This window comes from Kitasatospora sp. NPDC050543 (genome assembly GCF_044457565.1).
Lineage (GTDB): Bacteria > Actinomycetota > Actinomycetes > Streptomycetales > Streptomycetaceae > Kitasatospora.
The window spans coordinates 57672-106037 of record NZ_JBITGZ010000025.1; the positions used below are offsets into that span (position 1 = coordinate 57672).

Annotated in this window: 44 protein-coding genes, 5 tRNA genes and 1 pseudogene (1 of these 50 cut by a window edge); 13 read left to right on the forward strand and 37 right to left on the reverse strand. The window is 73.1% G+C overall.

All coding sequences use genetic code 11. From position 1 onward, the window contains the following. A protein-coding gene (locus ACIBH3_RS26480) for a hypothetical protein (protein ID WP_396314580.1) crosses the window boundary here: on the reverse strand, positions 1-363 show its start. It extends 1092 nt beyond the left edge of the window; only the first 363 of its 1455 coding nucleotides appear in the window; the start codon lies at positions 361-363; the stop codon falls past the left edge of the window. Positions 364-966: 603 nt separating this feature from the next. On the opposite strand from ACIBH3_RS26480, the gene ACIBH3_RS26485 reads away from it, so the two are divergent. Further along, on the forward strand, positions 967-1701 hold the full coding sequence (locus ACIBH3_RS26485) for a bifunctional DNA primase/polymerase (protein ID WP_396314581.1): 735 nt from the start codon (positions 967-969) through the stop codon (positions 1699-1701). A 195-nt stretch (positions 1702-1896) separates the two neighbouring features. Here ACIBH3_RS26485 and ftsY read toward each other — a convergent pair whose 3' ends face one another. The 4 genes from ftsY to ACIBH3_RS26505 all read right to left on the reverse strand — a co-directional run bounded on the left by ftsY (position 1897) and on the right by ACIBH3_RS26505 (position 8457). Continuing rightward, positions 1897-3120, reverse strand: coding sequence for a signal recognition particle-docking protein FtsY (gene ftsY, locus ACIBH3_RS26490; protein WP_396314582.1), 1224 nt, complete (start codon positions 3118-3120; stop codon positions 1897-1899). A gap of 257 nt (positions 3121-3377) precedes the next feature. Next, positions 3378-7160, reverse strand: coding sequence for a chromosome segregation protein SMC (smc, locus tag ACIBH3_RS26495; protein WP_396314583.1), 3783 nt, complete (start codon positions 7158-7160; stop codon positions 3378-3380). Positions 7161-7447: 287 nt separating this feature from the next. Further along, a complete protein-coding gene (locus tag ACIBH3_RS26500; RefSeq protein WP_396314584.1) occupies positions 7448-7651 on the reverse strand; it encodes a hypothetical protein in 204 nt (67 codons plus the stop codon). Positions 7652-8157: 506 nt separating this feature from the next. Continuing rightward, a complete protein-coding gene (locus tag ACIBH3_RS26505; RefSeq protein WP_396314585.1) occupies positions 8158-8457 on the reverse strand; it encodes an acylphosphatase in 300 nt (99 codons plus the stop codon). Positions 8458-8608: 151 nt separating this feature from the next. Here ACIBH3_RS26505 and ACIBH3_RS26510 point away from each other — a divergent pair, with 151 nt between their 5' ends. Further along, positions 8609-9526, forward strand: coding sequence for a CAP domain-containing protein (locus tag ACIBH3_RS26510; protein ID WP_396314586.1), 918 nt, complete (start codon positions 8609-8611; stop codon positions 9524-9526). Positions 9527-9862: 336 nt separating this feature from the next. Here ACIBH3_RS26510 and ACIBH3_RS26515 read toward each other — a convergent pair whose 3' ends face one another. Continuing rightward, positions 9863-10399 (reverse strand): winged helix-turn-helix transcriptional regulator, encoded by a 537-nt coding sequence (locus tag ACIBH3_RS26515; protein WP_396314587.1) that lies wholly within the window; start codon positions 10397-10399, stop codon positions 9863-9865. A 61-nt stretch (positions 10400-10460) separates the two neighbouring features. Between ACIBH3_RS26515 and ACIBH3_RS26520 the strand changes: the two genes are divergently transcribed. Then, positions 10461-11906: an MFS transporter gene (locus ACIBH3_RS26520; RefSeq protein WP_396314588.1), complete on the forward strand. Its 1446-nt coding sequence runs from the start codon at positions 10461-10463 to the stop codon at positions 11904-11906. A 116-nt stretch (positions 11907-12022) separates the two neighbouring features. On the opposite strand, the gene ACIBH3_RS26525 is transcribed toward ACIBH3_RS26520, so the two are convergent. Then, positions 12023-13369, reverse strand: coding sequence for a hypothetical protein (locus ACIBH3_RS26525; protein WP_396314589.1), 1347 nt, complete (start codon positions 13367-13369; stop codon positions 12023-12025). A gap of 435 nt (positions 13370-13804) precedes the next feature. Here ACIBH3_RS26525 and ACIBH3_RS26530 point away from each other — a divergent pair, with 435 nt between their 5' ends. Beyond that, positions 13805-14725, forward strand: a complete 921-nt coding sequence (locus tag ACIBH3_RS26530) for a hypothetical protein (protein ID WP_396314590.1) — start codon at positions 13805-13807, stop codon at positions 14723-14725. Positions 14726-14803: 78 nt separating this feature from the next. Here the strand turns inward: ACIBH3_RS26530 and mutM are convergent, their stop codons facing one another. The 10 genes from mutM to ACIBH3_RS26580 all read right to left on the reverse strand — a co-directional run bounded on the left by mutM (position 14804) and on the right by ACIBH3_RS26580 (position 25025). After that, the gene (gene mutM, locus ACIBH3_RS26535; protein WP_396314591.1) at positions 14804-15667 is read right to left on the reverse strand and encodes a bifunctional DNA-formamidopyrimidine glycosylase/DNA-(apurinic or apyrimidinic site) lyase; all 864 of its coding nucleotides are present in this window, start codon (positions 15665-15667) and stop codon (positions 14804-14806) included. An 87-nt stretch (positions 15668-15754) separates the two neighbouring features. Beyond that, positions 15755-16534, reverse strand: coding sequence for a ribonuclease III (rnc, locus tag ACIBH3_RS26540; protein WP_396314592.1), 780 nt, complete (start codon positions 16532-16534; stop codon positions 15755-15757). Between the two features lie 20 nt (positions 16535-16554). After that, the gene (rpmF, locus tag ACIBH3_RS26545; RefSeq protein ID WP_035797762.1) at positions 16555-16728 is read right to left on the reverse strand and encodes a 50S ribosomal protein L32; all 174 of its coding nucleotides are present in this window, start codon (positions 16726-16728) and stop codon (positions 16555-16557) included. A gap of 2 nt (positions 16729-16730) precedes the next feature. Continuing rightward, positions 16731-17375, reverse strand: a complete 645-nt coding sequence (locus ACIBH3_RS26550; protein ID WP_396314593.1) for a YceD family protein — start codon at positions 17373-17375, stop codon at positions 16731-16733. Positions 17376-17675: 300 nt separating this feature from the next. Then, positions 17676-18929, reverse strand: a complete 1254-nt coding sequence (locus ACIBH3_RS26555) for a cell division initiation protein (RefSeq protein WP_396314594.1) — start codon at positions 18927-18929, stop codon at positions 17676-17678. A gap of 184 nt (positions 18930-19113) precedes the next feature. Beyond that, positions 19114-19605: a pantetheine-phosphate adenylyltransferase gene (gene coaD / locus ACIBH3_RS26560; protein ID WP_396314595.1), complete on the reverse strand. Its 492-nt coding sequence runs from the start codon at positions 19603-19605 to the stop codon at positions 19114-19116. A gap of 127 nt (positions 19606-19732) precedes the next feature. Beyond that, positions 19733-20314, reverse strand: a complete 582-nt coding sequence (gene rsmD, locus ACIBH3_RS26565) for a 16S rRNA (guanine(966)-N(2))-methyltransferase RsmD (protein ID WP_396314596.1) — start codon at positions 20312-20314, stop codon at positions 19733-19735. A gap of 80 nt (positions 20315-20394) precedes the next feature. Further along, the gene (locus tag ACIBH3_RS26570; RefSeq protein WP_396314597.1) at positions 20395-20907 is read right to left on the reverse strand and encodes a hypothetical protein; all 513 of its coding nucleotides are present in this window, start codon (positions 20905-20907) and stop codon (positions 20395-20397) included. Between the two features lie 106 nt (positions 20908-21013). Then, positions 21014-23239: an ATP-dependent DNA helicase RecG gene (gene recG / locus ACIBH3_RS26575; RefSeq protein ID WP_396314622.1), complete on the reverse strand. Its 2226-nt coding sequence runs from the start codon at positions 23237-23239 to the stop codon at positions 21014-21016. A gap of 115 nt (positions 23240-23354) precedes the next feature. Then, complete coding sequence (locus ACIBH3_RS26580; protein WP_396314598.1) at positions 23355-25025, reverse strand: DAK2 domain-containing protein; 1671 nt, start codon at positions 25023-25025, stop codon at positions 23355-23357. 304 nt (positions 25026-25329) lie between these two features. On the opposite strand from ACIBH3_RS26580, the gene rpmB reads away from it, so the two are divergent. Further along, positions 25330-25515: a 50S ribosomal protein L28 gene (gene rpmB, locus ACIBH3_RS26585; RefSeq protein WP_035846000.1), complete on the forward strand. Its 186-nt coding sequence runs from the start codon at positions 25330-25332 to the stop codon at positions 25513-25515. Positions 25516-25648: 133 nt separating this feature from the next. On the opposite strand, the gene thiD is transcribed toward rpmB, so the two are convergent. The 3 genes from thiD to ACIBH3_RS26600 all read right to left on the reverse strand — a co-directional run bounded on the left by thiD (position 25649) and on the right by ACIBH3_RS26600 (position 28788). Next, a complete protein-coding gene (thiD, locus tag ACIBH3_RS26590) occupies positions 25649-26470 on the reverse strand; it encodes a bifunctional hydroxymethylpyrimidine kinase/phosphomethylpyrimidine kinase (protein ID WP_396314599.1) in 822 nt (273 codons plus the stop codon). A gap of 23 nt (positions 26471-26493) precedes the next feature. Then, positions 26494-27519: an ATP-dependent 6-phosphofructokinase gene (locus tag ACIBH3_RS26595; protein ID WP_396314600.1), complete on the reverse strand. Its 1026-nt coding sequence runs from the start codon at positions 27517-27519 to the stop codon at positions 26494-26496. Between the two features lie 276 nt (positions 27520-27795). Beyond that, positions 27796-28788 (reverse strand): thiamine-phosphate kinase, encoded by a 993-nt coding sequence (locus ACIBH3_RS26600; RefSeq protein ID WP_396314601.1) that lies wholly within the window; start codon positions 28786-28788, stop codon positions 27796-27798. Between the two features lie 214 nt (positions 28789-29002). Here ACIBH3_RS26600 and ACIBH3_RS26605 point away from each other — a divergent pair, with 214 nt between their 5' ends. Together ACIBH3_RS26605 and ACIBH3_RS26610 are read left to right on the forward strand one after the other, a co-directional pair. Next, positions 29003-29236 carry an Lrp/AsnC family transcriptional regulator gene (locus tag ACIBH3_RS26605; protein WP_396314602.1) on the forward strand — a complete coding sequence of 78 codons (234 nt, stop codon included), beginning with the start codon at positions 29003-29005 and terminating at the stop codon, positions 29234-29236. 18 nt (positions 29237-29254) lie between these two features. Beyond that, on the forward strand, positions 29255-29767 hold the full coding sequence (locus ACIBH3_RS26610) for a DUF3515 domain-containing protein (protein ID WP_396314603.1): 513 nt from the start codon (positions 29255-29257) through the stop codon (positions 29765-29767). A gap of 57 nt (positions 29768-29824) precedes the next feature. Here the strand turns inward: ACIBH3_RS26610 and ACIBH3_RS26615 are convergent, their stop codons facing one another. The 3 genes from ACIBH3_RS26615 to ACIBH3_RS26625 all read right to left on the reverse strand — a co-directional run bounded on the left by ACIBH3_RS26615 (position 29825) and on the right by ACIBH3_RS26625 (position 32890). Beyond that, positions 29825-30976 (reverse strand): D-alanine--D-alanine ligase family protein, encoded by a 1152-nt coding sequence (locus tag ACIBH3_RS26615; RefSeq protein WP_396314604.1) that lies wholly within the window; start codon positions 30974-30976, stop codon positions 29825-29827. Between the two features lie 61 nt (positions 30977-31037). Further along, complete coding sequence (locus tag ACIBH3_RS26620) at positions 31038-32039, reverse strand: NAD(P)H-dependent glycerol-3-phosphate dehydrogenase (RefSeq protein WP_396314605.1); 1002 nt, start codon at positions 32037-32039, stop codon at positions 31038-31040. Continuing rightward, on the reverse strand, positions 32036-32890 hold the full coding sequence (locus tag ACIBH3_RS26625; protein ID WP_396314606.1) for a lysophospholipid acyltransferase family protein: 855 nt from the start codon (positions 32888-32890) through the stop codon (positions 32036-32038). The genes ACIBH3_RS26620 and ACIBH3_RS26625 overlap by 4 nt, the downstream gene beginning before the upstream one ends. Positions 32891-33124: 234 nt before the next feature. On the opposite strand from ACIBH3_RS26625, the gene cofC reads away from it, so the two are divergent. After that, entirely contained in the window at positions 33125-33802 is a 678-nt protein-coding gene (gene cofC / locus ACIBH3_RS26630) for a 2-phospho-L-lactate guanylyltransferase (RefSeq protein WP_396314607.1), read from the forward strand. Between the two features lie 118 nt (positions 33803-33920). Next, a complete protein-coding gene (locus ACIBH3_RS26635) occupies positions 33921-34139 on the forward strand; it encodes a hypothetical protein (protein WP_396314608.1) in 219 nt (72 codons plus the stop codon). Between the two features lie 72 nt (positions 34140-34211). Here ACIBH3_RS26635 and ACIBH3_RS26640 read toward each other — a convergent pair whose 3' ends face one another. Next, on the reverse strand, positions 34212-34484 hold the full coding sequence (locus ACIBH3_RS26640; RefSeq protein WP_396314609.1) for a hypothetical protein: 273 nt from the start codon (positions 34482-34484) through the stop codon (positions 34212-34214). Further along, positions 34481-34729, reverse strand: coding sequence for a hypothetical protein (locus tag ACIBH3_RS26645; RefSeq protein WP_396314610.1), 249 nt, complete (start codon positions 34727-34729; stop codon positions 34481-34483). Before ACIBH3_RS26645 ends, ACIBH3_RS26640 begins: the two co-directional genes overlap by 4 nt. 142 nt (positions 34730-34871) lie before the next feature. Here ACIBH3_RS26645 and ACIBH3_RS26650 point away from each other — a divergent pair, with 142 nt between their 5' ends. Continuing rightward, on the forward strand, positions 34872-35633 hold the full coding sequence (locus ACIBH3_RS26650) for a GntR family transcriptional regulator (protein ID WP_396314611.1): 762 nt from the start codon (positions 34872-34874) through the stop codon (positions 35631-35633). A gap of 218 nt (positions 35634-35851) precedes the next feature. Here ACIBH3_RS26650 and ACIBH3_RS26655 read toward each other — a convergent pair whose 3' ends face one another. The 4 genes from ACIBH3_RS26655 to leuC all read right to left on the reverse strand — a co-directional run bounded on the left by ACIBH3_RS26655 (position 35852) and on the right by leuC (position 39239). Then, a complete protein-coding gene (locus ACIBH3_RS26655; protein WP_396314612.1) occupies positions 35852-36565 on the reverse strand; it encodes an HU family DNA-binding protein in 714 nt (237 codons plus the stop codon). Between the two features lie 133 nt (positions 36566-36698). Then, positions 36699-37046, reverse strand: coding sequence for a hypothetical protein (locus ACIBH3_RS26660; protein WP_396314613.1), 348 nt, complete (start codon positions 37044-37046; stop codon positions 36699-36701). 169 nt (positions 37047-37215) lie between these two features. Continuing rightward, positions 37216-37812 carry a 3-isopropylmalate dehydratase small subunit gene (gene leuD, locus ACIBH3_RS26665; protein ID WP_396314614.1) on the reverse strand — a complete coding sequence of 199 codons (597 nt, stop codon included), beginning with the start codon at positions 37810-37812 and terminating at the stop codon, positions 37216-37218. A 5-nt stretch (positions 37813-37817) separates the two neighbouring features. Next, positions 37818-39239, reverse strand: a complete 1422-nt coding sequence (leuC, locus tag ACIBH3_RS26670) for a 3-isopropylmalate dehydratase large subunit (RefSeq protein WP_396314615.1) — start codon at positions 39237-39239, stop codon at positions 37818-37820. A 232-nt stretch (positions 39240-39471) separates the two neighbouring features. Between leuC and ndgR the strand changes: the two genes are divergently transcribed. Beyond that, positions 39472-40185, forward strand: a complete 714-nt coding sequence (gene ndgR, locus ACIBH3_RS26675) for an IclR family transcriptional regulator NdgR (RefSeq protein WP_148642806.1) — start codon at positions 39472-39474, stop codon at positions 40183-40185. A gap of 127 nt (positions 40186-40312) precedes the next feature. Here the strand turns inward: ndgR and ACIBH3_RS26680 are convergent. The 8 genes from ACIBH3_RS26680 to ACIBH3_RS26715 form a co-directional block, all read right to left on the reverse strand. Continuing rightward, positions 40313-40387: transfer RNA gene (locus tag ACIBH3_RS26680), tRNA-Gln, on the reverse strand. Between the two features lie 44 nt (positions 40388-40431). Then, positions 40432-40507 (reverse strand) — tRNA-Glu (locus ACIBH3_RS26685). A gap of 28 nt (positions 40508-40535) precedes the next feature. Beyond that, positions 40536-40608: transfer RNA gene (locus ACIBH3_RS26690), tRNA-Glu, on the reverse strand. Between the two features lie 28 nt (positions 40609-40636). Beyond that, a tRNA-Glu gene (locus tag ACIBH3_RS26695) sits at positions 40637-40709 on the reverse strand. A gap of 39 nt (positions 40710-40748) precedes the next feature. Then, positions 40749-40820 (reverse strand) — tRNA-Gln (locus ACIBH3_RS26700). Positions 40821-41158: 338 nt separating this feature from the next. After that, entirely contained in the window at positions 41159-42670 is a 1512-nt protein-coding gene (gene gltX / locus ACIBH3_RS26705; RefSeq protein WP_396314616.1) for a glutamate--tRNA ligase, read from the reverse strand. Beyond that, entirely contained in the window at positions 42663-43463 is an 801-nt protein-coding gene (locus ACIBH3_RS26710; RefSeq protein ID WP_396314617.1) for a fumarylacetoacetate hydrolase family protein, read from the reverse strand. The genes gltX and ACIBH3_RS26710 overlap by 8 nt, the downstream gene beginning before the upstream one ends. A gap of 282 nt (positions 43464-43745) precedes the next feature. Further along, positions 43746-43970 (reverse strand): hypothetical protein, encoded by a 225-nt coding sequence (locus ACIBH3_RS26715; RefSeq protein ID WP_396314618.1) that lies wholly within the window; start codon positions 43968-43970, stop codon positions 43746-43748. Between the two features lie 830 nt (positions 43971-44800). Here ACIBH3_RS26715 and ACIBH3_RS26720 point away from each other — a divergent pair. Further along, positions 44801-48274 (forward strand): nitrate- and nitrite sensing domain-containing protein, encoded by a 3474-nt coding sequence (locus ACIBH3_RS26720; protein ID WP_396314619.1) that lies wholly within the window; start codon positions 44801-44803, stop codon positions 48272-48274. Positions 48275-48284: 10 nt separating this feature from the next. Then, positions 48285-48366, forward strand: a pseudogene (locus ACIBH3_RS26725) (roadblock/LC7 domain-containing protein); the annotation flags it as partial.

Genomic DNA, 48366 nt, shown 5'->3' on the forward strand with positions numbered 1-48366 from the left:
GCGGTTGAGCATCAGGTCGCTGCGCGAGTACTCGCTGATCAGCTGGACGGTCTGGGGGGCGCTCCAGGGCAGGTCGACGCCGCCGCCCACGGTGGAGACCGGGATGGCCGCGCGCAGTCCGAGATCCTCGATGGAGACGACCGAGCCGAAGCGCTCCGAGAACAGCTCGGACATGATCTTCGGAATCGGCTCGCGCGGCTGCTCACCGTCCAACCAGCGCCGTACCCGCGAGGTGTCGGTGGAGACGTGATGGGCGCCGATCTGGCGGGCCCGGCGGTTGACCTGCCGGGCCAACTCACCCTTGGACCAGCCGCTGCGGCCGAACCACGAGGTCAACTTCTCGTTGGGTTGCTTGTCTGCCATGGGGAACGTCCCATCCCGCCCGGCCCGTCTCGGGCCCCGCTCGATGCCCGACGGTCGCGGGCGCTTTCCAGACGTGCCGTACTGAGTTGTGCTCTGCTGGTGCTGTCGCACTGATGTGCCATTACTTCGCGGCCGGGCAGCGGACAGCTCCAACTCCCTTACGGCCAGGGCCTGAAGCGGACATTCCGCCGTTTCCCGTGTGCTGAACGTAACGTGACTACCGCCATCCGGGGGAGCATCGCCGGGGAAACGCCACCTTTCGCCACCCCCATGAGTGAACTCATCGCCGTCCGCACACGCTTCACTGGGAGCCGGGCCGGTCCGGCATATGCGGGCCGCCAAGTCACCACCGGAACCCCGGCAAACACGGCAACCAACAGCAGCCACAGGCGAGTTTGCCCTCCGGGAGCGACCGGGAGCGGCCTCGCGCACCGACCATCCGCCATCAGCACCACCCCTCGCAAGCCGGGGCGCGTGTCGCGCCGGACAAACAGGCGCGCGCCGGCCGTTGCGCGCCGTCACCGCGCAACGCACACCGCATCGGACAATCGACACAACGTCACGGCCCGTAACCACCGGCAACGAGAACCTGTTGGGGGAGGCATGGACAACCTGTTCGGCGATCTTCGACTGGGACACCTGCGGCTGGCGCCGCGAGGCGCACGCCGGCGCACCCGCGCCACCGCGGTCCAGGCAGCCGCGGAGTACACCGGCCGCTGGGGCTGGGCGGTCGACGTCGGCGCCCCCGCCGACGGCCGGACCGCTGCCGCACCGCGCCGCTGCCACTGCGGCGCACCGCGCTGCGCGGCCCCCGGCCTGCATCCGGCCGCCCGCGCCACGCTGACCGCCGACGGCGTCACCGGCACCGCCACCGTTACCGTCCCGTCGCAGGACTTCGACGAGCTGAACGCCGCCGAGGCCAGCGTCCTCTTCCCGGTCGGCCGGGCCTTCGACGTCCTGGACGTCCCCGAGCAGGCCGGCCTCCAGGCACTGGTGCGGCTGGAGCGGATGGGCACCCACGTCGGGCCCGTGCTCGCCCCGCCCACCGGCCGGCTCCAGTTCCTCGTCGCCGTCGGCACCGCCCGCCGGCTGCCCGACCTGCTCTACCAGATGGGCTGGGACGACGCCGCCCTCGACCTGACGTGCCACGGCGAGGGCAGCTACGTCGCCGCCCCGCCGACCGTCCTCACCGGGCTGGGACCGGTCCGCTGGCTGCGCCGCCCGACCCGCGACAACGCGGGCTGCCCACCGGAGGCCCGGCTGCTGCTGGGCACCCTCGCCTACGCCTGCCACCGCAGCCGCGAGCGCAGCCCCGAGCCGGCCTGGCTCGCCTCCTGACCCTCCACCTCGGCGGAGACCCGCGCGCACGACCCCGCGAGCACTGCGGCGCGCGCCGCGCCCGCCCGGTCATGCACCAGGGCCGCTCCCCCGGTCTACGGGAAAGCGGCCCTGGTCCTGCGGTCGTGCTGTAGGCGGCTGAGCTGTACGCGGCTGAGCCGTGATCGTGCCGGCTGCGCGGTCGCGCCGCCCGGGTCAGTCGCCGATCAGCGCGTCGACGAAGGCGGCCGGCTCGAACGGCGCGAGGTCGTCCGCGCCCTCCCCCAGCCCGATCAGCTTCACCGGGACGCCCAGCTCGCGCTGGACCGCGATCACGATGCCGCCCTTGGCGGTGCCGTCCAGCTTGGTCAGCACGATGCCGGTGATCGCCACCACCTCGGCGAAGACCCGCGCCTGCACCAGGCCGTTCTGCCCGGTGGTGGCGTCCAGCACCAGCAGCACCTCGTCCACCGGCCCGTGCTTCTCCACGACCCGCTTGACCTTGCCGAGCTCGTCCATCAGACCGGTCTTGGTGTGCAGCCGGCCGGCGGTGTCCACCAGCACGGTGTCCGCGCCCTCGGCGATGCCCTCCTTGACGGCGTCGAACGCGACCGAGGCCGGGTCGCCGCCCTCGGGGCCGCGTACGGTGTGCGCGCCGACCCGCTCGCCCCAGGTCTGCAGCTGATCGGCGGCCGCCGCCCGGAAGGTGTCGGCCGCGCCGAGCACGACCTTGCGCCCGTCGGCCACCAGGACCCGGCCGAGCTTGCCGGACGTGGTGGTCTTTCCGACCCCGTTCACACCGACCACCAGGACCACGGCCGGCCGGCCGTCCTCGTGCTTGGCGGTCTTGAGCGAGCGGTCGGCGTCGGTGCCGATCAGCTCCACCAGCTCCTCGTGCAGCAGGGCGCGCAGCTCCGCCGGGGTCCGGGTGCCGAGCACCTTGACCCGGGTGCGCAGCCGGTCGACCAGCTCCTGGGTGGGGGCCACGCCGACGTCGGCGGTCAGCAGGGTCTCCTCGATCTCCTCCCAGGTGTCCTCGTCGAGCCGCTCGCGCGAGAGCAGCGTGAGCAGGCCCTTGCCGAGCGAGTTCTGCGAGCGGGACAGGCGCGAGCGCAGCCGGACCAGGCGCCCGGCGGTCGGCTCGGGGACCTCCAGCGCGGGAGCGGCCTGCGCCTCCTCGGCCTCGGGCACCACGACGGCCTCGGGGGCCTCCGGGAGCGGCACCTCCTCGACCGTACGGACTGGCTCCTCGGTCGGCGGCGCGGCCTCGTCACCGAGGTGCGGTTCCGGCTGGGGCTCGGCCGGGGCCTTCGGCGCGGTGATGACGGGCTTCGCCGCCTGGGGCGGCAGCTCCTTGCGCCGCCGGCCGCTGACGACCAGGCCCGCGACCGCGCCGATGGCCACCACGGCGATGACCACGGCAAGGATCACGTATTCCACATCAAACTCCTTCGCTGGGTGCCCGGCGCGGGGCCGGGAGTGCTGGTGATCCTTCGCCCGGCGGGCCGGAGCGCCGCCGCTTCACTGCTGTTCCCGGCCCGTGCCGCACCGGCGCCGGCCGGCGCGAGGTCCTCGGCACGACCGGGCGAGAAGCCCCCTCTGCTACGAGGGTGAGGAGTCACAACCCGTCCAGTATCCGCGACCGGGCCCCGATCCAGGCCATCCGCCCCGGCCGTCCGCCGGTCGGCCGCGGTCCGTCACCCCTCGGCCGACTCCCCGGCACGCGCCTCGGCCGAGTCCTCGGCCGACCCCTCGACGGGCGCCGGCCGCTTGCCGGCCGGCACCGGCGCCTCCCCGGCGCCCGGCGCCCGCTCCGGGCGCCGCGGCGGCGCGACGGACCTGCGCCCGCGGTGCTCCTCGCGCAGCCGCTGGCTGATCACCTGGGAGATGCCGTCGCCCTTCATGGTCACTCCGTACAGCGCGTCGGCGGACTCCATGGTCAGCTTCTGGTGCGTGATCACGATCAGCTGGGAGCTCGCCCGCAGCTCCTCCATGATGGCGATCAGCCGCCGCAGGTTGGTCTCGTCGAGTGCCGCCTCGACCTCGTCCATCACGTAGAAGGGGCTCGGCCGGGCCTTGAAGATCGACACCAGCAGCGCCACCGCGGTGAGGGAGCGTTCGCCGCCCGAGAGCAGCGAGAGCCGCTTGACCTTCTTGCCGGGCGGGCGGGCCTCCACCTCCACGCCGGTGGTGAGCATGTTGTCGGGGTCGGTCAGCACCAGCCGGCCCTCCCCACCGGGGAAGAGGCGGGAGAAGACGCCCTCGAACTGGGCCGCCGTGTCGTGGTACGCCGCGGTGAACATCTGCTCGACGCGGATGTCCACGTCCTTGACGATGTCCATCAGGTCGCGCCGGCTGCGCCTGAGGTCCTCCAGCTGCTCGCCCAGGAAGCGGTGGCGCTCCTCCAGCGCCGCGAACTCCTCCAGCGCCAGCGGATTGACCTTGCCGAGCTGCTGGTACGCCTTCTCGGCCGCGCGCAGCCGCTTCTCCTGCTCGGCCCGGACGTACGGCCGGCCCTCGGGACGGTCCGCCGCCGCTACCCCAACACCCTCCGCCGACGCGGCCTTGCCGGCGTCCCCGCCGTCCTCCGGCAGCGGCGCGGGCACCGGCTGGTCCGGCCCGAAGCCGGCGATCAGCTCGTCGCCGTCGATGCCGAACTCCTCCAGCGCCCTGGCCTCCAGCTGCTCGATCCGCAGCCGCTTCTCCGCCCGCAGCACCTCGTCCCGATGGCCGGCATCGACCAGCTTGTCCAGCTCGGTCTTCAGCTCGCGCCCCAGCTCACGACCCGCCCGCAGCTCGCTCTCCCGCTCTGCCCGGGCCTGCTCGGCCGCCGCCCGCCCGGCGTCCGCCCGCCCGAGCGAGACCTCCAGACAGGCGAGCAGCTGCCGGGCACCGGCGGCCACGGCCGTCGCCACGCCGGCCTCCAGCGCGGCGCGCTCACGGCGCTCCGCGGCCCGGGCGCGGGCCTGCCGTTCGGCGGCGGCGGCCCGATCGAGCTGGTCCGCCCGGCCGGCCAGCGCGCGCACCCGCTCCTCGTGGGTGCGGACCGACAACCGGGCCTCCAGCTCGGCCTGCCTCGCCAGCGTCCCGGCCTCGGCCAGTGCCGCCTGCTCCCCGGTGTCCGGCTCCTCATCGCCCTGATCGGCCAACTCCTCGGCCACCGCCAGGCGTTCGGCCAGCTCCTCGGCGGCCGCCACAGCCTGCGCGAGACCGTCCCGCGCCTTCCCCGCCGCTGCCGCCAGCCGCTCGGCCTCCCCCGCCGCGGCCCTGGCCTGCCCGCCGAGGCGCCCGAGTGCGCCCGCCACCTGCGCACGCTCCTTCTCCGCCTGCCGCCGGCGCGCCGCCAGTGCGTCCAACTCGGCCGCCAGCTTGCGGCGCTGTTCACCGACGTCGGCGAGCCGCTCGGTGAGCTGCTCGCACCGGCCGGTCACCTCCAGAATCGTCTGCGCGCACTCGTCGACGGCCGCCTGGGTCTCCAGCAGGCTCGGCGCACCCGCGGAGCCACCGTGCGCGAGGTCCGCGCCCAGCCGGTCGCCCTCGGCGGTGACCGCCGTCAGCCCGGGCCGCTCGGCCACCAACTGCTGGGCCTCCTCCAGGCCCGCCACGACCACGGCACCCGCCAGCAGCCGGCGTACGGCAGGCAGCAACTCGGCCGGTCCGTCGATCAGTTCGTACGCCCAGCGGGCTCCTGCGGGCAACGCCCCGACGTCGCCGGCCGCCCCGAGGCCCCCGGGCTCCGCCGCCGCCCCCGGCGCCGGGCACCCGGCGATCAGCAGCGCCGCCCGGCCCGCGTCCTCCTTGCGGAGCAGCCGCAGCGCCTGCGCGGCCGTGTCCGGCCCGTCCACCGCGATCGCGTCCGCCGCCACCCCGAGCGCCGCCGCGACCGCCACCTCGTACCCCGGCCGCACGCCGAACAACTCGGCCACCGGGCCGAGCAGGCCCACCGGCCGGTCGTCCGCCGCGAGCAGTGCCCCCGTCCCGTCCTTGCGGCGCAGCCCCAGCGACAGCGCCTCGCGCCGGGCCGTCAGCCCGGCCCGCTCGCGCTCCGCGACACCCACCGCCTCGCGTACGACGGCGAGTTCACGCTCGGCCTCGGCCAGCCGGGCCCGCAGCCGCTCGTGTGCGGCGTCCTGCTCCTCGTCCCCCGCCGCCAGCTCGTCGACCTGCTCCTGAAGCTGCTGGAACTCCTGCTGCGCGGCCTCGGCCCTGACCAGCGCCTCGTCCCCCGCCTCCACCAGCCGGCCGATCTCCGCCTCGGCGCTCGCCGCCTTCGAACGGGCCGCCGCCGCCTGGCCCTGCAGCCGGGCCAGCCCCTCCCGGCGGTCCGCGATCGCCCGGGCGACCGCCTTCAGCCGGCGCTCCTCCTCCGCGAGCCCGCGCTCCAGCGCGGCCCGCGTCTCGACGGCCTCGGCCAGCGCGTACCGGGCCTCCTCCAGCGCCTCGGCCAGCGCGGCCTCCTCCTCCCGGACGTGCTCCGCCTCCCGCTCCAGCTCCTGCGGGTCGCGCCCGCGCCGCTCCTCGGCCTGCCCGCTGCTCGTCGCGTGCCGGGCCCTGGCCTCGGCCAGTCCGATGGTGCCCCTGGTCCGCTCGGCCAGCGCCGACAGCCGGTACCAGGTCTGCCGGGCCGCCTCCAGGTACGGCCCGAGCTGCGCGACCTGTGCCTCCAGCACCGCCTCCCGCTGCTGAGCGCCGGCCAGCTCCTGCTCGACGACCGACCGGCGCTGTCTGAGCGCCAGCTCGTCCGCGATCTCCGCCTGGACGGCCCGGCGCAGCGTGAGCAGGTCGTCGGCGAGCAGCCGGAGCCGGGCGTCGCGCAGGTCGGCCTGGATGCCGGCCGCCCGGCGGGCGATCTTCGCCTGGCGGCCGAGTGGGCCGAGCTGGCGGCGCAGTTCGGCGACCAGGTCCTGCGCCCGGTTGAGGTTGACCTGCATCGCGTCCAGCTTGCGCAGCGCCCGTTCCTTGCGCTTGCGGTGCTTGAGGACGCCGGCCGCCTCCTCGATGAACGCGCGCCGCCCCATCGGGTCGGCGTGCAGCACGGAGTCCAACTGGCCCTGGCCGACGATGACGTGCATCTCCCGGCCGATACCGGAGTCGTAGAGCAGTTCCTGAATGTCGAGCAGTCGGCAGGTCTCGCCGTTGAGCGCGTACTCGCTGCCGCCGTTGCGGAACATCGTCCGGGTGATGGTGACTTCGGAGTAGTCGATGGGCAGCGCGCCGTCGCAGTTGTCGATGGTGAGGCTGACCTCGGCCCGGCCCAGCGGCGCGCGGCCGCTCGTCCCGGCGAAGATGACGTCCTCCATCTTGCCGCCTCGCAGCGACTTGGCGCCCTGCTCTCCCATCACCCAGGAGAGCGCGTCGACGACGTTGGACTTGCCGGAACCGTTCGGCCCGACCACGCAGGTGATGCCGGGTTCGAAGCGCAGCGTGGTCGCCGACGCGAAGGACTTGAACCCGCGCAGGGTCAGACTCTTCAGGTGCACGCGCCGGCTCTCCTCGTCGCTCGCCCGGGCCCCCAGCGGCGACTGTATCCGCCCGGACCTGCGGACGGTTTCAGGCCCGCGGATCAGGGCAACCTAAGCTGCAAGGATCGTGACATCCCCGGGGCCCCGGGGCAGGGCGGAGCGAGCGTCAGGTGTCACGACACGACAGGGCGGGCGTCTTGGCAGCGGGTGTCACGGCGGATCGGGTCCGGGTACGACGAAGGGACGCCGGTCAGGGCGTCCCTCGCAAGCTGCGTCCCTTGCGGGAGCTCAAACAGCAGCGTCGATCAGGTGAGTGCCGGCTCCCGCTGACCCAGATCGATGCTGTTGAGCAGCGAGTGCTCGTCAGCGACAGCGATGAGAGCGTCGTTCTCAGCCTGCATCCGAAGGAGCTCGGACTCCAGGTCCTGGACGCGCTGCTGAAGCCGTCGCATCTCGGAGAGCATTCGCGGGTCGGGGCCGCCGACGTACCCGAGAAGCGCCTTTGCCATGATGAATGGTCCTCCACGCTGAGTGACCGAACCGGAACGGTATGGGTCTAGGGGGAAGGGGTGCGCACGCGCGGCGCGCCACCGGCAGTGCTGGCTGGGCACTACAGAACATCCACCGTGAGCTGGGCCCACGGGGGCATGCGCCTACCGGGAAAACGCGTTCGTGTGCGCGGGCTTCAAGCGTCTCACCAAAGACTGTACGGGTCAACACGATCACCGCACGCTACCGCGCCCCTGTCACCTGCTTGGCGGTTCGGTCACGCCGGGCGGTGTCGGGCGGGCTCACCCTGTCGCTGTTGGATCACTGCTCGATGCGGAGTCAACCACGAGTCTGCCCGGATGGCAACCGCATGACACCGGCAGTTGCCTCCAGTTTCGCCGACCGGGCCCCTCGGGCCGTCCCACCGGGGCGATATGTGTGCGATCGGCGTACTCGTGACCACGCCCAGCGGTCATCCGGCCGACACCGGCGGGGGTCGACGGAGGGCGCCCGGCCCGCCCGGCGGTCAGCGGATGGCGAACCCCTCGTAGCCGTCGCCGGTCGCCGTCCAGATCTCGGTGACCCCGGTCACCGACCCCGGCGTGTCGGGGCCGCGCAGCAGGGCGAGCAGTCGCTCGCAGTCGGCGGGCAGCCCCTCGGCCACCACCTGGACCCGTCCGTCACCCAGGTTGCTCGCGTAGCCGGTCAGGCCGATCTCCAGCGCCCGGGCCCTGGTCCACCAGCGGAACCCGACCTCCTGCACCTTGCCCCGCACCCAGGCGGTGACCCGAATCGGCTCGTTGCTGTGACCCTGGCGACCATGCATGCCCGCGACCCTATCCGGAGCGCCGAAGGCGCGCCCCGATGAGCGCGTTCACTCCACCCTCACCTCTCCTTCGCCGCATTCCCCTCCCACCCCAACCGCGATGCCATACAGTCCAAGGCGATCGCTCACAGTTTCGGAGGGAGTCGGCGCGATGGCTCGACACGCACGCGGCGCGCAGCCGACCGAGGAGCCCGCCACCGGACGGTCGGAGCGCCGGCACGCACGGGCGGCGGCCACCAAGCGGCGGCGGCGCCGTACGGGCGGGCTGCTGGCGGTCTGCGCCACGGCGCTCGCGGCCGGCGCGGGGGCGGTGGTGACCGGGGTCCTGCCCGTGTCCGACCGCTCCACGGTCGCCGGCGACGTACCTCTGGGCGGGCCCTCGCCCGCCGATCCGGACCGGAGCGGGGCGAGCGCCTCGGACCAGGCCACCTCTGGCGGCGACCCGATGGCGGCCACCACCGAGCCCGGGCCATCGCCGAGCGCGACCGTCACCCTCGACCCGGGCGACGCCACCCGGGCCGGATCGTCGCCCGCCGCCGACCGCGGTGAGGCGCGCCCCACCCTCACCAGCCCGTCGGCCACCGCGAGTGCGCCGACCGCCACCGCCAGCCCGACGCCCAGCCGGACGGCCACCGCCAAGCCAAGCGCGGCCCCGAGCCCCAAGCCCCCGCCGCCCACCACCGCGAGCCCGGCCGCCTCCCCCGCGGCCGCCGTGCTGAACCTGGTCAACGCCGAGCGCAAGAAGGTGGGCTGCGGCCCTCTCACCGCCGACGCCCGCCTGGGCGCCCTCGCCCAGGCCTTCAGCGACGACATGGCCGCGCGGAGCTTCTTCGACCACACCGACCCGGACGGCCACACCCCCTGGGACCGCGCGAAGGCCGCCGGCATCAGCTATCTCAGCGCCGAGAACATAGCCCGCGGCCAGAGCACCCCCGAGGCCGTGATGGCCTCGTGGATGAACAGCCCCGGCCACCGCGCCAACATCCTCAACTGCGACTACACCAAGCTCGGCACCAGCGTCCACAACGGCGCCGGCGGCCCGTGGTGGACCCAGGACTTCGGCTTCTGACCCACCGGCGCCCACCCCGCCACCCGGCTCAGAACCCCGCCGTCGCCAGCTCCGGCCCGAACGGCGCCGGCAGCACGACCGGCACCCCGGAACGGGTGCGCCCCCCTGCACCCGGGTGCAGCCGTCGGGCCCGGGCTCCGGGAAGGGCGTGCAGCTCCGCTCCAGCCGGTCCACCAGCGGGAAGAGCGGCGCTCCGCACTCCGCGTACCGCGGCCTCAGGATCCGGTCGTTGTCCGGATTCGACGGTGACGTCACCTCCACGACCAGCTGGGTGGGGTCCGGTAGCAGCGCGACCTCCACCTTGGCGAGCGGGATGGAAACGACCGCGAGGCTCGATCAACTACCGTGGGCCCCCTGCGCCATCGGGCCTTCGCGCTCCCAGCCGGGGCTGTGGATCTCCAGCGCCAGGTCGCCGCTGTGCCCCTCCTGGCCGCAGGTACGGCAGGTCCAGGCCGGCTCGAAGGGGTGCGGGTCGTGGCCGGCCGGGCTGTGGCGGACGGTGACCGGGGGCTCGGGGAGCAGCCAGCGATCGCCCCAGGTGAGCAGGGACTGGATGACCGGCGCGAGGTCGCGGCCGGCCTCCGTGAGGTGGTACTCGAACCGCGGGGGCCGCTCGCTGTAGGCGCGGCGCTCGATGACGCCGGCCTCCTCCAGGGCGCGCAGCCGGGCGGTGAGGCGATCGCGCGGTGCGCCGGTGTTGCGGGCGATCCGGTCGAAGCGGTGATTGCCGTAGAAGATCTCGCGCACCGCGAGCAGGGCCCACTTCTCGCCGAGGATCTGCAGCGCGGCGGCAATGGAGCACGGGCGGCCGGGGATCGCCGGGATCGCGGCCGCGGGGGCCGTGGGGATGCTTTCGGGCGTGCGGGAGGTCACACCGGCCAGGATGTCACAGTGGGTTGCGTTTTCAAACTCAGGACCGCTACCTTCCCATGTCATGCAGATAGTTGGAAATCCAAACCCACTGGCATCCGCGACTCCCCCGGCGCCCGCGGCCCACCGCGCCGTCCTGCTCGTGGTGGCCGCCGCGGTATTCGTCTCCAACCTGGACCTGTTCATCGCCAACGTCGCGCTGCCCGCGATGAACGGCTACTTCGGCGGCAGCACCCTCGCCTCGCTCTCCTGGGTGCTGAACGGCTACGCGATCATCTTCGCCGCGCTCCTCGTCCCCGCCGGCCGACTGGCCGACCGGGTCGGACACCGCACCGCCTTCCTCGCCGGCCTCGCCACCTTCACCCTCGCCTCCGCGCTCTGCGCCCTCGCGCCCGGCGTCGGCTGGCTGGTCGCCGCCCGGCTGATCCAGGCCGCGGGCGCGGCACTGCTGATGCCCACCTCGCTCGCCCTGCTGCTGGACGCCACCGAACCGGCCCGCCGCCCCGCCGCAGTCCGGGCCTGGGCGTCCCTCGGCGGGATCGCCGCCGGACTCGGCCCGGTACTCGGCGGGCTGCTGGTGGAACTCGACTGGCGCTGGGTCTTCCTGGTCAACCTTCCGGTCGGGGCTGCCGCGCTGCTGGCCGGCCCCCGGGTGCTGCCCGCGGTCCGCGGCCGCGACGCCGGCCCGCTGCCCGACCTGCTCGGCGCCGTCCTGCTGACCGCCGCCATCGCCGCCCTCGCCGTAGGGCTGGTCAAGGCCGAGGCCTGGGGCTGGGACTCGGCCCGGGTGATCGGCAGCCTGCTCGCCGCAGCCCTGCTGACCTGCGGATTCCTGCTCCGCTCGGCCCGTCACCCGGCGCCCGTCGTGGAACTCCCGCTACTGCGGGTGCCCACCTTCGCCGCCGCCAACGCCGCCGCGCTGCTCTTCACCGCCGCCTTCGCCGGGATGCTGCTGACCTCCGTGCTCTGGTGCCAGCAGGTCTGGGGGTACTCCGCGCTGCGTACGGGGTTCGCCATCGCCCCGGGGCCGCTGCTCGTCCCGCCGGTCGCCCTGGCGACCGGCGGGCTGCTGCGCCGGCTCGGCCACGGACGGCTCGCCGCCCTCGGCACCCTGCTGTTCGCCGGCGGGATCGCCTGGTGGGCCACCGCGATCGGCACCACGCCCGGGTACGCGGCCGGACTGCTGCCCGGCATGCTGCTCACCGGCCTCGGCGTCGGCCTCACGCTGCCGACCCTGATCGGCGCTTCGGCGGCGGCCCTGCCGCCCACCCGGTTCGCCACCGGCTCGGCGGTCACCTCGATGGCCCGCCAGATCGGCGCGGTGGTCGGTGTGGCCGTGGTGGTGAGTGTGCTCGGCAGCCCCCGCAGCGCCGAGGCCTCGCTGGACGCCTTCCGCCGGGGCTGGGCCACCGTCGTGGCGGCGGCACTGCTGGCCACCTGCGCCGCCGCGGTGCTGGCCGTCGCCCAGCGGCGGGCGGCGGAGCGGACGACGGAGCGGGCGACGGACTGAGCCCTGGCGCAGCGCCCGCGCCGCAGTCCCGGACGTACCGAGGCCCCTCCCGGAGAATGACCGGGAGGGGCCGCGCAGCAGCCGGGCCGTGCAGCGGCCTTCAGCAGCCGGGCCGGTCAGAAGCCGCCGAAGTCGCCGCCACCGCCGAAGTCACCACCGCCACCGCCGTCGAACCCGCCGAAGTCACCGGCGTTGTAGTCCCCACCCGAGTAGTCGCCGCCGCTGTAGTCGCCACCGAGGTCACCGGGCGAGTCGGCGTAGGCGTTGCCCGCCCCCATCATCGAACCGAGCATGGTGCCCACCAGCAGCCCCGGCAGCAGCCCGCCGCCGTACCCGCCGAAGTAGCCGCCCGCCCACGGCCCGTACGCCGGGCCCGCGTTCCAGTACGGCTGCGGGCCGTACTGGGTGGGCACGGTGCGGATGTCCGGCTCACGGCCCGACGCCAGCCGGGCCGCGTCCAGCGCGCAGACCGGGACGGTACGCGTGGCTCCACCCGCCGGCGCCCAGTCGCCGTCCTGCACGGACGGGCCGTGCCGGGGGTCGAAGAAGCACGGCGGGCGACGCTCCGGCAGTGGCCGCTTCTCGCGCCGGGCCGCCAGGGTCGCCAGCGAGAACCGGCCGTCCTCCAGCGCCTGTGTGACGGGCCTGACGTCCTCCGGCCCCTTTGCCGCGTCCATCGTCCGCTTGGCCTGCTCGTACGAGTCCAGGGCCTGCGCGTAGTCGGTCCGCTGGTCGTCGTCCGCGTCGCCGGCACCGGGGTTGAAGTCCAGGCGGTCGAGCTCCTCGCCGAAGGCCGTGATGTCCTCGTCGACGACCCGGCGCAGCTGCTCCAGGTCGGCCCTGCGCTGCGCCTCCTTGCGCTTCCTGGCCCGGCGGAAGAGCAGGAACACACCCGTCCCGGCGAGCGCCAGCAGCGCGATCGGTACGACGATCGCCGCGACGCCCACGCCGCCGGCGTCCGAGCTCACGCCATGGCCCTTGACCTGCGGCGCGGCCTGGTCGACGAAGTCGTTCAGGGTGCCGTTGACGTCGTTCGGGTGCGAGCGCAGGGCCGCTCCGGCGATCCGCTCGCCGGTGCCCGCCGGCAGCGCCGCCTTGTCCGAGCGGGCCTGGAACTGGTCACCGCGCCAGACCGCGTACGTACCGACCACGCCGACCTTGGTCCGCAGGTCCTGGAAGACGGTGTTCGCCGCGTACTCGGGGGTCGCGGGCACGACCGCCACGAAGATCGGCTTGTCGGCGGCCTTGATCTTCGCGCTCAGGGCGGCGGCCTGATCCGGGCCGAACTGCCCCTCCATCGCCGGGTCGACGTACACCTGGCCCTGCTTCAGGGCGGTCGCGGCGGCGTCCAGCCCGCTCGCCGCCGAGGCCGCCGGGGCCATCAGCAGGAGCAGCAGCCCGAGCAGCGCCGCCACGAGGGCGAGCGGCCCGGCGGCAGGGGAACGACGAGCAAGGGATCTCATGGCATCGACGCTACATCTCCCGGCCGCACCCCACGGCATCGGTGCGCCCGGAGCGACCCCCGCCGTTCGCGGGGGTGCCCGGCCCTCCCACAGAATGACCTTGCCCTGGCGGCCCGTGATCGCACCCGGTAACGGGAACCCCAGCCACGCGCCGCACGTCTGTCGCGCTGGGCGGACGGACACGGCCGACCGGCAGGGCGGCTGATCACCGGCCTCCGGCGACGGCCGCGAGCACCGCGCGGCGCCGAGCAGTGCCCGGATGCCTGCGCGGGTTCCTGTCCGGGTGCCTGCCCGGGTGCCTGCCCGGCGGCGACCGCCGGCGGTCGCCGCCTCGCGAGCAGGCATAGTGGTGCCTGCTGCTCGCCGTCCCTCCCCGCCCGTGCGCGACCCTTCCCTCCCGCGTTCGTTCCAGCGCCCTCCCGATCGGAGCATTTGGTGATCATCGGCCTCGTCACCGCTGTCGCAGCCTCGGCCTGCTACGGCACCGGCTCGGTTCTCCAGGCGGTCGGCTCCCGCCGATCGGCCCGGGAGGAGGCTGCTGCCCGCGGCCGCGAGGCCGGGATCACCGAGCACGGCGGACCGAGCCTTTCCTCCACCGCCAAGGCCGCTGTGACCTGGGAGTTCATCCTCGGGACGGTGCTCGACTTCATCGGCTTCGGGCTGGGCGCACTGGCCGCGCGGCTGCTCCCGCTGTTCCTCTCCCAGACGATCATCAGCGCCAACCTGGTGATCACCGCGGTGCTGAGCATCAAGCTGCTCAGCATCCGGCTCAAGCGCCCGGAGTGGGCGTCGATCGCCGTGCTCTGCGCGGCGCTGGTCCTGCTCGCGGTCGCCGCAGGACCGGAGGGCGGCCACTACGCGTCGCGGTCCTTCCACTGGTGGCTGCTGGGCATCACGCTGGTCGTGATCGTCGGCGGCAGCCTGCTGGTCCGGCGGATGGGCGCGAACGGCGCCATCGTGGCCGGTCTGCTCTCCGGCCTCGGGTTCGGCGCCCTCGGCGTCGGCGTCCGCATCCTCGACGGTGTGGACCCCTTCGACCTCGGCCAGCTGCTCTCCGACCCGGCGCTGTACGCGATCCTGGTCGGCGGCATCGGCGGTATGTACGTGCACACGGTCGCGCTGCAGATCGGCTCGGTGAACGGCGCCACCGCCGCGCTGGTGGTCGGCGAGACGGTCCTCCCCGGTGTGGTCGGCGTCCTGTGGCTCGGTGACTCCTCCAAGCCCGGCCTCGCCTGGCTCGGCGTCGTCGGCTTCGTCCTGGCCGTGGTCTCCGCCGTCGGCGTCGCGTACTTCGGGCAGGCCGAACAGGACATCGTCCAGGAGGAGCCGCGCCGCGACGAGGTCGGCAAGCGCTAGCGCGGCCGGTCCCGGGCCCGCGCCGCGGGGCGGGGCGGGCCGCCGCAGGGCGGGGCGCCGGCCGGGTGTGGCAGCGCGCTACCGCTCGCGCGGTACCCGCTGGCAGCGGGGGCAGAAGTAGCTGGAGCGGTTCATCCAGGCGGCGCGGCGGACCGGGGTGCCGCAGCGGCGGCAGGGTTCGCCCTCGCGGCCGTAGGCGTCCAGGTCGCGGGAGAAGTAGCCGCTCTCGCCGTTCACGTTGACGTACAGGCTGTCGAAGCTGGTGCCGCCGACCGCGAGGGCCGCGGTCATCACCTCGCGTGCGCTCGCCAGCAGGAGCGCGGCCTGCGGGCGGGTGAGGTTCGCGGTGGGGCGGTCGTAGTGCAGCCGGGAGCGCCAGAGCGCCTCATCGGCGTAGATGTTGCCGACACCGCTGATCAGGGTCTGGTCGAGCAGCGCCCGCTTGACGGTGGTGCGCTTGGCCCGCAGGGCGGTGAGGAAGGCGGCGTCGTCGAAGCGCGGGTCGAGCGGGTCGCGGGCGATGTGCGCGATGGAGACCGGGGTGGCCTCGGGATCGCCGTCCTCGGCCTCCTCCACGGCGAGGCCGCCGAAGGTGCGCTGGTCGACGAAGCGGAGTTCGCGTCCGCCGTCGCTGAAGCGCAGGCGGACCCGCAGGTGGATCTCGTCCGGCACGACCGGGTCCTGGACGAGGAGTTGGCCGCTCATACCGAGGTGGCCGATCAGCGAGAACCCCGAGTCGGCCAGCGGCACCCAGAGGTACTTGCCGCGCCGCTGGGCCTCGCCGAAGGTCGCACCGGTGAGCCTGGCGGTGAAGTCGGCGGCGCCGGCGGCCTGACGGCGGACGGCGCGGGGGTGGAGCACCTGAACGTCGGAGACCGTCCGGCCGGCGACCCAGTTCGCGAGCCCGCGCCGGACGACCTCTACCTCGGGGAGTTCGGGCACTTCGACAAGCCTCCGGCACACAGGGGTTGGGAGCAGGAAGGCTACTCCGTCCGCCGGGCGCACGGGCCCGGACCGGACGAAGCGGGATCAGGCGGAGCCGCCGCCGCGCGGGCTGTCGGCGTACTTCTCCTTGATCGCGCGCCAGGCGCTCTCCGCGGCCTTCTGCTCGGCTTCCTTCTTCGAGCGGCCGACGCCGCTGCCGAAGTCCTCGCCGGCCACCCGGGCCGCGGCGGTGAAGGTCTTCTCGTGGTCCGGTCCGGACTCCTCGACCACGTACTCGGGAACTCCGATGCCCGCCGAGGCGGTGAGCTCCTGAAGGCTGGTCTTCCAGTCCAGGCCGGCGCCGAGCTGAGAGGATTCCTCGATCAGCGGGTCGAACAGCCGGTGGACGAAGTCGGTTGCCGCGTCCAGGCCCTGGTCCAGGTAGACGGCGCCGATCACGGCTTCGACGGTGTCGGCGAGGATCGACGACTTGTCGCGTCCGCCGGTCCCCTCCTCGCCCTTGCCGAGCCGGATGAAGGTGCCGAGCTCAAGGCCACGGCCCACGTCGGCGAGCGCGCGGGAGTTGACCACCGCGGCGCGCAGCTTGGCGAGCGTGCCCTCGGGGACGTCCGGGTGGACGCGGTAGAGGGTGTCGGTCACCACCAGGCCCAGCACCGAGTCGCCGAGGAACTCCAGGCGCTCGTTGGTGGGCAGCCCGCCGTTCTCGTACGCGAACGAGCGGTGGGTCAGGGCACGTACCAGAAGGGCGCGCTCGAGTGTGTACCCGAGGCGCCCTTCCAGGACGTCGTATTCGGTCGAAGCCGGCCCGCCGGCCCTGCTTCCGTTGGTGGAAGCCGACTTGCGGGAGGAGTTTCCGTCCGACATCGATCCGTACACCCCGCCGATCAGACCGAGAGGACCTGGCGACGGTTGTACGTGCCGCAGCTCGGGCACGCGGTGTGGCCGAGCTTCGGCTCGTGGCAGCGGTCGCACGCCACGAGGGCCGGAACGACGGCCTTCCAGTTGGAACGGCGGTGGCGCGTGTTGCTGCGCGACATCTTCCGCTTCGGAACAGCCACGGCTACTTCTCCTGGTTCTCGGCGGCACCCTCACGGGTGTCGCTGTTCTTGATTCCGTCACCCTCGTCGCCGGGGGCGGCGGAGAGTCCCTGCAGAGCCGCCCACCGGGGGTCGGCGGCCTCGTGGTGGTGCGTCGGGTCGTCGCTCAGGCGCGCTCCGCATTCGGAGCACAGGCCCAGGCAGTCTTCCTGGCACACCGGCTGCAACGGCAGTGCGAGCACCACCGCGTCACGCAGCACCGGCTGCAGGTCGAAGTAATCGCCCTCCAGCCGGTAAGTCTCTTCGTCCGAGTCCTCGTCGAGCTCCTCGGCACCGGCCGTCCGGGCGCGGTGACGCTCGTCGGACTCCGGGTAGTAGAACAGCTCCTGGAAGTCCACGTCGATTTCGTCCTCGACGGGCTCCAGGCAGCGTACGCACTCGCCCTCGACGCGGGCCTCGGCGGTGCCCGTCACGAGCACGCCCTCGACCACCGACTCCAGGCGGAGTTCGAGCTTGATCTCGCTCTTCTCCGGTACGCCGATCACATCGATGATGCCCAGGCCCTCGGGGGCCTCCAGGGTGCGGACGACCTTGCGCAGCGATCCGGGGCGACGGCCGAGCTCGTGCGTGTCGAACACGAGGGGGTCGCGGTGGTCGAGGCGGTTCAAGGTGTCCTGACTTCCTGAGGCGGCACGCGTGCCTGCGTGGCGCGGGTGATTCGTACGATGTGCGGCGCTACGTATCGTGGCGATGCGCGGGCAGCCGGACAGCACCGGCGCGGAAAGGCCGGAGTGGTCAGACTACCGGAGAGTCCGGCCAGGCCCAACTTCGATGGCCCGCACCCGGCTCCCGGACCGCCGCGGGCAAGCCCCGGAGCAACCCCGGACCAGCTCCGGAACGACCCCGGAACGGCCCGGCGCAGCCGCGCGGCAGCCCGCGGGCCGCCTCGGGGCGGCCCACTGACGCCCCTACCGCCCGCCGAGCTCCCGCAGCCGGGTCATGTCGATCATGCTGGTGTCGAAGAAGCTGGTCTCGTCCAGACCCGGCTGCTGCTCGCCGTGCTGCTGCATGCCCGGCTGCATCCCCTGCGCGGGCACCTGCGGCGGCCCGGCGGGCGGCTGCGGGTAGCCGCCCGCCTCCGGCAGCGGCTGGCCCCAGGCGTCGTACTGCTGCCCGCCCTGCCCGCCGCCGTCGAAGCCGTGCTGCTGGTAGCCGTAGCCGTCCTGCTGATGCCCCTGCGCCGGGCCGGGGTACACCGGCTGCGGCTGCGGCTGGTAGCCGTACTGGTTGCCGTACGGGTCGGCCTGGCCCTGGCCCGCCTGGTCGTAGCCCGCGCCGTACACGTCGGCGTACTGCCCGCCGTCCGGGCCGGCCGGGTACTGGGCGGCGGCCGCGTACCGGTCCTCCCCGGGGGCCTGCCAGCCAGCGGCAGCCGGGGTCTGCTCGGACCAGTTCTGCTGTTGCGGGATGTCGGCGCGGTACCAGGGCTGCTCCTCGCCGTCCGCGTCGGGGGCGAAGCCGGCCGCGACGGCCTCGGCGCGGTCCTTGAGCTGCTGCGCCTCATCGGCGGCGGCCAGGTAGGCGCCCAGGTCGTCGATCGGCGCCTTGCCGAGGAGCTTGTCGCGGCCCTTGCCGACGGCCTCCAGGGTCTTGCTGAGCACCGTCTCCAGGGTGGCGAGCTTCACATCGACGTACTCGTCGACCTCGGGGCTCGGGCTGACCTGCGGCTGGAACTCCTCGCCGTCGCTCTCGCCGTTGTACTCGGTCTCGAACACGCTGGAGTCGCCGCGCAGCTTGGTACGGCCGCGGCCCACGGCGCCCAGGGTCTTGGTGAGCACAACCTCGAAGTTGGCGAGCTTGCTGTCCACGTAGTCGTCGGCCTCGGCGCGCTTGGCCGTCACCTCGGCGCGGGCCTCGGCGAGGATGCGGTCCGCCTCGGCCTGGGCCCGGCGGACCACTTCGGTGTCCGAGATCAGCGAACCGCGCTCGGCGTGCGCGCCGTGGATGATCCGCTCGGCCTCGGCCTGGGCGTCGGCGACGACCTGCTCGTGGTCGGCCATCACCGACTGCGCCTGGGCCAGCTCGGCGGGCAGCGAGGCCCGCAGCTCCTGGAGCAGTCCGACCAGTTCGGCGCGGTTCACCACACAGGAGGCCGACATGGGCATCGAGCGGGCGTTCTCGACGGCCGCGACGATCTCGTCGACCTTGTTCTGCACGTCCACGGGGGGTCCACTTTCCGTGTGCCGCCGACTTCCGGCGGAGGCAGGCCCGGCGCGGTGCACCTCACCGCAGGGCAGGGATACAGACTGTACGGCCACTGCGGGGGGAGCTCACAACGCCCGGGCCCGCCCGGCCACCCGGGAGGGGGACAGGTGGTGACGAACCGGCAGAAACGGACACAAGGCCCTACTCGGCGGCCCGCCGCTCGGCGATCCGCTCCACCAGCCGCCGGTGCACCACCTCGGGCAGCAGGTGGGAGACGTCGCCGCCGTAGCCCGCGACCTCCTTGACCAGGCTGGAGGAGAGGAAGCTGTACGTCGGCGAGGTCGGCACGAACAGCGTCTCGACACCGCTCAGGCCGTGGTTCATCTGGGCCATCTGGAGCTCGTAGTCGAAGTCGCTGACCGCCCGCAGCCCCTTGATGATCGCGGGGATGCCGCGCTCACGGCAGAAGTCCACCAGCAGACCGCTGTGCGACTCGACCTCGATGTTCCCGTACCGGGCGGTGGTCTCCTCGATCAGCGCGATGCGCTCCTCGACCGAGAACATGCTCTGCTTGCTCCGGTTGACCGCCACCGCGACATGGACCACGTCGTACAGCTTCGAGGCCCGCTCGATGATGTCGAGATGGCCGTTGGTGATGGGGTCGAACGACCCGGGACAGACGGCGCGGCGCATGACGTGTGCTCCCTTGTGGGGTCCGGTACGGCGGGTGGTCGGGTACGGCGGGGTGGTCCGTTACGACGGGGTGCTCCGGTGCTGCGTGGGTCCGGTGGCCGCGGCCGACGGGCCCGCGGTCACAAGGTCACAACCGGGGGGCCTCGGCGGCGGCGCGACCGTACCAGAGGGTCCCCTCGCCGTACCGGCGCGAGCGCAGCACGTCGAAGCCCTCGGGCCAGCCGAACTCACCGCCCCTGGTGCTGCGCTCCACGGTGACGAGTGCGTCCGCCGCGAGCCAGCCCCCGGCGCTCATTGTGATCAGCATCTCGCGGACCTCGTCGTCCGTGACGACGTACGGAGGGTCGAGGAAGACCAGGTCGTACGGGGCCTCGGGGGCCCGTCCGGCGATCACCCGCTCCGCCCGGTCGGCCCGCACCTCGGCGCCGGGCAGGTCGACGATCCTGACGTTCTCCCGGATCACCCGGACGGCCTGGCCGTCCGCCTCGACCAGCAGGACGTGCTCAGCACCGCGCGAGAGCGCCTCCAGGCCCACCGCGCCGGAGCCGCCGAACAGGTCGAGCATCCGGGCGCCGTGGAGTGTGCCGCGCAGCGACTCCAGGGTGGAGAACATCGCCTCGCGGGCCTTGTCGGAGGTCGGGCGGGTGCCCCGGCCGGGCGGTACGGCCAGGCGGCGGCCGCCGGCCACCCCGGCGATCACGCGGGTCATCTGCTGCGGAGTCCTTTCGTGGCGGAGCCCCGCCGGCCGGCGGGGCTCCCCCATTCAAGCGCGCTTCACCCCCCGATGCGTCACTCGGCGGGCGCCACCGCCCCCAGCAGCGCCGGAGAGGCGTAGCGGGACCAGGACAGGCAGCCGTCGGGCGGGCAGAACTCCGGACGGCGCGGGTCGTGGCCGAGTTCGCGCAGCTTGGTGCGGACGGAGTCGGGCGTACGGCCGAAGCGGGCGGCGATCCGGGCGATGGTCTCGCTCTCGTGGAAGCGCCGGACCAGCTCCTCCTCGTGCTGCGGCACCCAGGGCGCGCCGTGGCCGGGGTAGAGCTCGCGCAGCACGTCACGGTCGGGGATGGGCTCGGAGACGTCGGCGACGATCGCCAGGGCGCGCAGCGCGCGGTTGAGCGCGATGCGCAGCGAGGCGACGTCCTCCACCGGCAGGCGCAGCTTGCCCGAGGCCAGCGGCGCGGAGGCGGCACCCTCGCGCCAGCCGGTCAGGGTGAGGGTGACCTCGCGGTCGTCCTCGCTGGCGAGTTCGATCCTGAAGACCTTGTCGCCGAGCGGGAGCTCGTTGAGATGACGGAATGCCATGGCAGGACCCCCAAGTGTCGTGCCAGGAACGCACATTGATGATGCGTCCTGAACAACTACATTCTCTCGCGGGGCACTGACAATCGAGCGGCTCCGGCCGCCGGGTTCAGCCCTTCTCCAGGTACTCCGCACGGTCCTCGTCGAGCAGGCCGGCGAGGGCGGTGCGCAGGTCGGGGTGGTCGGCCAGGGAGGGGTCGGCGGCGACCAGCGCGGCGGCCTCGGCCCGGGCGGCGACGATGACCTCCTCGTCCTCCAGCACGGAGAGCACCTTCAGCGAGGACTTCACCCCGGACTGGGCCTGGCCCAGCACATCGCCCTCGCGGCGCTGTTCGAGGTCGATCCGGGAGAGCTCGAAGCCGTCCAGGGTGGCGGCGACGGCGTCGAGGCGGGCCCGGGCGGGGCTGAGCGCCGGCATGTCGCTCACCAGCAGGCACAGACCCGGTGCGCTGCCCCGGCCGACCCGCCCGCGCAGCTGGTGGAGCTGGGAGACGCCGAAACGGTCTGCGTCCATGATCACCATCGCGGTGGAGTTGGGGACGTTGACGCCCACCTCGATGACGGTGGTGGCGACCAGCACGTCCACCTGGCCGGCGGCGAAGCGGCGCATCACGTCGTCCTTGGCGTCGGGCTGGAGCCGCCCGTGCAGGATGTCGATCCGCAGCCCGGCCAGCGGGCCCTTGGCGAGCGTGTCGGCGGTCTCCAGGACGGCGAGCGGCGGCCGGCGGTCGTCGCTCGCGGCGCCCAGGTCCTCCGGGTCGTCGGGCTGCGCCCGGCGCTTCCTGGCGGCGGCCTTGGGGTCGGCGGTGTCCTCGTCCCCGATCCGGGGGCAGACCACGTACGCCTGGTGGCCCTTGCCGACCTCCTCGCGGACCCGCTCCCAGGCCCGGGCCAGGAAGTTGGGCTTCTCCACGGCGGGCACCACATGGGTGGAGATCGGCGAGCGGCCGGCCGGCAGCTGGTCGAGGACGGAGGTCTCCAAGTCCCCGAAGACCGTCATGGCGACGGTGCGCGGGATCGGGGTGGCCGTCATCACCAGCAGGTGCGGTGGCTGCTCGCCCTTGGCGCGCAGGGCGTCGCGCTGCTCGACGCCGAAGCGGTGCTGCTCGTCGACGACGACCAGGCCGAGATCCTGGAACTGGACCTTGTCCTCGATCAGGGCGTGCGTGCCGATGGCGATGCCGGCGTCCCCGCAGGCCATGTCGAGCAGGGCCTGGCGGCGGGCCGGGACGCCCATCGAGCCGGTGAGCAGCACGACCTTCGTCCCGAGGTCGGAGCCGCCGAGCATGCCGCCCTCGGCCAGGTCCCCCATCATCTCGACGATGGAGCGGTGGTGCTGCTGGGCGAGCACCTCGGTGGGCGCCAGCAGGACGGCCTGCCCGCCCGCGTCGACGACGCTCAGCATCGCGCGCAGCGCGACCAGGGTCTTCCCGGAGCCGACCTCGCCCTGGAGCAGCCGGTGCATCGGGTGGGCGGTCGCGAGGTCGGCGAAGATCTCGGCGCAGACGCATCGCTGGCCGTCGGTGAGGGTGAACGGCAGCCGGGCGTCGAAGGCGTCCAGCAGGCCGCCGGCGCGGGCCGGGCGGGGCACGGCGGGCAGGGCGGAGTCGGCGGCGCGGCGCTGGGCCAGCGCGACCTGGAGGACGAAGGCCTCGTCCCAGCGCAGCCGGCTCTGGGCCCGCTCGCGGTCGGCGTGGGTGCGCGGGCGGTGGATCAGCTCCAGCGCCTCGGGCAGCGGGATCAGCCGGTGCTTGTCGCGCAGCTCGGCGGGCAGCGGCTCGCCGACGCCCTCCCAGCCGGTGGCGGTGAGGCTGTCGAGGGCCATCTCGACGCACTGGGCGAGCTTCCAGGTCGGCACCTGGGCGCTGGCGGGGTAGACCGGGATCATCCGGCCGGCGAACTTCTCGACCGCTCCGCTGCCCTCGGACTCGTCCAGCAGCTGGTAGTCGGGGGCGGCGAGCTGGCGGGTGCGGTTGAACAGGCCGACCTTGCCGGCGAACAGGCCCTGGGCGCCGGGGCGCAGTTCCTTCTGCCGCCAGCCCTGGTTGAAGAACACCAGGCTGAGCCGGCCGCGCCCGTCGGTGACCACGACTTCGAGGCGGTCGCCCCGGCGGGCCTTGAACGGGATGAGGGTGACCTTCTCGATCCGGGCGAGCACGGTGACGTGCTCGTCGACCTCCAGGTCGTCCAGGCTGGTGAGCTGCCCGCGCTCGGCGTAGCGGCGCGGGTAGTGGTGCAGCAGGTCGCCGACCGTGCGCAGCTTGAGGCTGTCGGCGAGCACCTTGGCGGTGCGGTCGCCGACCAGCTTGGTCAGGGGTTCGTCGAGTGCGGCCATCACGCCCCCAATTGGACACCAGCCGACCGACAACCGGTGCGCTCCCACCCCGCTGCCGTCCGGCGGCCCGCCCGCGACCGCGCCCGGGAGCGCCGTCCCGGAGCCCGTCCGTCCGCTACTCCACCCCGATGAGCAGCGGGGCGGACTCCTGGCCGCCCTCGAAGACGACCGCGTCCACCTCCGGCCGCTGCCGGCGGGCGTGCGCGACGAGCTGCTCGGCGAGGCCCTCGGGCGCCCCCTCGCCGAGGATCAGGGTGACGAGTTCGCCGCCTGCCGCGAGCATCCTGGCGAGCACCGCCTCGCCGGTGGCACCGAGGTCGCGGCCGATCAGGGCGACGTCGCCGTCGATCAGGCCGAGTACGTCGCCGGCCTGGCAGACGCCGGCCATCGTCCAGGACTCCCCCTCGGCGACGGCGAGTTCGGCGTACCGGGTGGCGCCGGCGGCCGAGGTCATCGCGACCACGTCCTCGTCGAAGCGGCGGGAGGCCTCGTGCACGGCGAGCGCGGCCAGGCCCTGCACGGGCGAGCGGGTGGGCAGAACGGCGATCCGTACGCCCTCCTCGCGCAGCTGGTCGGCGGCGGCCCCGGCGGCGGCGCGCAGCTCGGGATCGTTGAGCAGGACGACGACCTCGCGCGAGCCGGCCCGGCGGACGGCGGCGGCGAGTTCGGCACTGGCCGGTGGCCGGTCCGGGTCGGCGTGCAGCACGGCAGCGCCGGCCTGCTCGCAGAGCTCGGCGAGTCCGGCGCCGGAGACCACGCTGAGCACCGTCCGGCCGCGCGGTTCGGACGGGCCGGCGGCCCGGGCGGAGCCGGCCCGGGCGGCGGCCTCGGCGAAGTGGGTGATCCGGATCTGGTACGGCCGGCCCGCCTCGACGCCCGCCTCGACGGCGGCGCCCGCGTCGTCGACGTGCACGTGGACGTTCCACAGGCCGTCGCCGCCGCCGACCACCAGCGAGTCGCCGAGGCCGGCGAGCCGCTCCCGCAGGGCGGGCAGGGCGTGGTCGGGGGCGTCCAGCAGGTAGATGACCTCGAAGGCGGGGTGGCCGGGGCCGGGCGGGCGGACGTGGTCCTCGCAGCTCTGGGCGAAGCGGTCGCGCTCGGCGTCCGACATGGTTTCGCGCAGGGCGACCGGGCCCATCGGGTGGTGGCCGGCGACGGCGTCGGCGAGCGCGCCGAGGACGGCGACCAGGCCGCGCCCGCCGGCGTCCACCACCCCGGCCTCGGCGAGTACGGCGAGCTGGTCGGGGGTGCGCAGCAGGGCCCGGCGGGCGGCGCGGTAGGCGGTGTCGGCGACCTGGGCGAGGCCGCCGTCGGCCGCGGCGGCCTCCTCGGCGGCGGTGGCGGCGACGGTGAGCAGGGTGCCCTCGACGGGGTCCGCGACGGCCTGGTAGGCGGCCTCGGCGGCCCGCAGCAGGGCGGCACGAAGGTCGTCGGCGCCGCCGCCGCGGGTGGCCAGGGTCTCGGCCGTGCCGCGCAGCCACTGCGCGAGGATCACACCGGAGTTGCCGCAGGCGCCGATCAGCGCGCCCTTGGCCATCGCCCTGGCCGCCTCCCCGAGGTCCGGTCCCTCGGCGCCGGCAGCCGGGGCGGGCTCGGAGCGGTCGGCGAACCGGCTCTCCACGGCGGCGGCGGCCGATTCCACGGTCAGGTAGAGATTGGTGCCGGTGTCACCGTCGGGGACGGGGTAGACGTTGAGTGCGTCGATCTCCTCGCGGGCCTGACCGAGCGCGCGCAGTGCCAGCTGGCACCAGGTGCGCACGGCCGGGGCGTCGAGCGTGTGCAGCACCAGGTCTCCTCCGGGTGGAACGCCGCGACGGCTTCAGGGTGAACTGCGGGCGGCAAGGGGCGATGCTGGCAGGTTATCGGGGGCGACCCGGGAGCGGCCCTCCTGCCTGCGCGGATGCTCGTCCGGTCGGGGTCGGGGCGCCGGACGTGGTAGTTTCGTTGAACGGAAGCAAGCGTTGTATGCTCTTCCGGTTGCCTGGAACAATCTGGGCTCACCCCTTGATCCGGTCCGGTCCACGTGAGTGGCCCGTTGGTTCAGTCGGGGTTTTCGAACGTAAATGATCTGAAGTCTTGGAGTGACTCCTGTGGCTGCCAACTGCGACGTCTGCGGCAAGGGGCCGGGCTTCGGCAACAACATCTCCCACTCGCACCGCCGTACCCGTCGTCGTTGGAACCCCAACATCCAGACGGTGCGCGCTGTGATCGGGCGGACGCCGAAGCGGCTCAACGTCTGCACCTCGTGCATCAAGGCCGGTAAGGTCTCGCGCTGACGCGCAGACCGGTACGCCGGTCCTCCAGTCAGCCGGTTCATCCTCGGATGGACCGGCTTTCTGTCGTCCTGCGAGACATCTCGAACACCGTCGGCCCGGGGCTCCACCCCCGGGCCGACGGTGTTCGCGGCTTTCAGCGCCAGCGCCAGGCGTGATCCACCGGGCCGATGCCCGCGCCGAGCGCGAAGCCGCCCGCGATCGCGCCGGTGACGTACTCCTTCGCCGCCGCGACGGCATCCGGCATCGCCAGGCCCTTGGCGAGCTCGGCGGCGATCGAGCTGGCCAGGGTGCAACCGGTGCCGTGGGTGTGCCGGTTGTCGTAGCGGGGCGCGCGGTACCAGTACTGCTCACCGGCGCCGCCGTACAGCAGGTCGGCGGCCTCGCCCTCCAGGTGGCCGCCCTTGACCAGCACCCAGCGCGGGCCGAGGTCGAGCAGCGCCTGCGCGGCGGCGGGCATGTCGCCCTCGCCCGTGACGGTGAGACCGGTGAGCTGTGTCACCTCGTGCAGGTTGGGCGTGGCCAGCGTGGCGACGGGCAGCAGCCGCTCCCGTACGGTGGCGACGGCCTCGGCGGCGAGCAGCGCGTCACCGTGCTTGGAGACGCCGACCGGGTCGACCACCACCGGGGCGTCGATGCCGGCGAGCAGCTCGGAGACGGTCTCGACCAGCTCGATCGAGGCGAGCATGCCGGTCTTGACGGCCTGCACGCCGATGTCGTCCACCACGCTGCGGAACTGGGCGCGGACGGCCTCGGCGGGCAGCTCCCAGTAGCCCTGCACACCGAGCGAGTTCTGCGCGGTGACGGCCGTGATGACGCTCATACCGTGCACGCCGAGCGCGAGCATCGCCTTGAGGTCGGCCTGGATGCCGGCGCCGCCGCCGGAGTCCGAGCCGGCGACGGTGAGCACCCGGGGAGGGGCGGCGGCGGGAGCGGGAGAGGGTGGCAGGAGGGGCATGGGCCCAACCTACCGGGCCCGGGTCAGAGCACGGCTTCGGATTCCGTCCAGCGGTCCGCCGGCACCGTCTTGAGCTTGGTGATCGCCTCGGCGACCGGGACCAGCTCGACGGCCGAGCCGCGCAGCGCGGTGAAGTAGCCGAAGGCGCCCTTGTGGACGGCCTCCACGGCGTGCCAGCCGAAACGGGTGGCGAGCACCCGGTCGCGGGCGGTGGGGGTGCCGCCGCGCTGGGTGTGGCCGAGGATGACGGGCCTGGCCTCCTTGCCGAGCAGGTCCTCCAGCTCGTGGGCGAGCCGGGTGCCGATGCCGCCGAAGGTCTGGTGGCCGTACTGGTCGACGCCGCCGTGGTCGAAGCGCAGCGTGCCGGGCAGCGGCGCCGCGCCCTCGGCGACGGCGATGATGGCGAAGGTCTTGCCGCGTTCGAAGCGGTCCTCGACCATCCTGGCGACGGCCTCGATGTCGAAGGGCTTCTCGGGGATCAGGATGCCGTGGGCGCCTGCGGCCATGCCCGCGGTCAGGGTGATCCAGCCGGTGTGCCGGCCCATCAGCTCGACGACCATCACCCGCTGGTGCGACTCGGCGGTGGTCTTCAGCCGGTCGATGGCCTCGGTGGCGACGTGCACGGCGGTGTCGAAGCCGAAGGTGACGTCGGTGGCGGCGATGTCGTTGTCGATGGTCTTGGGCACGCCGACCACCGGCAGCCCGGCGTCGCTGAACAGCTTGGCCGCGGTGATCGTGCCCTCGCCGCCGATCGCGATCAGGGCGTCGATGCCGACGTTGCGGGCCAGCGTCCTGGCGTTGTCGACGGCCCAGTTGATCCGCTCGCGCTGCACCCGGGCGGAGCCCAGGATGGTGCCGCCGAGGGTGAGCAGGCCGGTGACGTCGTCGTGCGAGACGGGCCTGGACCGGCCCTCGATCAGGCCGAGGAAGCCGTCCTCGATCCCGATGATCTCGTCGCCGTGCACGTCGGTGCCCCGGTGCACCACCGACCGGATCACCGCGTTGAGTCCGGGGCAGTCGCCGCCGCTGGTCAGGACGCCGATTCGCATGGTGGCTGAGCTCTCCCGCTCCGTGGGCGTGGGCCCCCGGGTAGATGGACGCCGGTCGTCCACCCGGCCGCGGTGGGGCCGGCCGGCAGGCGGTGGACAATCCGGGCAAGACCTGACATTGATCGCAAGCCTACGCGCTTCACCCGCTGCCGAGCCCATTCCCCGCCCGCGCCAAGGTCACTCGGCGCAGAACGCGCGGGGCCGGCCCCGACACCGGGACCGGCCCTCCGTTAGACGCTCATCCGCTCGGCGCTGCGCAGCCCCGGGCGGCCCCGCTCACTCGGCGAAGTGGTCCCAGCCGCCGATCCGGTCCCACGGCGCACCGTCGACCGTCACCCTTCCCACGCCCCCGACGGTCGGCGCCCCCACCCCGCGCGGCGAGTTGGTCCTGCGCACCACCTCGCCGACGACCCGCCAGCGGGCGGGCAGTTGGACGGCGGCGGGGAAGGTCGCCACGATCGCGTGGTCCTCCCCACCGGAGAGCACCCAGACCAGCGGGTCGACCCCGACCGCCTGCCCGATGTCGGACATCTGCGCGGGGATGTCGAAGTCGGCGGCGCGCAGGTCGATGTCCACACCGCTGGCCTTGGCCACGTGGCCGAGGTCGGCGACCAGGCCGTCACTCACGTCGATCATCGCGGTGGCGCCCAACTCGGCCGCGGCCGGGCCGGCGTGGTACGGCGGCTCGGGGCGGCGGTGCGCCTCGACGAACGCGCGCGGCGAGCGGAAGCCGCGCTGGAGGACGGTGAGCCCGGCCGCCGACCAGCCCAGCCAGCCGGTCACCGCGACCACGTCGCCGACCTGCGCGCCGGCGCGCGTCACGGCTTCGCGCCCCTGGAGGTCCCCGAGCGCCGTGATGGCCAGTGTGATGGTGTCGCCGCGCACCACGTCGCCGCCCACCACCGTCGCCCCGGCGACCTGGCACTCGTCGCGCAGCCCGTCCATCAGTTCGGTGGCCCAGGTGGTGGGCAGGTCCGCGGGCGCGACCAGGCCGAGCAGTATCGCGGTGGGCACCGCACCCATCGCCGCGATGTCGGCGAGGTTCTGCGCGGCGGACTTGCGGCCCACGTCGTACGCGGTGGACCAGTCCCGGCGGAAGTGCCGGCCCTCGATCAGGACGTCGGTGGTGGCCACCACCCGGCCGTCCGGCGTCCTGACCACCGCGGCGTCGTCCCCCGGGCCAAGGACGACGGCCGGGGTGAGCGGCAGCCTGGCGGTCAGCTCCTTGATGAGTCCGAACTCGCCGAGCTCGCCCACGGTCCCCTGCATGTGCCGTCCTCTCACGTCTTCCGGCAGCGGCCCCGAGCCCCTGCGGTTGTGCGCTCCCCCGCGCGCAGCGTACGCCCTCCGGCGGTGCGCGGGTCTCCCCTCCCCGCCCTGCTGCGCGGTAGCGTGGTGATCAGACTGCCGGTGAGCCCACACCACTGCACCCCTGCGGGCGATCACGGCGGCGATCTCCGTACCCAGCCGCCGGGAGGTCCTCGTGGTACAGGCATACATCCTGATCCAGACGGAGGTGGGCAAGGCCACGGCCGTGGCCCAGGCCATCTCCGAGATCAACGGCGTCCTGCAGGCCGAGGACGTCACCGGGCCGTACGACGTGATCGTGCGCGCCGAGGCCGACAGCGTGGACGATCTGGGCCGCCTGGTCGTCGCCCAGGTCCAGCAGGTCGAGGGCATCACGAGGACCCTGACCTGTCCGGTGGTCCATCTGTAGCCCGGCTACCATCGGCGGGTGGCCCCGACCATCCGTGTACCCCGTGTCCTGAGCGCACTGCCGGCCCCCGTCCGGTGGGCCGCGCCGCCCGTCGCGCTGCTCGGGTGCATCGGGCTGCTGCTCGCCGACTGGAGTGCGCCCGCCGAGATCGTGGTGCCCGAGCCGGGGGCCCGGGCCGCCTCGTACTGCCGGGCGCTGGCCGAGGCGCTGCCGCAGACGCTGCTCGGGCACCCGCGCAAGGACCCGTCCCCGGCCTCGCCGTACGTCGCGGTCTGGGACAGCTCGCCGCGGACGGTGCTGCGCTGCGGGGTGCCGCGGCCGGACGCGCTGGACGACGCCGGCGAGACCAAGTACCCCGAGGTGAACGGCGTGGTCTGGTTCCCCCAGCGCGACCGCGACGGCGGTGTCCGCTTCACCACCACGCTGCGCCGGGCCAACGTCGAGGTGTACGTCCCCGCCGGCGCGTACCCCGACCAGCTCGAACCGCCGTCCGCCCTGGCGGACGTGGTCAGGGACAACGTCCCGCAGTAGCGCGGCCGCTGTGCGAGGGGCCCGGGGCAGCGCGCCCCGGGCCCCTCGCGTGCGGGCTCAGCGCAGGCCGGTCGAACGGCGCAGCGCGGCCTGGAGCAGGCGGTCGATCAGCTCCGGGTACGCCAGGCCGCTGGCCTGCCACATCTTCGGGTAGGCCGAGATGGGGGTGAAGCCGGGCATGGTGTTGATCTCGTTGCACATCCAGCTGCCGTCCTCGAGCAGGAAGAAGTCGACCCGGGCCAGGCCCTCGCAGTCGAGCGCCTCGAAGGCGGCGATCGCCTGGCGCTGGATCTCGGCGGTCTCCTCGGCCGTCAGCCGGGCCGGGATCTGCACCTCGGAGGAGTCGATGTACTTGGCCTCGAAGTCGTAGAACTCGTAGCCGCCGCCGACCAGGATCTCAGCGGGCACGCTGGCGCGCGGGCCGTCCTCGAACTCCAGAACCGCGCACTCGATCTCACGGCCCGAGACCCCGGCCTCGATGATCACCTTGGGGTCGTGCCGGCGCGCCCCGTCGATCGCGGCGTCCAGCTCGGCGAGGTCCTTGACCTTGGTGATGCCCATGCTGGAACCGGCCCGGCAGGGCTTGACGAACAGCGGCAGGCCGAGGCCTGCGACCCGCTCGCGGACGGCCGCGCGGCCGGCCTCGGACTCCCACTCGCGCGGGCGCACCACGGTGTAGCTGCCGACGCCGATCCCGTGCGACTCCAGGATCCGCTTGGTGAACTCCTTGTCCATGCCGACCGCGCTGGCCAGCACGCCGTTGCCGACGTACGGCACGCCGGAGAGCTCCAGCAGGCCCTGCAGCGTGCCGTCCTCGCCCCACGGGCCGTGCAGCAGCGGCAGGACCACGTCGACCTCGCCGAGCGCCTTCGGCACCGCACCCGGCTCGCTCCAGACCACCTCGCGGCTGTCCGGGCTGAGCGGCAGCGCCACCTGGCCCTCGATCGACTCGGCGACCTGCGCGACGTCCGGCAGCACGCCGTCGGTGATGGCCATCCGGGCGGGTTCGTCGCTGACCAGTGCCCAGCGGCCCTCATGGGTGATGCCGATCGGCAGCACCTCGTACTTGTCACGGTCGATGGAGCGCAGCACGCTGCCCGCGGTGGAGACCGAGATGGCGTGCTCGGAGCTGCGGCCGCCGAAGACGATCGCCACGCGCGGCTTGGCGGCGGCAGCGGACTGGTTCGGGGGGGTCTGTTCGATGCTCATATCGGGCATGAGACTACCGTGCGAGCCATTTCGCGAGTGGTACGCGCCGCCGCGGCCGACGTCACCGGCGCTCCGGCTTCGCCGAACGCGCCATCAGCGCGGCCAACACCTCCTGGGTGGGCCGCCCGTTGTGTACCACGTCCACCACGGCCTCGACGATCGGCATCTCGACGCCGCTGCGCCGGGCCAGGTCGAGCACCGACTCGCAGGACTTCACGCCCTCCGCGGTCTGCTTGGTGGCCGCGATGGTCTCCTCCAGCGACATCCCGCGCCCGAGGTTGGTCCCGAAGGTGTGGTTGCGCGAGAGCGGCGAGGAGCAGGTCGCGACCAGGTCGCCCATCCCGGCGAGCCCGGCGAAGGTGTACGGGTCCGCGCCGAGCGCGAGCCCGAGCCTGGTGGTCTCGGCCAGGCCGCGGGTGATCAGCGTGGCCTTGGTGTTGTCGCCCAGGCCCATGCCGTCCGCCATGCCGACCGCCAGGCCGATCACGTTCTTGACCGCCCCGCCCAGCTCGCAGCCGACCACGTCGGTGTTGGTGTACGGGCGGAAGTACGGTGTGTGGCAGGCCGTCTGGAGGCGCTTGGCGACCACCTCGTCGGCGCAGGCCACCACACTCGCGGCGGGCTGCCGGTTGGCGATCTCCCGGGCCAGGTTGGGACCGCTGACGACCGCCACCCGCTCCGCGGGCACCCCGGCGACCTCGGCGATCACCTCGCTCATCCGCTTGGCGGTGCCGAGCTCGATCCCCTTCATCAGGCTGACGAGTACCGTCTGCGGCTCCAGCAGCGGCGCCCAGCCGGCCAGGTTCTCCCGCAGCGTCTGCGAGGGCACCGCCAGCACCGCGAACTCCGCGCCGGCCAGCGCGTCGGCCGCGTCGGTGGTCGCCCGGATCGCGCCCGGGAGCGTGACGCCGGGCAGGTAGTCGGGGTTGACGTGCGTCGCGTTGATCGCGTCGACCAGCTCCTGACGGCGGCCCCACAGGGCCACCTCGCAGCCCGCGTCGGCGAGGATCATCGCGAACGCGGTACCCCACGAACCGGTACCGAACACGGCGCAACGGGTCACTTGCTGCTCTCCTCGGTGGTGCTGTCGTCGTTCCCGGCCCGGCCTGCGGCGGGGCCGTCGGCCGCCCGCTCCCGCTTGGCGGCGGCGGCCGTGGCCCGGGCCCGGGAGGCGGTGCGCATGTCGTAGCGCTCGGCGGGCGCCCGCTCGCCGCGGATGCCGGCCAGCACCTCGGTGATCGCCGCCATGATGTCCTCGGTGGCCTCCCGCAGCACCTGCGCGGTCAGCTCCTGGCCCTGATAGCGGCTCAGGTCCACCGGCGGACCGGCGGCCACGACCACCTTGTGCCGGGGGAAGAGGTTGAACTTGCCCTTGCCGGAGCCACCCCGGCCGTACGGCGGGATGATCTCGTGCGCACCCCAGTGCGCCACCGGGATCACCGGCGCGCCGGTCATCAGCGCGACCCGGGCGACGCCGCTCTTGCCGGTCATCGGCCACAGGTCGGGATCCCGGGTGAGCGTGCCCTCGGGGTAGAACTGCACGCACTGCCCGGCGTTCACCGCGTCGATGGCCGCCCGGAACGCCTGCGCGGCGTCGGTGGACTCGCGGAACACCGGGATCTGGCCGGTCTTGCGCAGCATGAAGCCGATGAACGGCACCGAGAACAGCGCGGCCTTGCCCAGTATCCGCGGCGGCCGGCCGCTGTTGTACTGCCAGTGTGCGTAGACCACCGGATCGATGATCGAGTTGTGGTTCACCGCGGCGATGAAGCCACCCTCCTTGGGGAGGTGCTCCCAGCCCCGCCAGTCCGGCTTCACCAGCGCGGTCGTCACCGGCTTCACCAGCACGGCCGCGAAGCGGTACCAGATGCCGTAGTCGGCGTTGCCGAAGCGCGCGTACGAGCGGCGGGCCACCCCAGGTCCTCCTCGTCAGGTGCGGCACGTGGGGTGCCGCAGGTCGGTCGCCTCCCGGCGTCCCCGGCTCGGCGGGGGCCGGCGCCCGGGTCGCGGGCGCGCAACAGTCTCGCCCGGCCGGTCACCGGCTGTCGAGCGGCCCCCCTGACCGGCCCGGCTCACGTGACCAATCGCACGTCAGACCGGGCAGCGCAGCCTGGCGGGGGCTCCGGGACCGGCGCCACAATGGCGCCGATGACCCAGCACACGGTACGCCCCAGCGGCCCTCCCGCGCCCCTCGCACCCGCCGACGGCTGGTCGCTCGTACTCCCGCTCAAGCCGCTCGCGCTCGCCAAGAGCCGGCTCGCCCCCTTCGCCGGGCCCCACCGCGCCCACCTGGCACTCTGCTTCGCACTGGACACCGTCGACGCGGCGCTGAACTGCCCGGGCGTGTCCCGGGTCCTGGTGGTCACCCGGGACGGCGCGGCGGGCGACCGGCTGGCGGCGCTCGGCGCAGTGGTGCTCGGGGACGAACCCGGCGGCGGCCTCAACACCGCGTTGGCGCACGGCGCCGCGTACGCGCGCTCCCTGGCCCCCTACGCGCCCTTGGCCGCGCTCTCCGCGGACCTGCCCGCACTGCGGAGCGCCGAACTCGCCCGGGTGCTGGCCGCCGTGCCCCACGGCGGCCGGGCCTTCCTCGCCGACAGCCCGGGCATCGGCACCACCCTGCTCGCCTGCTCCCCCGGCAGTGCGCTGCGCCCGGCCTTCGGCGGCGGCTCCCGCGCCCGCCACGCGGCGGGCGGGGCACGGGAGCTGCGGCTGGCGGACGTCCCCTCGGTGCGCCGGGACGTCGACACCGGCGAGGACCTGGCGCAGGCCCTCGCCCTCGGCGTCGGCCCGTACACCGCGGCCGCCGCCGCGGCGCTCGCCTGAGCGGGCCCGCCACCACGTCACCGGCCCCTCGGCGCCCTCACGCTGTCACCGGCCCCGTGCTGCCCGCCCGGCGCCGACGGCCCGCGGCAGGGCACGGAGCGCTCGCTATGCTGCTCCCATGCAGGCCACCGCGTTCACCTTCGACCCCGACACCCGCGCGGGCTCCGTGCTGCTCGACGACGGGACTCCGGTGCCCTTCGACGCGGCCGCCTTCGACGCCGGCGGTCTGCGGCTGCTGCGCCCCGGCCAGCGGGTGCGGATCCGCACCGAGGGCGAGGGCGAGGCCCGCCGGGTGGTCTTCCTGACCCTGCAGACCTTCCCCGACCCGGCCGCCTGACCCTCGGCCCGAGCCGCCCGCCCCCTGAGCTTGAGCCGCCGGGGTCGCCCGGCCCACGGCACCCGCCGGGCCTCAGGCCGGCCGGACGCTGACGGTGTGCAGCCGGCCCGCCATGCTGAACGTCAGTCTCAACTGGCCGTCGCGCTCCAGGAATGCCGCCACCCGCTCGACCGCGTCAGGCCCGAGGAAGTAGCGGTACGCCTCGTGCTGGACCCACCCCAGCGGCAGCACCCGCAGGGCCTGCCACAGCGCGTTCAACGCGTCGGGCAGCTGACTGAACGTCGCCGGCCCGGTGATGTCCTCGATCTCCACCGTCACGGCCGTACCCCGCCTCTTGCTGCTCACCCTGGCTGCTCCCCTGCCTCGTCGAGTTCGGCCCAGACGGCCTGGGCCTCGTCCGTGTACCGGTGTCCGTAGCGGTCGGCGGCGGCCAGCGCGTCGAGTACGGCCTCGTGGGCCTCCTCGGACAGCTCCTGCGGCAGCGGCGCGTCCACCCGGTAGCCGCCCTCGGGGCGGCGGGTGAGGCGCACCCGGGTGCCGGTGGCCGCGGCGAGGCGGATCGCGAGGTCAAACGCCCTGGTGGTGCGCACGCAACGACTCTCCCCGCCAACAGACAGTTACAGAACGTGAATCTAAAGCATTAGATTCCACCTGATGCATTAGATTTGTCAACGCTGAATCACCCGCCCTGCCGCATTCGCCAGGGACGGAGCCTGCCGCCGGGAGAGCCAGATGCCCTCAGAGGTGCCCCCGTACCTTCGGATCTCGGACGACCTGCGCCGGCGCATCGCCGAGGGCGAGTGGCGCCCCGGGGAGCGCCTGCCGTCCCGCGCACAGCTCGCGGTGGCCTACGGGGTCGGCGCCAACGTCCTTCAGCGGGCACAGGAGCGGCTGATCACCGAGGGCCTGCTGGAGGGCCGCGCGGGCTCCGGCACCTACGTCAGGACCCCGCCCGAGCGCCACCGGATGGTCCGCTCCCGCCACGGCGAGCGGCGTGGGGACTCACCCTTGCGCGCCGAACTGCGCGACCGGGGCCGCACCGGCAGCTGGGAGGCCAACAGCTACGCGCGCACGCCGGCACCGGAGCACATCGCCCGCCGGCTGGGCATCGGCACCGGCGACCCCACGGTGCGCACCTGCTACGAGTTCCTCGCCGACGGGCGGCCCGCGCAGCTCTCCGAGAGCTGGGAGCCGATGGCCGTCACCACCGGCACTCCGGTCCTGCTGCCCGAACTCGGCCCGCTCTCGGGCCGGGGCGTGGTCGAGCGGATGGCGACCATCGGCGTCACGGTGGACTTCGCCGTCGAGGTGCCCCGCCCGGCCCGCGCCACCCAGGAACAGGCGCATCTGCTGGGAATCTCCACCGGCGACCAGGTGACGGTGATCGAGCGGACGTACTACGACCTCGACGGACGGCCGGTGGAAACCGCCGACATCGTCGTACCGGAGGCGCTCTGGGAGATCGCCTACGAGATTCCGGTCGAACGGAACTGACGCGGAACGGGGCCTGAGCCGGGTCGGCGGCGGAGCGCAGCCGAAGCGGTTCCAGGAGGCGCCGGACATCACCGCCGGCCGCACCCGACCCGGTTGTCGGCCGTCAACACCCGGCCCCGCACGCAAACGAGCCGTGGCGGCCCGCCCCCGGAATTCCGGATGAGCGGGCCGCCACGGCTCACGACCTTGACAGGTCGTCGGCGGGCCAGGAGCGCGGACTACTTCGCGGTGGTCTTGCGCGTGGTGGTCTTACGGGTGGCGGTCTTCTTCGCCGGAGCCGTCTTCTTGACCGCGGCCGCCTTCTTGGTGGCGGTCGCCGTGGTCTTCTTCGCGGCGGCGGTGGTGGTGGCCTTCTTCGCCGGAGCCGCCTTCTTGGTGGCGGCGGCGGTGGCCTTCTTGGTGGCGGCGGCGGTGGTGGTCTTCTTGACCGCCGTCGCCTTCTTGGCCGCGGTCGCCGTGGTCTTCTTGGCGGCGGCGGTGGTGGCCGTCTTCTTCGCGGCGGCCTTCTTGGCCGCGGCCGGGGCAGCGGCGGCGGCCGAGGCGGCACGCTTGGTGGCGGCACGCTTCGCGGCGGCGGTGGCGGCCACACCGGACTTGCCCGGGGTGAGGGAGCCCTTGGGGGCCTTCTTCACCGACGGGCCCTCCTTCGGCAGCTTCTTGCTGCCGCTGACCAGGTCCTTGAAGCCCTGGCCGGGACGGAAGCGGGGCACCGAGGTCTTCTTGACCTTGACCTTCTCGCCGGTCTGCGGGTTGCGGGCGAAGCGCGCGGAGCGCTCCACCTTCTCGAAAGTGCCGAAACCGGTGACCGACACCCGGTCACCCGCTACAACGGCACGCACCATGGTGTCGAGCACTGCGTCGACGGCCTCTGCGGCAGCCTTGCGACCGCCCAGCTGCTCGGCCACCGCTTCGACAAGCTGAGCCTTGTTCACGTCTTCCCCTTCGGAAACGGGCGCCGGATGATTCCATCCGTTCATTTCGCACGTTAGGTATGTATCTGCGGACTTTCAATTACCAAACGCGCGAATCACCCTAGTGTCGCAATGGATTTGCGCGTCGGCGACCTCAGCGGACGGGCGGGCGCCCCTCGTCGAGGTCCTGCACAAAGCGACTCAACCGCCGGGCCGCCTCCGGAAGATCGCGCTTGGCGGTCTCCGTGACGATCAGCAGTTGACGGGTGAGAGCGGTCTTTGCATCGGCAGACACGTTCAGCGCATGGACGCGTGCGTGAGCTTGCTTCAACCGCTCGGCCACAAGCGCGTACAGCGCTGCGACTTCCGACTCGTCCGGCTCCTCAGCAGGTGAGGTGGCGCCGTCCGGCCGGTCGTCAATTCGGCGTTCGACTCCCCGGCCCGTCGACTCCGACGACGCGGGTTCGCCGCCCGCGTACGGAGGTTCATGGTGCCGGTGCATGTACTGATTGTGCCATCTGCGCGGAGTTGTGCTGCGCCGGGCCCTGTCACGGCAATGACGCTCAACTATCCGCGGCCGCCCCGGCGCGTAACTCGGGCACGGAACGGCGGATGGCCCGCCCCCCCGAGGGGGAGGCGGGCCATCCGGCACGGCGTCAAAAGCGGGGTTCTCAGGGGATCGGCAGCGTGCGCGGCTTGAACGCCGGACGAGTGGCCTCGAACGCCGCGATGTCGGCCTCGTTCGTGAGCGTGATGCTGATGTCGTCCAGGCCGTTGAGCAGACGCCAGCGGACGTTGTCGTCCAGCTCGAAGGAGGCCGTGACGCCCTCGGCGCGCACCTCGCGGGCCTGGAGGTCGACGGTGATCTCGGCGCTCGGGTCGGCCTCGGTGAGCGCCCACAGCCGCTCCACCGTCTCCTGCGGGAGCAGCACCGTGAGCAGGCCGTTCTTCAGCGAATTGCCGCGGAAGATGTCGGCGAAGCGGGAGGAGATCACGGCGTGGAAGCCGTAGTTCTGCAGCGCCCAGACGGCGTGCTCACGGGAGGAGCCGGTACCGAACTCGGGGCCGGCCACCAGGACGGTGGCGCCCACGCGCTCGGGCTGGTTGAGGATGAACGACTCGTCCTTGCGCCAGGCCTCGAACAGCCCGTCCTCGAAGCCCGACCGGGTGACCTTCTTCAGCCAGTGGGCCGGGATGATCTGGTCGGTGTCGACGTTGCTGCGGCGCAGCGGAACGGCCCTGCCGGTGTGGGTGGTGAACTTCTCCATGCTGCTCAGGCCTCCACGGCGACGTTGTCGGACAGATCGGCGGGCGCGGCCAGTCGGCCCAGCACCGCGGTCGCGGCGGCGACCTGGGGCGACACCAGGTGGGTGCGGCCGCCCTTGCCCTGACGGCCCTCGAAGTTGCGGTTGGAGGTGGAGGCGCAGCGCTCACCGGGAGCCAGCTGGTCCGGGTTCATGCCCAGGCACATCGAGCAGCCCGCGTGCCGCCATTCGGCGCCGGCGGCGGTGAAGACCTTGTCCAGGCCCTCCTCCACGGCCTGCAGAGCGACCCGCACCGAGCCGGGGACGACCAGCATCCGCACACCCTCGGCGACGCTCCGGCCCTCCAGGACGGCGGCGGCGGCGCGCAGATCCTCGATCCGGCCGTTGGTGCAGGAGCCGACGAACACGGCGTCCACCTTGACCTCGCGCAGCGGCGTACCGGCCTCCAGGCCCATGTACTTCAGCGCGTTCTCGGCGGCGACCCGCTCCTGCGGGTCCGCGAAGGAGGCCGGGTCCGGCACGTCGGCGCCGAGCGGTGCGCCCTGGCCGGGGTTGGTGCCCCAGGTGACGAACGGGGTCAGCTCGGTGGCGTCGATGAAGATCTCGTGGTCGAAGACCGCGTCCTCGTCGGTCACCAGGGTCCGCCAGTACTCGACGGCGGCGTCCCAGTCGGCGCCCCGGGGGGCGTGCGGGCGGCCCTGGAGGTAGTCGAAGGTGGTCTGGTCCGGGGCGATCATGCCGGCCCGGGCGCCCGCCTCGATGGACATGTTGCAGATGGTCATCCGAGCCTCCATGGAGAGGCTGCGGATGGCCGAGCCGCGGTACTCCAGGACGTAGCCCTGGCCGCCGCCGGTGCCGATCCTGGTGATGATCGCCAGGATCAGGTCCTTGGCGGTGACGCCCGCGGGCAGCTCGCCCTCGACGGTGATCGCCATGGTCCTGAACGGGGCCAGCGGGAGCGTCTGGGTGGCCAGCACGTGCTCCACCTGGCTGGTGCCGATGCCGAACGCCAGCGCGCCGAACGCGCCGTGGGTGGAGGTGTGGGAGTCGCCGCAGACGACGGTGGTGCCGGGCTGGGTGAGTCCCAGCTGGGGGCCCACCACGTGGACGACGCCCTGCTCGACGTCGCCGAGCGAGTGGATCCGGACCCCGAACTCGGCCGCGTTGCGGCGCAGGGTCTCCAGCTGCACCTTGGAGACCGGGTCGGCGATGGGCTTGTCGATGTCGAGGGTGGGCGTGTTGTGATCCTCGGTCGCGATCGTGAGATCGGTGCGGCGGACCTTGCGGCCGGCCAGGCGCAGACCGTCGAAGGCCTGCGGGCTGGTCACCTCGTGGAGCAGGTGCAGGTCGATGAAGAGCAGGTCGGGCTCGCCCTCGGCGCGCCGTACGACGTGGTCGTCCCAGACCTTCTCTGCGAGTGTCCGTCCCATCAGGGTTCCCTCCAGCCGGCCGCTCTGCCGGCCTTCTCGTGTGTTCGAGGTCACTGCCCGTACCGCTCTGGTGAGGCTCGCCCGGGCGACCTGCACGCCGGATCGGTGGCCCCGGCGCGCGCCGAATCCGTCGGCGCCGACGAGGGTGTCTCCCGGGCTGCTTCATCCAGAGTGGCGCTTTTCCGGGAAGATTGAACTTGCGTCTCGCGGAATGAGACTGCAGTATCAACGCATGGACAACTCTAGCGGCGTCGGCGTTCTCGACAAGGCCGCTCTGGTGCTGAGCGCACTGGAGTCGGGCCCCGCCACGTTGGCGGGGCTGGTCGCCGCCACCGGATTGGCGCGGCCCACCGCCCACCGACTCGCCGTCGCACTCGAACACCACCGCCTGGTCACCAGGGACATGCAGGGCCGGTTCATCCTCGGCCCCCGACTCTCCGAACTCTCCGCCGCGGCGGGCGAGGACCGGCTGCTCGCCACCGCGGGCCCGGTCCTGACCCACCTGCGCGACGTCACCGGCGAGAGCGCACAGCTCTACCGCCGACAGGGCGAAATGCGGATCTGCGTAGCCGCCGCCGAGCGGCTCTCCGGCCTGCGGGACACCGTCCCGGTCGGCAGCACCCTGCCGATGAAGGCCGGCTCGGCAGCACAGGTCCTGCTCGCCTGGGAGGAGCCCGAGCGGCTCCACCGCGGCCTCCAGGGCGCCCGGTTCACCGCCACCGCGCTCAGCGGCGTACGGCGGCGTGGCTGGGCCCAGTCCATCGGTGAGCGCGAGCCGGGCGTGGCGTCCGTCTCGGCTCCCGTGCGCGGCCCCTCCAACCGAGTGGTGGCCGCCGTCTCCGTCTCCGGCCCGATCGAGCGCCTCACCAGGCACCCGGGCCGCCTCCACGCCCAGGCCATCATCGAAGCCGCCAACCGGCTCACCGAGGCCCTGCGCCGGGGCTGAACTCCACCCCGGCGACCGACCAGAGACCGGAAGGGCCCCGCTCGCGTCCGAGCGGGGCCCTTCCGGCCGTCCCGGCCAATTGCGCCGGAAATGCAAAATGCCCCGGGGAACCGGGGCATCAATTCTCTGGCTGGGGTACCAGGACTCGAACCTAGACTAAATGAACCAGAATCACTCGTGCTGCCAATTACACCATACCCCAACAAAGCGCTCGGCCGATGGGCTTGCCCATCGGCCTACCTGCTCTGGTACCCCCGACCGGATTCGAACCGGCGCTACTGCCGTGAGAGGGCAGCGTGCTAGGCCGCTACACAACGGGGGCATTTCTTGGCGATCCCTTACGGGATCAGTACCCCCGACCGGATTCGAACCGGCGCTACTGCCGTGAGAGGGCAGCGTGCTAGGCCGCTACACAACGGGGGCATTTCTTGGCGATCCCTTTTGGGATCAGTACCCCCGACCGGATTCGAACCGGCGCTACTGCCGTGAGAGGGCAGCGTGCTAGGCCGCTACACAACGGGGGCTTGTACTGCTTGTTACCACTTGGATACTGCTGTACTGCGCTGGGGTACCAGGACTCGAACCTAGACTAAATGAACCAGAATCACTCGTGCTGCCAATTACACCATACCCCACCAGAGTTCAACCCCTGCGGGCCTCCTCGGTGCTGCGCCTGCGGTCTGGTGCTGACGAGGTTTCTGGTCCCTCGCCGTTCCCTCCCGGGCGGCGCAGAAAGAACATTACCCGATGCCGGGCGTCGCTCCAAAATCGATAACCGCAGGCAGACCGCGGACGGGCGCGTGCCCGGTCGTTGACCAGGCCCGCAACCGGTGCCGGCGCGGCTCGTCGCCGCCGGGAGCGCTGCTGGGAGCGGCCCTGGAACGCCCCTTGCGGCGTGCACCGAGCCGGCCGCTCCCGCGCCGCCCAGGGGGCGCTCCGGGCGGCGCGGGAGCAGGACCGGGACCAGCAGGGGTCAGACCGCCGGGACGGCGGCCAGCGCGGCGGTGAGCCGGCGCAGCGTCTCGGCCCGGCCGAGCAGCTCCATCGACTCGAACAGCGGCGGCGAGACCCGGCGGCCGGTGACGGCCACTCGCAGCGGGGTGAAGGCGAACTTGGGCTTGATGCCCAGCCCCTCCACCAGCGCCTCGCGCAGCGCGGCCTGGATCGGCTCGGGCGTGAAGTCCGCGAGCTCCTCCAGCGCCTTGACGCTGGCCTCCAGCACCGGGCGGGCGTCGGCGGTCAGCACCTTGGCCGCGTCGTCCGGGTCGAGGGTGAAGTCGGCCGGGTCGACGAAGAGGAAGCCCGCCATGTTGACGATCTCGCTCAGCACGACCATCCGCTCCTGGGTGAGCGGCGCCACCTTGGCCAGCAGCTCCAGCTGCTCGGCGGCGGGCTCGGCCGGCAGCAGACCGGCGGCCTGAAGGTAGGGCACCAGGCGGCGGACGAAGTCCTCCGGCGCCAGCTCGCGCACGTGGTGCGCGTTGATCGCCTCGCACTTCTTCAGGTCGAAGCGGGCCGGGTTGGCGTTCACCTTGGCGATGTCGAACGCGGCGACCAGCTCGTCCATCGAGAACAGGTCGCGGTCCTCGGCGAGCGACCAGCCCAGCAGCGAGAGGTAGTTCAGCAGCCCCTCGGGCAGGAAGCCGCGCTCGCGGTAGAGGTTGAGCGAGGCCTGCGGGTCGCGCTTGGAGAGCTTCTTGTTGCCCTCGCCCATCACGTACGGCAGGTGACCGAAGCGCGGGGTGGTGCCGTTGCCGACGCCGATCTCGGCGAGCGCCGCGTACAGCGCGATCTGACGCGGGGTGGAGGAGAGCAGGTCCTCGCCGCGCAACACGTGGGTGATGCCCATCAGTGCGTCGTCCACCGGGTTGACCAGGGTGTACAGCGGGGCGCCGTTGGCCCGGACGATGCCGTAGTCCGGCACGTCCTTGGGCTCGAAGCTGAGCGAGCCGCGGACCAGGTCGTCGAAGGCCAGGGTCCGGTCGGGCATCCGGAAGCGCAGGATCGGCTGCCGGTTCTCCAGCTTGTAGACGGCGACCTGGTCGGCCGTCAGCTCGCGGCAGTGGCCGTCGTAGCCGGAGGGCTTGCCGGCCGCGCGGGCGGCCTCGCGGCGGGCGTCGAGCTCCTCGGTGCTGCAGTAGCACTCGTAGGCGTGGCCGGCCTCGTGCAGCCGGCGGGCGACGTCCGCGTAGATGTCCATCCGCTGGGACTGCCGGTACGGCTCGTGCGGACCGCCGATCTCGGGGCCCTCGTCCCAGTCGAAGCCGAGCCAGCGCATGGCCTCCAGCAGCTGGTTGTAGGAGTCCTCGGAGTCGCGGGCCGCGTCGGTGTCCTCGATCCGGAAGACCAGCTTGCCGCCGTGGTGGCGGGCGAAGGCCCAGTTGAAGAGTGCGGTGCGGACCAGGCCCACGTGCGGGTTGCCGGTCGGGGACGGACAGAAGCGGACCCGGACGGTCGGGTCCAGGTCCGCGGAAGTGTTAGCCACGCTTGATCACCTTGTTGGCGAGAGTGCCGATGCCTTCGATGGAGACGGCGACCTCGTCGCCGACGTTGATGGGGCCGACACCCGCCGGGGTGCCGGTGAGGATGACGTCGCCCGGGAGCAGGGTCATCGCCTCGGAGATGTGCACCACGAGCTCGGCGATCGAGCGGACCATCTGGGAGGTCCGGCCGGCCTGCCGGAGCTCACCGTTGACGGTGCAGGTGACCGCCAGGTCGCTCGGGTCGAGCTCGGTCTCGATCCACGGGCCGAGCGGGCACGACGTGTCGAAGCCCTTGGCGCGGGCCCACTGGCCCTCGCGCTGCTGGACGTCACGGGCGGTCACGTCGTTGGCGCAGGTGTAGCCGAAGATCACCTCGGGCACCCGCTCGATCGGGACCTCGCGGCACATCCGGCCGATCACCACGGCGAGTTCGGCCTCGTGCTGGACGTCCGAGGAGAACGGCGGGTACGCGATGGACTCGGTCGGGCCGATCACCGCGGTGGAGGGCTTGAAGAAGGTCAGGGGGACGTCGGGGACGTCGTTGCCGAGCTCGGCGGCGTGCGCGGCGTAGTTGCGGCCGACCGCGACGATCTTGTTGGGCAGCATCGGGGTCAGCAGCCGCACGTCCTGCATGCGGTAGCTCTCACCGCTCAGCTGCGGCTGGCCGAAGGGGTGGCCGGCCAGGGCGTGGACAACGAGAGACTCGGGCTGGGAGGTGTCACCCTCGACCACGCCGAAGGAGACGCTGCCCGCGGCAGGACTCCCCTCCCGGACGGAAAACCTGGCAATGCGCACGGTTGGGCTACCCCTCGCTTCGTCGGCCGCCCGGGGCGCGCCCGGGCGCTGGCGGGCCGCGGTGTTGACGCGGCCCCGCTCAATCGCCCCCCAGGCTATCGCGTGAGCCTGCGGCGGCCCGCTCTGCGCCTGTTCAGCGTGGTGCACGCCCGCCCGCGGAAGCGGCCGCCCACCGGCCGCCCGCGGTCGCCCGCGGGGCACCGGCCGTCCGCCCCGGCCGGACACGCCGGAGGGCGCCGCAGCCGCCGGAGCGGACGCGGCGCCCTCCGGGCCGAGGCGGGTTCAGTCCTGCGGGACGGCGACCACCGGCGCGACCATCAGCACGGTGCGGCGCGGGTTGGCGGTGCTGGCCGGCAGCTGGGTGGAGTAGGTGAGGACGTCCTCGGACCGGCGGGCGCCGGGGATCTGGCTGAAGTCCTCGACCGAGGCCAGCGTCGTACGCCGCGGGTTCGCCGTCGGGCGGCAGGCAAGCGTGGACTTCATGGCCTTCTTCGCCGACTGGGACATCGCGTCACACCTTGGGGCTCGGGGCCGACGGAATGCGCCGGCCGCTGTGTTTCTGGGTGGCAGTGTTCTGGTCGCAGCGATTCCGGGCAGGCCGACGGAGGCCCTGCCCACTGCTACAGCACAGATTAGGTATCTCATTCCACAGTCGCCGTAACCAAAGCTACACATTGGCCTGTGAGTTTCCTCACAATTTGCCGATGGATTGCGACATTCCAGACATACCGCCGCTTCGGAATTAACCGGCAAACTGCCCATATCGGTCAATCGGGAAGCCTTCCGACTCTTGTTGATCTGTGGTCTGCTTGGCATGTATCTGGCGAGTGTCCGAAAAGGGCGGTATTCCCCTCCGGTTACCCCACAGTCCGTGTATCACCGCACGCTCTGGGTAGCGCCCGGCGCGGGTAACTGGCTCCCCTTGTTGGACTTCCCCCGCTGTGCTGGAATGCCACGGACCGTGGGAATGGAGCAGTCCGCCCCGGTAGAACCCGCTCTCCCGGACCGGCCGGGGTGCGGATGGAAACTCGACACCGTCCAGGTCACGGCAACGTGGCAGGACGCCCGGTCAAGAGGTTGCGACGCCAGTGCAGGGACGTTTCAAAAGGGGTAGCGGCGCCGCGGGTGACCCGGAGTCGCGAGAGCCCGCAGTAGCCCCCCTCCAGGCGGCGGCCTCCGGTGGCCCGGGTGACCGGACGGCCGGAAGGCCCGCCGATCCGGACAAGCCGGACACCGCCCGCGGAGAGGGAGGCGAGCCGACCGAGGACAAGTCCAACCGGTCCAGGCTCCGCAAGACCCTGATCCGCCGCCGGGCGACCGGCATCAGCAGGTTCGCCATGCGCAACTGGCGCATCCGGACCCGCCTCATCGCGCTGCTCGCGCTCCCCGTACTGGTCGCGCTCGCCCTCGGTGGCCTGCGCATCCAGACGTCGCTCGAGTCCTCGCAGCAGCTCGCCCAGATGGCCAACCTGTCCGACCTGGCGAAGAAGGCGACCAACCTCGCCGACTCGCTGCAGACCGAACGGGACATCAGCGCCGGTCCGCTGACCAAGGGCCTCCAGAGCGACGACGACGTCGCGGCCGCGCAGAAGACCACGGACGACCTGAGCCGTACCTTCACCGCCTCCGCCGACAAGTTCGAGAACCTGGAGCTCGCCGGTGGAAAGGCGCTGCTGCTCCAGGTCCGCAAGGACCTGAACCTGATCGCCGACGCCCGCCGCGACGCGTACAACAACACGGAGAACATCCAGGCGACGGTCACCGCCTACGACGTGATCATCAGGGACCTCCTGGGCATCACCCAGGACATCGCCCTCGCGTCCAACAACTCCGACCTGGTCCGCTCCACCCGCGCCCTGCAGCAGTTCTCGCTGGCCAAGGACGTCACCTCGCAGCAGCGTGCGCTGATCAGCGCCGCGCTCGCCAACAAGGCCGGCCCCAACCTCAGCCTGAGCGACGAGTCCTTCGGTATCCGTCTGCGGGCCACGTACGACAACGCCATCGGCAACTTCAACGCGATCTACACCTCGCACGACCTCGACAACCTCCGGGGTCAGCTGAGCTACAACGACGTGATCGCCGACGCGGACCGCTACTCGCGCTCGATCCTCCAGCAGAGCGGTATCCGCCAGACCGACATCCGCACCTACAAGGGCTGGTACGACCAGGCCACCACGAAGATCACCGCGGAGCGCCGGATCGAGAGCCGGCTGATCGAGGAGCTCGACGGCAAGGCCCAGGAGCTCCAGTCGGCCGCCGACACCGAGGCCCTGATCACCGGTGGCGCCGTCGCCCTGGTGCTGCTCGTCGCCGTCGCGGGAGCCGCCCTGATCGCCCGCGCGATGGTGCGCTCGCTGACCCGTCTGCAGACCGCGGCCGAGGACGTCGCCGAGCGGCGGCTGCCCGAACTGGTCAAGACCCTCTCCGAGAGCGACCCGCACGACGTCGACGTCACCGTCGCACCCGTCGGCGTCGACTCGACGGACGAGATCGGCCATGTGGCGCACGCGTTCGACATGGTGCACAGCGAGGCCGTCCGCCTCGCCGCCGAGCAGGCACTGCTGCGAGGCAACATCAACGCGATGTTCACCAACCTCTCGCGCCGCAGCCAGGGCCTCATCCAGCGCCAGCTGTCGCTGATCTCCGAGCTGGAGAGCCGCGAGGCGGACCCGGACCAGCTGGCCAGCCTCTTCAAGCTGGACCACCTCGCGACCCGTATGCGCCGTAACGGCGAAAACCTGCTCGTCCTCGCCGGTGAGGACCCGGGCCGCCGCTGGACCCGCCCCGTCCCGCTGGTCGACGTGCTGCGCGCCGCCGCCTCCGAGGTGGAGCAGTACGAGCGCATCGAGCTGGCCGCCGTGCCGTCGGCCGAGGTCGCCGGCCGCGTCGTCAACGACCTCGTCCACCTGCTCGCCGAGCTGCTGGAGAACGCCACCTCGTTCTCCAGCCCGCAGACCCGCGTCCGGGTCACCGGTCACGCCCTGCCGGACGGCCGGGTGCTGATCGAGATCCACGACACCGGTATCGGTCTGAGCCCCGACGACCTCGCCGACATCAACGAGCGGCTGGCCAACCCGCCGGTCGTGGACGTCTCCGTCTCCCGCCGCATGGGTCTGTTCGTGGTCGGCCGCCTGTCCCTGCGACACGGCATCCGCATCCAGCTGCGCCCCAGCGACTCCGGTGGCACCACCGCGCTGGTCATGCTCCCGGTGGACGTCACCAACTCCTCCGACCGGCGAGGCGCCCGCCCCGGCGGCGCCGCCGCCAAGCAGCAGCGCAGCGCGGCCCCGACGCCGCGCCAGCAGCGCCAGATGCCCGGCACCGGACCGGCCGCCGCGCTCCCCCAGGGCCCCTCGGGCGGTGCCCCGACCGGCCGGCCGCAGCTCGGCCAGGGCGGCCCCGGCCCGCAGGGCGGACGCCCCGGCGGCGCCCCCGGGCTGCCGACCCGCCAGGCCGGCCAGTCGCTGCGCCAGAACCCGCCGCAGGGCGGCCCGCAGGGGCCCAACCAGCAGCGCCCGAACCAGCAGCGTCCGCAGGCTCCCCAGCAGGGCCAGCAGCCGCAGGGCGCGCCCGCCGGCCGCACCGGCGGCGGCCTGCCCCGCCGTGGCCAGAACCCCGGCCAGCCGCAGGGCCCGGGCCTGCCGCCGGGCGCCCAGCGTCCCGGCCAGGAACGCCGGCGCCCCGGGGCCGAAAACCTGGACGGGCCGGGCTCGCGGACGGCCGAGCAGCCGCAGCCCGGCTGGGCCGACCAGGCCGCCCGCGGTGAGCGGCCCGGCAAGCAGCAGGGTGGCCGCCCCGGCGCCCGTCCGCAGGACGGTCCCGGCCGCCGTCAGCCGAACCCCGGTCAGGGTCCCGAGGCCGGCCGCCGGCCGGGCCAGGGTGGCCAGGGTGGCCCGCAGGGCGGTCAGGGCATGCCGCAGCGTCCGCTGCCGCAGCGCCAGCAGGCCCCGCAGGCTCAGCCGGCCCAGCAGCCCGCTCCGGTCGAGCCGGCGGTGGAGACCACCGCGCAGTTCGCCCGCCCGCGCTTCGAGGCCAGCGAGATCGACCCGCGTGACCCGCTGGGTCTCGGCCTGGTGGAGCCCGTCCTGCCGAGCGTGCCGAACCCGGCCCGTCCGGAGCCGGTGCGCCAGGAGCCCGTCCGCCAGGAGCCGATGGCACTGCCGACCGGCCCGTCCGACGGCGCGCAGATCCCCGGCGGTGCGCCCGCCGCGGCCGGCTGGCAGCCCCAGCCCGGCGACCCGCAGGGCCTCGCGGCCGGCTACCGGCCGCAGCGTCCCGGCACCACCGCGCCCGGCTTCGACGAGCAGGCCCCCCAGGGCCGGCCGCAGCAGATGCCGCACCAGCAGCAGGGCCAGCAGCACTCCCAGGCCCAGCAGGCCCAGGCGCAGGCCCAGCAGGCCGCCGGTGAGGCGCCGTGGCGTCCGTCCGCGAACGACGAGCGCTGGCGCCGGGCCGAGCAGGTCCGCGAGCCCTCGACGAGCGGGCTGACCACCTCGGGCCTGCCGCGCCGGACCCCGCAGGCCAACCTGGTCTCCGGCACCGCCGAGGCGGCGCCGCTGACCGGTCCGCAGGTCTCACGTGCCCCCGAGGAGGTGCGCGGCCGGCTCACCAACCTGCGGCGCGGAATCCAGCAGGGCCGTCGGGCCGGAGTCGAGCAGACCGCCGGGCAGGGCATGCCAGTGGTCAACCAGGGTGGCTTCGCCCATGGTGCTCAGCAGGGCGGATTCGATAGTTTCGGGGTCCAGGGGGACGGTAACGGGGCCGGCCGCAACGGCGGCCCAGGCAACGGCGCAGAGCATCAGGAGCGTTGAGTTGAGTCAGATGAGCCAGGCCGCACAGAACCTGAACTGGCTGATCACCAATTTCGTGGACAACACCCCCGGGGTGTCCCACACAGTGGTGG

Bases quoted from the DNA above. Each gene is read 5' to 3' on its own strand.
- recG (WP_396314622.1), bottom strand. From the start codon at position 23,239: ATGGCCGCACTCGACGAACCCCTGACCAAGCTGGTCGGCGACCGCACC.
- ACIBH3_RS26505 (WP_396314585.1), bottom strand. From the start codon at position 8,457: ATGCATGGTCGCCAGGGTCACAGCAACGAGCCGATTCGGGTCACCGCC.
- ACIBH3_RS26635 (WP_396314608.1), top strand. From the start codon at position 33,921: ATGCAGGCCACCGCGTTCACCTTCGACCCCGACACCCGCGCGGGCTCC.
- ACIBH3_RS26485 (WP_396314581.1), top strand. From the start codon at position 967: ATGGACAACCTGTTCGGCGATCTTCGACTGGGACACCTGCGGCTGGCG.
- leuD (WP_396314614.1), bottom strand. From the start codon at position 37,812: ATGGAGAAGTTCACCACCCACACCGGCAGGGCCGTTCCGCTGCGCCGC.
- ACIBH3_RS26520 (WP_396314588.1), top strand. From the start codon at position 10,461: ATGCAGATAGTTGGAAATCCAAACCCACTGGCATCCGCGACTCCCCCG.
- ACIBH3_RS26715 (WP_396314618.1), bottom strand. From the start codon at position 43,970: ATGTCCCAGTCGGCGAAGAAGGCCATGAAGTCCACGCTTGCCTGCCGC.
- ACIBH3_RS26600 (WP_396314601.1), bottom strand. From the start codon at position 28,788: ATGCAGGGGACCGTGGGCGAGCTCGGCGAGTTCGGACTCATCAAGGAG.
- ACIBH3_RS26525 (WP_396314589.1), bottom strand. From the start codon at position 13,369: ATGAGATCCCTTGCTCGTCGTTCCCCTGCCGCCGGGCCGCTCGCCCTC.
- coaD (WP_396314595.1), bottom strand. From the start codon at position 19,605: ATGCGCCGCGCCGTCTGTCCCGGGTCGTTCGACCCCATCACCAACGGC.
- ACIBH3_RS26615 (WP_396314604.1), bottom strand. From the start codon at position 30,976: ATGAGCATCGAACAGACCCCCCCGAACCAGTCCGCTGCCGCCGCCAAG.
- ACIBH3_RS26595 (WP_396314600.1), bottom strand. From the start codon at position 27,519: ATGCGAATCGGCGTCCTGACCAGCGGCGGCGACTGCCCCGGACTCAAC.
- ACIBH3_RS26500 (WP_396314584.1), bottom strand. From the start codon at position 7,651: ATGGCAAAGGCGCTTCTCGGGTACGTCGGCGGCCCCGACCCGCGAATG.
- leuC (WP_396314615.1), bottom strand. From the start codon at position 39,239: ATGGGACGGACACTCGCAGAGAAGGTCTGGGACGACCACGTCGTACGG.
- ACIBH3_RS26720 (WP_396314619.1), top strand. From the start codon at position 44,801: ATGCGCAACTGGCGCATCCGGACCCGCCTCATCGCGCTGCTCGCGCTC.
- ACIBH3_RS26660 (WP_396314613.1), bottom strand. From the start codon at position 37,046: ATGCACCGGCACCATGAACCTCCGTACGCGGGCGGCGAACCCGCGTCG.
- ACIBH3_RS26570 (WP_396314597.1), bottom strand. From the start codon at position 20,907: ATGGCATTCCGTCATCTCAACGAGCTCCCGCTCGGCGACAAGGTCTTC.
- cofC (WP_396314607.1), top strand. From the start codon at position 33,125: ATGACCCAGCACACGGTACGCCCCAGCGGCCCTCCCGCGCCCCTCGCA.
- rsmD (WP_396314596.1), bottom strand. From the start codon at position 20,314: ATGACCCGCGTGATCGCCGGGGTGGCCGGCGGCCGCCGCCTGGCCGTA.
- ACIBH3_RS26510 (WP_396314586.1), top strand. From the start codon at position 8,609: ATGGCTCGACACGCACGCGGCGCGCAGCCGACCGAGGAGCCCGCCACC.
- rnc (WP_396314592.1), bottom strand. From the start codon at position 16,534: ATGTCGGACGGAAACTCCTCCCGCAAGTCGGCTTCCACCAACGGAAGC.
- ACIBH3_RS26650 (WP_396314611.1), top strand. From the start codon at position 34,872: ATGCCCTCAGAGGTGCCCCCGTACCTTCGGATCTCGGACGACCTGCGC.
- thiD (WP_396314599.1), bottom strand. From the start codon at position 26,470: ATGCCCCTCCTGCCACCCTCTCCCGCTCCCGCCGCCGCCCCTCCCCGG.
- ndgR (WP_148642806.1), top strand. From the start codon at position 39,472: ATGGACAACTCTAGCGGCGTCGGCGTTCTCGACAAGGCCGCTCTGGTG.